Below are 57,671 nucleotides of genomic sequence, written 5' to 3'. Positions count from 1 at the left end.
CATGACTGGGGTGAAGTCGTAACAAGGTAGCGCTAGGGGAACCTGGCGCTGGATCACCTCCTTATACGATGATTACTCACGATGAGTGTCCACACAGATTGATATGGTTTATGAAGTTTAAGAGATAGAACATCCCCCAAGATGTTCACTTAGTGTCCCGTTCGTCTAGAGGCCTAGGACACCGCCCTTTCACGGCGGTAACAGGGGTTCGACTCCCCTACGGGATACCATTGGGTCGTTAGCTCAGTTGGTAGAGCAGTTGACTTTTAATCAATTGGTCGCAGGTTCGAATCCTGCACGACCCACCATTCTTCTCCACGAAGAATCAAAACTTATGTGGGCGATTAGCTCAGTTGGGAGAGCACCTGCCTTACAAGCAGGGGGTCACTGGTTCGAGCCCGGTATCGCCCACCATTCTCTAAGTATTTTTGGAATATAATGTCCAAACCAGAGCAAGCAATTGATACTGGTTGGAATTTTTGACGCCGAAAGTCTTTAGAAAATGTACTTCCTCGTGAAGAAACATAGCTCTTTAACAATTTGGAAAGCTGACAAAATAATCTTTAAGATTATTTGTAAAGTTCTCAAAGTATTCCTAACGGAATACAACTAACAACACATTCAAGTGTTCTTGGAATTTGAGTCCGGCAAAATCGAAAGCTGTCTCGCTCATTCAAATAATGAGACAGCAACTTTGGTTGTTTAACTTCAATTCGAAACTCCTTCGGGTTGTATGGTTAAGTGACTAAGCGTACACGGTGGATGCCTTGGCAGTCAGAGGCGATGAAGGACGTATTAACTTGCGATAAGCCCAGATTAGGCAGTAAAAGCCACTTGAGTCTGGGATTTCCGAATGGGGAAACCCACTAGCATAAGCTAGTATCGCTGCGTGAATACATAGCGCAGCGAGGCGAACCGGGGGAACTGAAACATCTAAGTACCCCGAGGAAAAGAAATCAACCGAGATTCCGAAAGTAGCGGCGAGCGAAATTGGACTAGCCCTTAAGCTTTATATGCGTTAGACGAACGGTCTGGAAAGTCCGGCGATACAGGGTGATAGCCCCGTAGTTGACAACGCACATTCAGTGAAATCGAGTAGGGCGGGACACGTGATATCCTGTCTGAATATGGGGGGACCATCCTCCAAGGCTAAATACTACTGACTGACCGATAGTGAACCAGTACCGTGAGGGAAAGGCGAAAAGAACCCCTGTGAGGGGAGTGAAATAGAACCTGAAACCGTGTACGTACAAGCAGTAGGAGCAGGCTTTGTCCTGTGACTGCGTACCTTTTGTATAATGGGTCAGCGACTTATATTCAGTGGCAAGGTTAACCATCTAGGGGAGCCGTAGGGAAACCGAGTCTTAACTGGGCGTTTTAGTCTCTGGATATAGACCCGAAACCAGGTGATCTAGCCATGGGCAGGTTGAAGGTTGAGTAACATCAACTGGAGGACCGAACCGACTAATGTTGAAAAATTAGCGGATGACTTGTGGCTAGGGGTGAAAGGCCAATCAAACCTGGAGATAGCTGGTTCTCCCCGAAAGCTATTTAGGTAGCGCCTCGGACGAATACTACTGGGGGTAGAGCACTGTTAAGGCTAGGGGGTCATCCCGACTTACCAACCCTTTGCAAACTCCGAATACCAGTAAGTACTATCCGGGAGACACACGGCGGGTGCTAACGTCCGTCGTGGAGAGGGAAACAACCCAGACCGCCAGCTAAGGTCCCAAATTACTACTAAGTGGGAAACGATGTGGGAAGGCTCAGACAGCCAGGATGTTGGCTTAGAAGCAGCCATCATTTAAAGAAAGCGTAATAGCTCACTGGTCGAGTCGGCCTGCGCGGAAGATGTAACGGGGCTAAGTAGTAAACCGAAGCTGCGGCAATATACTTTTGTATATTGGGTAGGGGAGCGTTCTGTAAGCGGTTGAAGGTGTGTGGTAACGCATGCTGGACGTATCAGAAGTGCGAATGCTGACATGAGTAACGATAAAGGGGGTGAAAAACCTCCTCGCCGGAAGACCAAGGGTTCCTGTCCAACGTTAATCGGGGCAGGGTAAGTCGACCCCTAAGGCGAGGCCGAAAGGCGTAGTCGATGGGAAACGGGTTAATATTCCCGTACTTCTTACAATTGCGATGGGGGGACGGAGAAGGCTAGGTGGGCCTGGCGACGGTTGTCCAGGTTCAAGTGCGTAGGCTTAAGAGTTAGGTAAATCCGGCTCTTTTTAAGGCTGAGACACGACGTCGAGCTACTACGGTAGTGAAGTCATTGATGCCATGCTTCCAGGAAAAGCCTCTAAGCTTCAGATTGTAAGGAATCGTACCCCAAACCGACACAGGTGGTCGGGTAGAGAATACCAAGGCGCTTGAGAGAACTCGGGTGAAGGAACTAGGCAAAATGGTACCGTAACTTCGGGAGAAGGTACGCTCTCGACGGTGAAGTCCCTCGCGGATGGAGCTATTGAGAGTCGCAGATACCAGGTGGCTGCAACTGTTTATTAAAAACACAGCACTGTGCAAAATCGTAAGATGACGTATACGGTGTGACGCCTGCCCGGTGCCGGAAGGTTAATTGATGGGGTTAGACTTCGGTCGAAGCTCTTGATCGAAGCCCCGGTAAACGGCGGCCGTAACTATAACGGTCCTAAGGTAGCGAAATTCCTTGTCGGGTAAGTTCCGACCTGCACGAATGGCGTAATGATGGCCACGCTGTCTCCACCCGAGACTCAGTGAAATTGAAATCGCTGTGAAGATGCAGTGTACCCGCGGCTAGACGGAAAGACCCCGTGAACCTTTACTACAGCTTGGCACTGAACATTGACCCTACATGTGTAGGATAGGTGGGAGGCTTTGAAGACGGTACGCCAGTATCGTTGGAGCCGTCCTTGAAATACCACCCTTGTAGTGTTGATGTTCTAACGTTGACCCCTTATCGGGGTTACGGACAGTGCCTGGTGGGTAGTTTGACTGGGGCGGTCTCCTCCCAAAGAGTAACGGAGGAGCACGAAGGTGGGCTAATCACGGTTGGACATCGTGAGGTTAGTGCAATGGCATAAGCCCGCTTGACTGCGAGAATGACAATTCGAGCAGGTGCGAAAGCAGGTCATAGTGATCCGGTGGTTCTGAATGGAAGGGCCATCGCTCAACGGATAAAAGGTACTCCGGGGATAACAGGCTGATACCGCCCAAGAGTTCATATCGACGGCGGTGTTTGGCACCTCGATGTCGGCTCATCACATCCTGGGGCTGAAGTCGGTCCCAAGGGTATGGCTGTTCGCCATTTAAAGTGGTACGCGAGCTGGGTTTAGAACGTCGTGAGACAGTTCGGTCCCTATCTGCCGTGGGCGTTGGAGAATTGAAAGGGGCTGCTCCTAGTACGAGAGGACCGGAGTGGACGAACCTCTGGTGTTCGGGTTGTGTCGCCAGACGCATTGCCCGGTAGCTAAGTTCGGAATTGATAACCGCTGAAAGCATCTAAGCGGGAAGCAAGCCTTGAGATGAGTTCTCCCTGATACTTTAAGTATCCTAAAGGGTTGTCGTAGACTACGACGTTGATAGGCAGGGTGTGTAAGCGTTGTGAGGCGTTGAGCTAACCTGTACTAATTGCCCGTGAGGCTTAACCATACAACACCCAAGGGGTTTTGATGGACTCAATGAAAGAACATTGAATGTGTAAGAACGAGAATTAAAAACAGCTTTCCAGATTAAAGAATTTGCTTGGCGGCCATAGCGTTTTGGACCCACCTGATTCCATTCCGAACTCAGAAGTGAAACAAAACAGCGCCGATGGTAGTGTGGGGTTTCCCCATGTGAGAGTAGGACATCGCCAGGCTTTAAATTATGGACATTCGTTGTAATAACGGGTGATACCACTGCGGAGTGGTAGTTCAGTTGGTTAGAATACCGGCCTGTCACGCCGGGGGTCGCGGGTTCGAGTCCCGTCCACTCCGCCACTTATACTAAGCCCGAGTCGAAAGACTCGGGCTTTTTTACGTTTGAAGTTTGGGGGGAACGGAGAAATATCCTTGATTTTATCTGAAATGTGTTCTGATCCTAAGCTCTGGTACATATAGCTATTTTTTAATGCTCTGATCCCGATTAATCAGTGACTCGCCCTTTTCTCTGGCATCATCAAATTACTCACAGATAAGCTTCTCTGCTAACGGCTCTAAAGCGTTATACTCCGAAACCTATTCAAAACTGCTAAGACGTATCTAAGAGCAAACCACCTCATGTCTCATCAAATATCTACTTGTCTATCTTGATGAGTATTTTCAAGTTGTATTCTTTAAAATCGTACTGTGATGCGTGAAGTTACTTAGGGTCTTTGTCTATGACCAGAATTTTTTGAATGTCTATTGATTGGGCTAAGGAACGCTATCTAAAGTGGGAGAGTGATTTAAGACAAGGGATTGATGTTGTGCTTCGCTTTATTGCATTAAAAGGCCAAAGAAGCTCTTAGAGGCTGGAATTATAAATCTCTATGATACTCTTCGTATTTTTAGATGCCCTGCTCTGTACAGTTTTAGATCCGGCAGGTTCTCGTGGAATAAAGTCACCTGATTTCTCCCGGAGTCTTTTGAGTAGTACATAGCTTTATCGGCATCTACTAGTAACTCTTTGGCTTGTGAGCGCTGTGGGCTCAACTCTGCCACACCTATACTTACTGTAGTATTAATCTCTGTACCATCTACGTAACATGTAGTCTGCTGTATTGCGTGGCGAATGCGCTCGGCCACTTTATAAGCTTGAATTGCGCTTGTGTTCTCCAGGATGACTGCAAATTCTTCACCGCCTAACCTGCCGATGAGATCTTCATCGCCGATACAATCCTGACAAACCTGAGCAATACGGGTTATAACCTCATCTCCGGAGAAATGCCCAACCTGGTCATTAATCTCTTTGAAGTGATCAATATCGATCATCAGGCAAGATAGTATCTTTGAGTATTTTGTATGAGCGTCGATGCTGGTGTCGAAACTAGTTAGAAATGCCCTGCGATTAAGTACACCTGTGAGCTCGTCAGTCTCGGAAAGCAGTTTTAAGCGCTGCTCTAAGAGGTGAGTTCTGGTGATATCACGTACTGACCATATCACTAATTTATTTTCTTCGCCGGACTGCTCTATGGGTTTGATAATGGCTTCGAACCATGTTTCTTCAGGGTTCTCAAGCGCCTCCAGTTCTTGGATCGGAAGGAGTAAATGATCCTGAAGTGCGATGCTGTACTTTACAACTTTAGTTTCGTTATCGCGAATAACATCATGGATATGAGCGACTAATTCAGCGGCCTTGCCCGGTGAAAATACATCACACAAATGCAGGCCAGTGTAGCTTTTGGCACTAAAATTACTCGACTGGTACGTACCACCAAAGCTTTCAACATACCGCCCGTTACTATCGAGGATAAATACATGATCGGGTAGGGTATCTAAAATGACTTTATGCCAATCTTCCCCTTTTATATTGATCATGTGATTAGTCCTTTAAAATTTTGTAAGTTATTGATTATATATATTTGAATCAACTAAATATTGAACGAAGATCACATTATTATTAATGTTTCAGTAATGTTGTTATGTTGTTGGTTTGAAAGGAGTCTCTGTCGAAGGAACAGTAATGCTGTTTTATTAGAAAATGAGAAAGGGCATTACTTGCTACGAGTCGATACCGCAGCCTGTATCATCTTCTCGCACTGAAAGGAGTTATACGACTCTAGATTGTCTCTGTAAACGTAATAGGAAGCCTTATGGAGTGCTTAGAGGCTAGATAGAAAGGCTATTAGCTATTAGATAAAGAAAAGCCGCTACCAAAGGTAACGGCTCGTTCTTAAATAACTTTTAATTACGGTCTTAGTTCATGCCGTATTTTTTTAGTTTCTTGCGAAGAGTACCGCGGTTGATACCCATCATAGTCGCTGCGCGAGTCTGGTTACCGCGAGTGTACTGCATGATGGTATCTAATAATGGCTGTTCAACTTCAGCTAGAACTAATTCATATAGTTCTGTTACTTCCTGGCCATTTAGCTGAGCAAGGTAGTTTTTAAGAGACGCTTTAACAGAGTCACGTAAAGGCTTCTGAGTAATCTGGTCTTGTGACGTTACTGTAGTTACTGTTAATGCTTCTGAAGTCAGATTTTGTTCGAACATATTCGGTCTAGCTCTTCTCTTAATTATGATGCAACGTTATCAAAATAACCTTCTAACGCCTCAATTTGCAGCGGAGCTGCCTCGATAGCGTTGAAGGTACGGCGAAACTCACTCGCCTGCTCATGCTCTTTCAGATACCAACCTACGTGCTTACGCGCGATACGCGGTCCAAGGTACTCTCCATAGAATTCATGCAGAGCATTCACATGACCAAGCATAATGGTTTTCACTTCCTGTGCTGGAAGCTCATCCATTGTGGTGCCGTTTTCCAAAAAGTGATGGATTTCCTGGAAAATCCAAGGACGACCCTGGGCAGGGCGTCCAATCATTAAAGCGTCCGCACCGGTGTACTCCAGTACAAATTTGGCTTTCTCCGGGCTATCGATATCACCGTTCGCGATAACCGGAATTGAAATCGCCTCTTTTACCGCTTTAATGCTGTCGTATTCGGCCTCACCTTTGTACATACATGCTTTAGTTCTGCCGTGCAGTGCAAGAGCTTGTATGCCGCAGTCTTCGGCTAATTTAGCGATTTGGAGACAGTTTTTATTTTCTGTATCCCAGCCTGTCCGGGTCTTTAACGTTACAGGAACGTCAACCGCATTCACTACCGCTTTCAAAATCTCTTCGATAATGTTCGGGTATTGAAGCAGTGCAGAGCCCGCCAGCTTTTTATTCACTTTCTTTGCTGGGCAGCCCATGTTGATATCGATGATTTGCGCACCGTTTTCAACACTGAATTGAGCTGCATCCGCCATAAGCTGTGGATCGGAACCGGCAATCTGTACAGAGCGAACGCCCGATTCGCCTTCATGTACCATGCGCTGTTTCGACTTCGACGTTTTCCATAGTTTTGGGTTAGCAGACATCATTTCACTGACCGCCATTCCCGCACCATAACGAAGACACAACTCGCGGAACGGTCTATCCGTTACACCAGCCATTGGGGCTACGATTAGATTGTTCTTAAGTTGATAGTTTCCGATTTTCAAAACGTCATCACAGTTCTGTACTAGCAAGGGCGCGCATTTTACGCATTTTTTTACTGCGTGAAAAGACTAATATTTGAGCATTTACAAATTGTTTTTGTAAATTGTATGAATTTCAAACAATTAGCCTTTAAATCCTTGTCTAGCCTTGCTTACGACCAGAGATGCGACACCACTCGTTTTGCTCGGTGATTGGATCAATGTGAAGCTCGTCACGATAGTAGTTAGCGACGTCTTCTGCCTGAGTGTCCAAAACGCCGGACATAGCAAGGTCACCATTTGGTTTAACCAGACCTTTAATCACAGGAGCAAGTTCACGCAGTGGACCCGCAAGAATGTTGGCGACAACTACGTCAGCGATCAGTCCTTCGGGCTGATTTTGCGGCAAGTAAACCTCAAGTTGATCTGTGACGCCGTTGCGCTCAGCGTTGTCACGAGAGGCTTGTAGCGCTTGAGGATCAATGTCGATCCCGATAACTTTCTCTGCGCCCAGTTTGATCGCAGCGATCGCCAGAATGCCAGAGCCACAGCCAAAGTCGATAACTGTCTTACCTGTCAGATCAAGTCCCTCTAGCCACTCCAGACAAAGCGCTGTCGTTGGGTGAGTACCTGTACCAAATGCAAGCCCTGGATCGAGCATTACATTTACTGCGTCTGGCTCAGGGATGTCACGCCAGCTTGGACAAATCCATAGACGCTCACCAAATTTCATCGGATGGAAGTTTTCCATCCACTCGCGTTCCCAGTCTTTATCTTCCAGCTGTTCTACTTTGTAAGCAAAATCGTCCGCAAGCATGCTACTTGCTTTGATCTGGTCGATGATGAAGCTAGTGTCGGCTTCTGCATCGTAGAGTGCCAGAATGTCAGTATCGCCCCATAAACGAGTTTCACCAGGGAGAGGCTCGAATACAGGTGTATCCTGCGCGTCCAGGAACGTTACAGACAGCGCACCGGTCTCTTCCATTAGCATGTCGCCGATTTGCTCAGCGTTTTCATTGGTCGCGTTGAGTTTGATTTGAATCCAAGGCATGGGGTTTTTGCTCTTACAGTAAATGAAGTGGCGCAGAGTTTAACAGAACTCAGCGATTTGTTTGAGTATATACCCAAATAAGCTTGTTATCCGTCGGAGGCCGAAGGGCTATACAAACAAAAATGCCCACAAAATGTGGGCATTTTTCAGGAGTACTACTGAGGCTTATTGCAGGCCTAGTTTCTTCTCTAGGTAGTGAATGTTCGCACCGCCGTGTTGGAAGTTCTCATCATTCATGATTGAGACCTGAAGAGGCACGTTGGTTTTGATACCTTCGATGATCATCTCACCCAGTGCATTTTTCATACGTGCAATCGCTACGTCACGGTTCTCACCGTAAGTAATCAGTTTACCAATCATTGAATCGTAATGAGGTGGTACTGAGTAACCAGTGTAGATGTGTGATTCCCAGCGAACGCCCATACCACCTGGCGTGTGTAAGCGCTCAATCTTACCCGGAGATGGCAGGAAGCGCTCTGGGTCTTCAGCGTTGATACGACATTCGATAGCATGACCGCGGATCTTAATGTCATCCTGAGTGAATGACAGAGGCTGACCAGCAGCAACACGAAGCTGCTCTTTGATCAGGTCGATACCTGTAACCATCTCTGTTACCGGGTGCTCTACCTGAATACGAGTGTTCATTTCGATGAAGTAGAACTCACCGTTCTCGTATAGGAATTCGAATGTACCTGCGCCGCGGTAACCAATTTCAAGACATGCACGAGTACAACGTTCACCGATGTACTTACGCATCTCTTCAGTAATGCCCGGAGCTGGTGCTTCTTCCACAACTTTCTGGTGACGACGCTGCATAGAACAGTCACGCTCGCCTAGGTGAATTGCACCACCTTGGCCGTCAGCAATAACCTGAACTTCAACGTGACGTGGGTTTTCCAGGAATTTCTCCATGTAAACCATGTCGTTGTTGAATGCTGCTTTTGCTTCTGCGCGTGTCATAGCAATCGCCTGGACCAGGTCTTTTTCAGCACGGACAACGCGCATACCACGACCGCCGCCGCCGCCAGATGCTTTAATGATGACAGGGTAGCCGATGCGTTTAGCGTGAGCTTTGTTCTTGTCTTCATCGTTATCCAGCGGGCCGTCAGAGCCAGGTACACATGGAACGCCAGCTTTCTTCATTGCAGTGATAGCAGATACCTTGTCACCCATGATGCGGATTGTTTCCGCTTTAGGGCCAACAAAGATGAATCCGCTGCGTTCAACTTGCTCTGCGAAATCTGCGTTTTCTGACAGAAAGCCGTAACCTGGGTGGATAGCTACTGCACCCGTTACTTCTGCCGCAGATATGATGCGCGGAATATTCAGGTAGCTGTCGATACCACGGGCAGGACCGATACATACGGTTTCATCTGCAAGCAGTACGTGCTTAAGATCGCGGTCTGCTGTTGAGTGAACCGCAACGGTCTTAATACCTAACTCTTTACAAGCGCGAAGAATACGAAGTGCAATTTCACCTCGGTTCGCAATGACAACTTTGTCTAGCATAAGGCAAGCCTCGCTTATTCGATTACAACTAGAGGTTGGTCGAATTCAACTGGGTGGCCGTCTTCAACTAAGATTGCTGTAACAACGCCAGATTTGTCAGCTTCGATTTGGTTCATCATCTTCATTGCTTCAACGATGCACAGTGTGTCACCAGCGTTAACTTTCTGGCCGACTTCTACGAATGCTTTCGCGTCAGGGCTTGGTGAACGGTAGAATGTACCAACCATTGGAGAAAGAACTTGGTGACCCGCAGGTACTGCCGCCGCTGGAGCATCAGCTGCTGGTGCTTCTGCTACCGGAGCTGCCACTGGAGCAGGTGCTGCCGGAGCCGCTGCGTAGTGAACTGGAGCCGGAGCCGGAGCGCCGTGACGACTGATGCGTACTGACTCTTCACCTTCAGAAATTTCTAGCTCAGCAATGCCAGACTCTTCAACTAACTCAATTAGCTTTTTGATTTTACGAATATCCATCTTTTCTTTCTCTTTTATCTTGTGATTAAGACAACCCGGTAGGGTTGCAGAGTGTTAGGGTTACTTTGCCTGCAGCTTGTTAATTGCAGCAGACAGAGCGAATTCATAACCTTGTGCACCCAGACCGCAAATCACACCTTCTGCTTTATCTGACAGATAAGAGTGATGGCGAAACGGCTCACGTGCATGCACGTTAGACAGGTGCACCTCGATAAATGGGATGGCGACGCCAAGTAATGCATCTCTCAGTGCTACACTTGTATGAGTGAAAGCAGCTGGATTGATGATGATGAAGTCAATCTTGCCGTAAGCGGCATGAATGGCTTCAATCAGTTCGTACTCACGATTTGACTGTAGATGTTCCAGTTCCACCTCTGCTTTGCAGGCTTGCTCCGTTAGGGCGTCCACAATTTGTGCTAGAGTGCTGTTACCGTAGTGTGTCGGTTCGCGCAGACCTAATAGGTTGATATTTGGTCCGTTTAGAACAAGAATCCGTGACTTTGCAGACATTATGTTGCTATCTTCCCTTATCGTGAGTAGAACGTTTATATTCCCAAATATCTGATATTTCAGCACGACTTTTTTGTTTAAATCGTACTGAATTTGAAAAAACGACCAAGATTATAGCTAATTCACAGCAATTAGCAGCAATTTACTGGTCTAATCTCCCTTTGACCCACTTTGTTTCTGTAACCAAGTTAACAAAAACAACATAATAACCATGTCAGAGGTGTGTTTAATTTGTGTACAAAAGTAAAAAACCGCCATCACTGATGGCGGTTTTTTTATTTTATTTAAAGTCTGACAGGTTTATACCAGTTCTGCTTTCTCTGCGATGAGCTTGTCTACTACGCTTGGATCGGCAAGCGTTGAGGTGTCGCCAAGATTGCTGGTATCGCCAGTAGCAATCTTACGCAGAATTCGACGCATGATCTTACCAGAACGAGTCTTAGGTAAGGAATCCGTCCAGTGCAGTACATCTGGTGTTGCGATAGGACCAATCTCTTTACGCACCCAGTCTTTCACCTCTTTGTGCAGCTCCGCAGACGGGAACTCACCATCAATTAGTGTGATGTAAGCGTAAATAGCCTGACCTTTGATGTCGTGTGGGATACCCACAATCGCTGCTTCAGCAATCTTATGGTGCGCGACCAGTGCAGATTCAATTTCAGCAGTACCCATGCGGTGTCCTGACACGTTCAGTACGTCATCTACGCGGCCAGTGATCCAGTAGTAACCGTCTTCATCACGGCGAGCGCCGTCACCGGTAAAGTACATACCTTTGAAGGTTGAGAAGTAGGTTTGCTCAAAGCGGTCGTGATCACCATAAACGGTACGCATCTGACCCGGCCATGAATCGAGGATGACCAAATTACCTTCGGTCGCACCTTCAATCACGTTGCCCATATTGTCCACAAGCGCTGGCTGAACACCGAAGAAAGGACGAGTTGCAGATCCTGGCTTAAGGTCTGTCGCGCCAGGTAGCGGCGTGATCAGAATACCGCCGGTTTCCGTTTGCCACCAGGTATCTACAATTGGTGATTTCTCGTTACCGATAGTTTTGTAGTACCACTCCCAAGCTTCTGGGTTAATTGGTTCGCCTACCGAGCCCATAATACGCAGGCTATCACGAGTAGTGCCTTCAACCGCTTCGTTACCTTTCGCCATCAGTGCGCGGATCGCGGTTGGTGCAGTGTAGAGAATGTTGACCTGATGTTTATCAACCACTTCGCTCATGCGGCTTGTGCTCGGGTAGTTAGGCACACCTTCGAACAGAATCGTTTTAGCGCCGTTAGCAAGCGGGCCGTAGATCAGGTAAGTGTGACCAGTGATCCAGCCCACATCCGCTGTACACCAGAAAGTTTCACCAGGCTGGTAGTCAAACACATATTTAAACGTCATTGCCGCGTAAACCAGGTAGCCGCCTGTAGTGTGAAGAACACCTTTTGGTTTACCGGTTGAGCCGGAAGTGTACAGAATGAATAGCGGGTCTTCTGCGCTCATCTCTTCCGGAGGACATACGTCAGAGGCTTTTGCAGTCGCTTCATGCCACCAGACATCACGGTGATCATGCCACTCAACGTCACCACCTGTGCGTTTTAACACAACCACTTTGCTGATGGTTTTTACTTCCGGGTTAGTCAGTGCTTCATCAACGTTCTTTTTCAATGGAACCGCGCGGCCACCACGAACGCCCTCATCTGCGGTAATGACCACTTTCGCGTCTGAGTCGATAATACGGCCGGAAAGTGCTTCAGGTGAGAAACCGCCGAAAACCACAGTATGAACGGCACCGATACGGGTACAGGCCAGCATTGCGATTGCGGCTTCAGGAACCATCGGCATGTAAAGACATACCACGTCGCCTTTACGTACGCCTTGATCTTTCAGTGCGTTAGAGAATTTACATACTTCTTTATGCAGTTGATTAAAAGTCAGTGTTTTGTCGTCTGCCGGGTCATCGCCTTCCCAGATGATTGCTACGTCGTCGCCGCGTTCTGCCAGATGGCGGTCAATACAGTTTGCTGACACGTTAAGTGTGCCGTCTTCAAACCAGCGAATGTCGACGTGACCGGTATCGAAAGAGGTACTTTTTACTTTTGTGAAAGGTTTGATCCAATCAACAATTTTGCCGTGCTCGCTCCAGAAGCCTTCTGGATTGGTCACCGACTGCTGATACATGGCTAGGTAAGTGTCATTATCCGCATGTGTATGAGTTTTAATGTTTTCTTTTACCGGATAAATGTGCGCTTCGCTCATGGCTTCTCTCCTTGTGCCTTAATTTCTCAGCCTTACACTAATCTGCATAAGACTTTGAACCTTTACTGTGCAGGGCTGTTAACTCGTTTTAAACAGGCAGTTATCTCAGCAACGACCTTGTGCCTATAACTGTCCGTCACAGCGCGTGTTTCCACAATTAGACTTTAGGATGAGAGAGAGGAAGCTACCTGAAAATGTCTGAAATAAAAGTAATTATGGGAGCCAGGTCAACAGGCTTTAAGTATTTGGAGCAGTGAGATTCGGTAAATCGCCCTTGGTTAAGCGTACAAAGACCAGTGCGGCGGAAATCGCATCTTGCAGTGCATCATGTTTGTCCTGAATCGGCAGCTCAAGATGCTTGCAAATTGCCTCCAGACTTAAGTCGAAATAGGCATTGGGTAAATGTCGTTCCAGTTTGTCATGATATATCTGGCTCACTTCAATCAAGGGGTTCGGCAGAGGAAAACCAAGTTGCCTCTGGCAGGCTAGGTCCAGTATTTTTTTATCGTAGCGAATGTGATAACCGACTAAAGGCCGGTTGCCGATGAAATCGAGCAGTTTCACCAGAGCATCCTTTTCACTCAGTCCGTCGACCAAATCCTGATGGCGAATTTTATGGATTTTCACCGAACCGGAATCAAGCGATTGCGGCGCGCGCAGATGCACTTCGAACGGCCGACTGGTGATGATGCGGTTATCAATGATTTTAGTTGCCGCTATGGTGACCAGTTCCGCGCGGCTTGGGTCTAAGCTGGTGGTTTCGCAGTCAAGAGAAACCAGCTCGGTTTTATCCGGAGCACCGAACAGAGACTGATAAGGCGAGCCTTTCAGTCTGTGATGCCAGTATTTACGTTGTAGCCAGTTCATCTTTGATACCTCTCGTTCGACTCACCCGGCTTAATCACGGATCTGGTAGTGGAAGCCTAAAAACTGCTTAAATTTTTTCACCACATGCAGGCTGTGGCGAAGCAAGTCACGCTCGGTTCTATCGAGTTGTTTGATGTCGATATTGTTGAGCGCATCCTGCTGATTCAGTTGCTGGTTCAGGCGAAGCTTAAAGAATAGTTTGAGAGCCTCGTTTAAGTTATCGGCAGTTTCGGGCTCTAAGATTCGTTTGTTTCTTAATGCTTCGATACGGGCAAAGGTGTTTTTCTCTTCAATCGCGTATTCAAGAGAGAGAGTCCGGATGCCATGTACAATAGGGAAAATGCCGCCTCGTTTGATATCCAGGCCGTCTTTGGCCGTTTTAACGTTACCAAACAGCGTCAGTGGTACAGAAAACTGCAGCGCCGGGCGGGAAAAGTCAGATAAGATCAGCATGCGATCTTTCATTGTATCCCGTAGGTGCACTGCGACAGGCGTAAGCAGTGTCCGGTTTCCGGCGACAGCGTGGGCATCACTGAAAATGGCCAGATCCATGATTTGTTCTGGTTGTGCCTTGTCAATCCAGCTATCAATAGTTTTGACCCATTCCGTTTGTGAGTTGACCCACTTGGGATTATTGACCATTACTTTTCCGGGACAGAGCGGGTAGCCCAATTGCTGTAGAGTATGAATGAAAGATTGCATTACCTGCTCACACTGTGACCATTCGAAGCCGTCTTTAATGATCAGGGCATTATCCTGATCGGTTTTGAGAATCTGTTCCCCGCGACCTTCTGAGCCTAAAACAATCAGACAGCAGTGATCATGCAGAGCTGGAGGCACGACTAACTCGAATGCTTTCTCGATGATTTGCTCGTTAACGGCTGAAATCAGCTCCATGATGAAGCGGGTACGGATGCCGTTTTTCACCAGGCTTTCTACCAGCTGGTGTTGCCGGTTGGAGGCAAGGGCAAGCTCTTCCACGCTGCTGGCTCTGGCGATACTAAGCGTGAGCACATGGGAGTGGGTGGAGAAAGCGCTGAGGATCTGGGTCATATCCAGCATGCCAATGGCCTGATTGCCATCGCATACCATCAGGCGCTTCATTCGGTTACGCGTCATCGTAATCATGGCGTTAAACAGGAAGTCGCCCTCATCGACATGATAAACCGGGAAGCTGGCGATCTCACCGACTGGTGTATCGAGGGAGTAACCGTCTAGCATCACAGAGTGAAGCATATTGGTACGGGTGACAATGGCATACGGATGCGCTGACGGCCACTTTTCAAGGCGTGCATCGTCTGAGTTCAGTTTTACTAATGCCGCATCAATGCCGTTTTCTTTTAAGGTTCGCGTTACCTCATTGATCGGTGTTTCCGGTGTCAGGACCATCGGAGGATGGTAAATACTCTTATCGACTTTAGTCAGAATAAACTCAGCCAGATTTTGCTGTTGTTGCGCGGTTTCTATCAGTTCCTGGCGTTTTGACAGATTGTTATCGAAGTAAGCCGCAAATTGCCCGTTCTCGTTATAGAGTTCAAGAAATGTTTCTTTTGGCAGTAAGTAGGACAGGGTGTCTTCGAGCGCCACATATTGATGGCGCACACTTTCTTCAAAAAGAGATCGCACATCGAACATATCGTCGTTGGCATAGTGAGCAAACACTTCGTTTTGGTCTTTGGAACGCTCTTCTACAGCACCTTTGATTAATATGTGTAAATGAGGATTGGTCTGCCCGCTGGATAAAATGACATCTCGGGTTCGATAGTAGGCCACGTCAAGGGACGAGCGCAGTCTCGCTTGCTGCTGACTGGTCAGACGGTCGAACGGGGGAGATTGCATGTTAAATTTATCAGGCATATAGAACCCTAAACTTGGTAGGAACACATTCTAAGTCTGACAAAATTCTTTGTTTAAGCCAGACGACTTTGGTCTAAACCTGATACGGTATTGTTAGATTAAAGAAGCACGAAAAGTTTGTATTCCATCGAGGAAACGGTAAGTTGCCTATTCTTCCCTTTTTCTGTTGTACATAGCGATCCATAATCCACGCTCAGAACGTCGGTGTTCCCATTTTAGGATAATAGTAATGTTGAAACCTTCTCCGTATGGCTGGATATCCCAGTACTTTCTCGGATTCTTTTTTGCGTATGGCGTCTATCTGCCATTCTGGTCGTTATGGTTTAAAGAGCAGGGCGTCTCGCCAACCGACATTGGTTTATTAGTTGGCTTGGGGCTGGCAACACGTTGCATTGCCAACATAGTGATTACCCCGCGCATTCATAAAGTTGAACGTTTGATGCCAGCGTTACGCTGGTTAAGTTTCGCCGGTCTTATTTTTGTCGGATTCCATTTTTTTACCGGTGGTAACTTCTGGTTAATGGCGTTAGCAACCGTGCTATTTAACTTATGTTGCGGCCCTATCATTCCGCTCTCCGACGCGATGGCTAATTACTACGCGCGGTTAAAAGTGCTCGATTACGGGCGTACGCGTTTATGGGGCTCGGTAGCGTTTATCGGTGGTTCAACCGTTGTCGGATATTTAGTTGCTGAGTTTGGTGCGGATATGATTCTTTATACCGCAATGGCGGGCTTACTTGTTGCTTTGTCGTTCGCGATGCGAAAGACCGATCCTATGCCGGTTACCCTTAATGGTCAGCATGCGCAGCGTCCTAAATTATCTTCATTGTTATCTGATAAACCGGTACTCAAATTTTTATTGTTGGTTTCTTTAATACAGGGCAGTCACGCGGCGTACTATGGCTTTAGTGCCATCCACTGGAAATCCGCAGGACACTCTGAAGATGTGATTGGCTACCTGTGGAGTTTAGGTGTGGCGGCTGAAGTTGCGGTATTTGCATTGAGTAAGCGTCTGTTTGCCGGCTGGTCACTGCGTACCTTGTTTGTCATTGCTGCCGGTGGTGTGATGATGCGTTGGGGGATTACGGCCAGCACTACGTCCATTTTGGCTCTGGTCGTCGTACAGTTGCTGCATGGTGTGACCTTTGCAGCGGCGCACATTGCTGCGATTCAGTACATTCAGAACTCCGAAGAGAACAAGATGGTTGCGCTACAAGCCTTATATAATGCGATTCCTCTTGGTGCATTTACCGCGCTGATGACCGTGTTCAGTGGCTGGGGCTACGATAACTGGGGTGCTCTTGTGTTCTGGGTTATGGCGGCAATGGGGTTAATTGCGTTGTTCATTAAACTGGAGCCGCAGCAGCCCGCACAGCATGTGATTGACTTATCTGATAAAGCGCCTGAAACACAGAATTAAACTTCTGTGACAAAGGTTAAGAACTAACCTTTGTCTCTGTTGTAAAAGCAGTGTTAAATGAAACCTCTCCCCCGCGGAGAGGTTTTTTATTATTTTTTATATAAGAAAGTCTAGAAAGGATATCGGATGCAAGGATGGCTGGTGGTTCCCGTTTCTTTGGCGTACCTGGGAGCCCTGTTTATAATCGCCTGGTACGGAGATAATCAGAGAAAGTGGCTGGCGAAGTGGCGGCCCTGGATCTACAGCTTGTCTATCGCTGTGTATTGTACCTCCTGGACCTTCTACGGCACCGTTGGTCAGGCGAGTAGTAATCCGTGGTCTTTCTTACCCATCTATATCGCTCCGATTCTGGTCTTTACCCTTGGCTGGCGGATGCTGGCCAGACTTATCCTGATTGCTAAGCGGGAGCACATCACGTCCATTGCGGATTTCATCGGCGCACGTTACGGAAAATCGCAAGGTTTAGCAGTCGCGGTTACTCTCATTGCTGTTGCCGGCATACTGCCTTATATCGCTTTGCAGCTGCGTGGTATTACCATGGGGCTGGAAATCATTGCCCCTGAACTCGCGACGGACTTTGGTTATCAGAACGACAGCGTGTCCTGGTTCGTGGTGATGGCACTGGCTATCTTTACCATTTTGTTTGGCACGCGCCATATTGATAATACCGAGCATCATCGCGGTATGATGATGGCGATAGCCTTTGAGTCGATCATTAAACTGATGGCGTTTTTAGTCGTTGGTGTATTTATCGTCTGGCTGGCGATGAGCGCAGAAAACCTCAGCCTGGTCGACATCGCTACACAAACCTATCAGCCGCCAAACATTCCGACCATACTGATTCATACTGTACTCACCATGCTGGCAATCGTCTGTCTGCCGCGTCAGTTTCACACCATGGTGGTTGAAAACGAACGCGCTCAGGATCTGCATGTTGCCCGCTGGCTGTTTCCGCTTTATCTGATCTTAATGGGTATTTTTGTATTGCCTATCGCATGGGTAGGGCAAGGACTGCTGAGTGGCGCATCACCGGATACCTATGTAATCAGTGTACCGATGGCGGTTGGTGCCAGTGAGATTGCATTACTGGCTTTCCTTGGCGGTACTTCGGCAGCAAGCGGCATGGTGATTGTCTCGACTATCGCACTAGCTATCATGGTCTCTAATGATCTGGCGATGCCACTGCTTTTGCGTCGTATGCGTCTGTCGCAGCGTAATCACCAGCACTTTTCTCAGCTACTGCTGCGTATTCGTCGTGCACTGATTCTGATTTTACTGATTGGTGCATGGGGCTTCTATCAGGCACTTGATAGTATCCACTCACTCTCTGCCATAGGCTTTCTTTCCTTTGCGGCCATCACTCAGTTTGCTCCGGCACTGATAGGCGGGATGTACTGGCGTCAGGGCAACAAGAAAGGGGTTTATGTCGGTCTGGCGGTTGGTTTTACTCTGTGGTTAATCACGCTAATGAGTCAGACCGATATGCTGGCGGGCAACGCCAGCAGTAACTTCCTGATTTGGCTTATCACGCCACCAGAAATGTTGTCCCAGTTTAATATTGCGATTTCAGACTGGGGGATGATTCTCAGTGTGGCGGCGAATACGATCTGTTTTGTCTTGATTTCTATGGTTACGCGCCCGAGCTTAAGTGAGCGCTTACAATCGGCGTCTTTCGTCGGTACGCCGTTGCCGGAAAGCGAAAACATGAGCCTGTATCAGAGCCGTGTGACGGTTGCTGAGCTTGAGATGCTTGCTTCACGTTTTGTCGGTCGTTCTCGGGTTAAGGTGGCTTTTCAGGCTTTCTGGAGCCAGCAACGTGAAGAGCTGATGCCAAATCAGCAAGCGCCGTCCTCGTTGATCCGGCACACCGAGCGCGTTCTGGCTGGTGTGTTTGGTGCCTCTTCTGCAAAGTTAGTACTTACTTCTGCGTTGCAAGGAAGAAACATGCAGCTGGAAGAAGTCGCGACTATCGTTGATGAAGCCTCTGAGCTGTATGATTTCAGCCGAGGGTTACTGCAGGGAGCTATTGAACACATCGGTCAGGGGATTGCCGTGGTCGACAAGCAATTGAGGCTGGTGGCATGGAACCAGCGTTACCTGGAGTTGTTTGAGTTCCCGCCCGGGTTAATTCAGGTTGGCCGTCCGATTGCGGACGTGATCCGTCATAATGCCGAGCAGGGGCTCTGTGGCCCGGGCGATCCGGAAGACCATGTAAGACGCCGGGTTTACCACCTTGAGCAAGGCACCCGTCATACTTCATCCCGTGTTCGTCCAGACGGACGTGTGATTGAAGTTCAGGGTAACCCTATGCCGGGCGGTGGCTTTGTAATGAGTTTTACTGACATCACTGTTTTCCGCGATGCAGAGCAGGCACTGAAAGAGGCGAACGAGACTCTGGAAGAGCGTGTACGGCTTCGTACCCGTGAGCTTGAACAACTTAACAAGCAGCTAGTGTCCGCGACGCAGCGTTCAGATCTGGAGTCGAAATCAAAGTCACGCTTTCTTGCCGCAGTGAGCCATGACCTGATGCAGCCGCTGAACGCCGCAAGGTTATTTGCCTCTTCACTTTCTGAAGTGGCCAAAGACGATGAGACGAAAAAGCTCTCTTCCCATATTGAAAGTGCTTTGGGTGCTGCAGAAGATCTCATTGGCGATTTACTGGATATTTCCCGTCTTGAGTCGGGTAAACTTGAGGTTCATGTCTGTGGCTTCGCAGTCAATGATGTACTGGCCAACCTCAACGCGGAGTTCAGTGCATTGGCCAGACAACAGGGTATAGAGTTCACCATGATCCCATCCTCACTGACGGTCAATTCAGACCCGAAACTTCTGCGCCGGGTCGTGCAGAACTTTCTTACCAATGCGTTCCGCTATAGCCCAAATGGCAAAGTTGCTTTGGGTGTACGCCGGGTTAAGGGACGCGTACGTATTGATGTCTGGGACAACGGTATGGGCATTGAAGAAGAAAAACAGCAGGAGATATTCGAAGAGTTTAACCGCGGCTCTCAAGTACGTTCAGATCAGGGCTTAGGGCTTGGGCTTGCGATATCGAAAGGCATCGCCCAAGTGCTGGGGCATGAAATCTCTATGCGCTCTTGGCATGGTAAAGGCAGCGTCTTCTCTATTACGCTCGACAAAGCGGAACGCATACAGGTGGCTCCTGCTAAGATACAAAGCAGCCCTCAGTCTGAGCTGTGCCACCTGAAAATCCTGTGTGTTGATAATGAGCCAGATATTTTGGTCGGTATGGAAAACCTTCTTTCACGCTGGGGTTGTGATACGCGCGTAGCGACCGATCTGGTGGAGAGTCTGCAGACACTGGAAGATGGCTGGGTGCCTGACGTTATCTTCTCAGACTACCGTCTGGATAACGGACGTACCGGGTTAGAAGTGTTGCAACAGTGCCGCCTGCGTTTAGGTAATGGCTTTGAGGGGGTGATCATCAGTGCAGACCGTACCGATGATATGCTTGACGGAATTAAGGCGAACGGATTCAGTTTTATCGCTAAACCAGTTAAACCATTGAAGCTGCGTTCGGTGTTAAACCGGGTTGCGTAGCGCTTGATGGCTAGCTGAACTGATAATTAGCCGTTGTTAGTTAGAAAGAGACCTCCAGCTGGAGGTCTCTTTGACTTTTATCTGTTTATTCAGCCACTCCACCCCGAGTCAGGTGGGCCGGATTGAGCAGTCTTTCTAACGTCGCTCGGTCTAAGTCAGTATCTTCTTCGGCGATATCAATGATTGCCCGTCCCTGTTTATAGGCTTTTTTGGCGATTTCAGCGGCTTTTGAGTATCCGATAACCGGATTCAGCGCAGTGACTAATATAGGGTTCTTCGCTAAGGCAACATCCAGGTTGTCCTGTCTTACTTCGAAAGTTGCAATCGCTTTGTCGGCCAGTGCAGTAGCACTGTTGGAGAGCAGATCGATGCTTTCCAGAATATTATGAGCAATGACCGGCAGCATCACGTTGAGCTGGAAGTTTCCGGACTGGCCCGCAATGGTTATTGTGGTGTCATTGCCAATCACCTGAGCGCAGGCCATGGCTACTGCTTCCGGGATAACTGGGTTAACCTTCCCAGGCATGATCGAAGAGCCTGGCTGAAGTCCTTGTAGTTCAATTTCTCCCAGCCCGGCTAAGGGGCCAGAATTCATCCAGCGAAGATCGTTAGCGATCTTCATGATCGCTACTGCTGTTGTTTTGAGCTGTCCGGATAGCGCGACGATCGCATCCTGACTGCTGAGGTTAAAAAAGAAGTTCTGACTGGCAGAAAATGCTACGCGTGTGGATTGTGAAAGATTGTCAGCAAACAGGGCTGCAAAGCGCGGATCGGCATTGATCCCGGTACCGACCGCAGTGCCTCCTTGTGCTAAAGATTTTATTGCGGGTAAGGTGTGCTCAATGGCTTGCTTTGCATGCTCTATCTGGAACTGCCATCCGCCGAGCTCCTGTGCAAAGGTAACCGGCATGGCATCCATAAGGTGAGTACGGCCTGTTTTAACGATATCTTTCAACGTTTCCTGCTTAGACCTTAGTATCTCGCTAAGATGAGTCAGCGCCGGAATCAGCTGCTTTTCAATGGCTAATGAGCTGCTAACCTGAATTGCCGTTGGTACCACATCATTGCTGCTTTGCCCCATATTGACGTGATCATTGGGACTTACTTTACCGCCAAGAATCTCGCCCGCTAGGCTCGCTATCACTTCATTGGCATTCATGTTTGAGCTGGTGCCTGAGCCGGTCTGAAAGACATCTATCGGAAATTGATCCAGATGTAGCCCGTCGATGATGGTTTGCGTGGCATCTGCGATCGCGTTGGCGATGTCACCTTCTAATAATCCCAATTGAGCATTAGTCAGTGCGGCGGTCTGTTTGATATGTGCTAGGGCATGGATGAATCCATGTGGCATGGTGTGTTTACTGATTGAGAAATTCTCGACGGCACGCTGGGTCTGAGCCTGATAGAGCGCACCCGAGGGGACTTTTACCTCTCCCATGCTGTCGGTTTCAGTGCGGAAGTCGCTGGTCATGACTTGCTCCTTTAATCGCAATCCTAAGTCTCTTATCAACCATAGATGATTTACCGGAGCCCGAAGACAAAAAAAAGCCGATGCTTTTGTACAGGCATCGGCTTGGAGTCAGTGAGCGTTATCCCTACAATTCCGCTCAGCTTTGTTTTAATTCTCTTCAGTTATTCCGTAAACAGAGTCTCGTACTTAACGAAAGCCGTTTGGGTCTCACCATAGTAGAGCGTGCCTTCTGACTGAATGACGACTCTTAACCAGCTTTCTGCTGATTTTGGTTTTGGCAAGGTGATGTACCAGTTCTTACCAGCCTGATCGGCAGGCTTCATATCCACCGGCTTAGCGTTTTTTTCCTGATCAGCAACCAGAGAAACTTTGACTCCCTCCAGCGGATAGGCTGCATCAAGAGACAGCTCCAAACTGTCTTTGGTCAGTTTTTCAGAACGAAATTTGACTTTAAAATCACCGTTTTCCATATCACACAGACCGCTGGTGTAGCGACAGTTGGACTTACTGGCCAATTTGTAGCTCTCACCTTCTTTTGCTGCGTGAGGTTTCTCACTCAGCGCCAAATCGGTACCGAAGTAAGCGATAAGAGAAAGAATGGGTGCGATCAGAAGGGCGATAATTAAGTGCTTATTTTTGAACATCTTGGCTTCCTTGCAACGACGAGCTTTGAATATGGTAACTGAAAATGGAGAATAAAAAAGCCCCGGACAGATGTTTCCAGACGGGGCTTAATGGTTTTAATTATAATTAGTGATCGACAGCTTGACCTGCACCTACAGGTACACGTACGTGCTCAACCAGGTCTTTCACTTCTTGTGGTGTTTCAGCAGTTACTTTCGATACCGCGAACGCCACAATGAAGTTAAATACCGCACCAACTGCACCAAACGCGTTTGGCTCAATACCTAAGAACCAGTTGCTGCCCCAGCTTTCCAGGTAAGTCCACTCAGGAATGAATAGGACACCTTTGTGTTGGAATACGTAGAATAGCGTGATAGTGATACCGGCAATCATACCTGCGATAGCGCCTTCTTTGTTGATGTTCTTACTGAAGATACCCATCATCAGCGCAGGGAAGATGGAGGATGCCGCCAGGCCGAAGGCGAGTGCCACCGTACCTGCTGCAAAGCCAGGAGGGTTAAGCCCCAGATAACCTGCCACCGCAATGGCCACTGCCATCGAGATTCGACTCGCCAATAGCTCTTTTTTCTCGGATATATTCGGATTTATCACCCCTTTGATTAAGTCATGCGATATCGCCGAAGATATTGCCAACAACAAACCTGCTGCGGTTGATAGCGCTGCCGCCAGACCACCTGCTGCAACCAGTGCGATTACCCAGTTTGGAAGCTTAGCAATCTCAGGGTTAGCCAGTACCATGATGTCGTTATCAACTTTTAACTCGTTGGTCGCTGCATCTGATGTGTACTGAATGTTGCCATCACCGTTTTTGTCTTCAAAGCCTAGCAGGCCAGTCTTCTCCCAGTTTTTGAACCAGTCAGGACGCTCGTCGTAAGCCAGATGCTGACCAGGAGCCGGATTAACCGTGTTCATTAGGTTTAGACGCGCCATTGCTGATACTGCAGGAGCTGTAGTGTAAAGAATCGCAATGAAAATCAGAGCCCAGCCTGCAGACGTACGCGCATCACGAACCTTAGGCACAGTGAAGAAGCGGATGATTACGTGTGGCAGACCCGCAGTACCGATCATCAGTGACATGGTGTAAGCGAACATGTTTAGCGTGTCACCACGGACCTGAGTCGTGTACTCACTAAAGCCGAGTTCGGTCACCACCTGGTCGAGCCGGTCGAGCAGATAGACATCGGTGCCTGCCATGGTACTTCCCAGACCAATTTGTGGAATCGGGTTACCGGTTAGCTGCAGAGAGATAAAGATTGCAGGGATAGTGTAAGCAAGAATGAGTACGCAATACTGAGCTATCTGCGTGTATGTGATGCCTTTCATGCCGCCTAATACTGCGTACATGAATACAATACACATACCAATCAGTAGACCAGTTGAGTAATCTACTTCCAGGAAACGACCGAAGGCAACGCCAACCCCTTTCATCTGACCGATAACGTAAGTTACCGATGCGATGATCAAACAGATAACCGCTACGATACGAGCTGTTTTAGAGTAGAAACGTTCACCGACGAATTCAGGTACAGTAAACTTCCCGAATTTACGCAGGTAAGGTGCTAACAGAAGTGCCAGCAGCACGTAACCGCCAGTCCAGCCCATCAGGAACACACTACCGCCGTAGCCCATAAAGGCAATCAGACCTGCCATTGAAATAAACGAAGCTGCTGACATCCAGTCTGCCGCTGTCGCCATACCGTTAGCGATTGGGTTTACACCCCCACCTGCAACGTAGAACTCTTTGGTCGAGCCAGCGCGCGCCCAAATTGCGATCCCGATGTACAGGATGAAGGTTGCGCCAACAACCAGGTAGGTAATAGTTTTCAAATCCATCTGAGTGACTCCTTACTCGTCTACGCCGAATTCACGGTCGATTTTGCGCATCTTCCATGCGTAGTAAAAAATAATACCCAGGAAGGCGTAGATGGAGCCTTGTTGAGCAAACCAGAAACCAAGTTTGTATCCGCCTATTTGAAACTGATTAAGTACGTCGACAAATAAAATGCCGCAGCCAAAAGATACTACGAACCAGATCACCATCAAGGTGATCATGAGCTTTACGTTCTTGTCCCAATAGGCTTTGGCTCTTTCTTCATTTTCAAATGCCATTGCCGTCTCCTTACGATCGGTGTGTTGTTAATAAAATGTTTCACCTTGTACATTAGCAAGGTGTTGGCAAGAACTCTTTTCAACTTTAGTCGAGACGTTAAAAACAAAAAAAGCCCGTATTATGGGCGTTTAAAGGCGTTTAGAGTGAAATGTCCAATGTTAAATCAATGTTAAATTAGTCTAAGGTCTAATACGAGATGACATTTTTCCACGATTTATTTTTGTTAGCGTTATCTATTCTTCATTTCTTTGCTTCATTCTGTACGAAGAACTTGCCAGTCATCTCAAGTTGTTTGTTTACATAAAGTTTTCGTTTCAGCTAGAGCTTTGATGACTCAATAGAGGTTAAACTGACAGACTTACATATATTGGTCATCGTTTTTCATAAGGGAGGGTGGAATGGACGCAAACACCATTAACAGTTTTTTTCTCGTCGGTGCATTGCTGATTGCACTTAGCGTTCTTCTAAGCCCTGTTTCTTCTAAACTGGGTATTCCGATTCTTCTGGTATTTCTGGCTGTTGGTATGCTGGCAGGAGAAGATGGTTTAGGGGGGATCCTGTTTGATGATTACTCTGTTGCCTATTTGGTCAGTAATTTAGCCTTAGCGATCATACTTCTGGATGGTGGTATGAGAACAAGGGTCGCCAGCTTCAGGGTGGCGTTGTGGCCATCTGTGTCACTGGCTACGTTAGGTGTTGCTATGACGACACTCATTACGGGGCTTATGGCTACCTGGCTGTTTAACCTGGACTTGCTGCAGGGAATTCTTGTCGGGGCGATTGTGGGGTCTACCGATGCTGCTGCGGTTTTCTCACTGCTTAAAGGACGCAGTCTCAACGAGCGTGTTGGGGCGACACTGGAAATCGAATCCGGTACCAACGACCCGATGGCGGTATTTCTCACCGTGACATTGATTGCCGTATTGTCGAGCGCCGGCTCTGAGTTAAGTGCCGGCTTTTTAGCCCTGAGTTTTGTCAAACAGTTTGGTATCGGTGCATTGTGTGGTCTCGCTGGTGGCTGGATACTCTGGAAGATCATCAACCGTAATCAGTTACCGGATGGGCTGTACTCAATTTTGACCGTCAGTGGCGGTCTGCTGATTTTTGCCTTGTCAAATATGTTCGGTGGTAGTGGTATTCTCTCGATTTACTTAGTGGGTCTGTTGCTTGGCAACCGCCCGACGCGCAGCCGTCACTCGATTCTGCATGTGTTAGACGGTATGACCTGGCTCGCTCAGATTGGCATGTTCCTAGTACTAGGATTGCTGGTTACGCCTTCCAATTTGCTATCAATAGCGTTGCCGGGATTAGCGCTCGCATTCGGCATGATTCTGTTTGCGCGTCCAATCTCAGTTTGGATTGGCTTATTGCCTTTCAAAAGTTTTACCCCGCGTGAAAAGTGGTTTGTTTCCTGGGTTGGCCTACGTGGTGCGGTGCCGATTATTCTGGCGGTATTCCCGATGATGGCAGGATTACCGGACGCGCAGCTTTACTTCAATCTCGCCTTCTTTGTGGTGATGGTGTCCCTGATTGTTCAGGGCGGCACTCTGACTAAAGCCATGACGCTGGCCAAAGTGGAGCTGCCGCCAAAACCTGAGCCAGTTTCACGGATTGGTGTTGAGGTGTACCCGACCAGTGAGTGGGAGCTGTTTGTCTACCGGTTGAAAGCGGATAAGTGGTGCATTGGCGAACCTCTGAGAAGTCTGTCCATGCCGGAAGGCACTCGTATTGCAGCGGTATTCCGCCATCAGGAACTGCTCCATCCCTCAGGCAGTACCAGGCTGGAAGAAGACGATACCTTGTGCGTATTTGCCCAGGAGAAGGATCTGGATGCTCTGAGCCTGCTGTTTAGTGAGGCTCCGGAGCAGGAGTCTATGAGCCGATTCTTTGGTGATTTCTTTCTCGATATTGAAGTCAGACTGTCTGATGTCGCAATGATGTACGGATTGGATCTTGGCGATGATTTACTGGATAAGACCCTCAGCAGCTTAGTCGAGGAGCAATTAGGATCAACGCCGGTTTTAGGAGACCAGTTTGATTGGCAGGGACTGCACTGGATTATTGCTGACGTTGTTGATCAACAAGTTACCAAAGTAGGTTTACGCTTGCCGACTGAAGAAGATGAGTTGACCGAAGAAGAATAACCGTTAGCTATTCATTTCTGTCAGCATGATCACAGCCTGGGTGCGGTTCTTAACGCCTAACTTACGGAAAATGGCGGTCATGTGTGCTTTGATAGTGGCTTCTGAAACATTCAGCTCATAAGCGATTTGTTTGTTCAGCAAGCCATCTGACAGCATCCCTAACACTTTGTATTGCTGTGGCGTCAGTGTCGCAATCTTTTCAGCTAAGTCGCTGCATGCGGCACTGTTGGTGATAAGTCCTTCCGGGAAATACGGGTCGCCGTTAAGCACCTGATTGATGGCATTGACCAGCTCACGCATATCACTCGATTTTGGAATAAAACCGAATGCACCATGACTTTTCACCTGAGTAACGACAGCCGGCTCTTCACTGGCAGAAACCACTACAATTGGTAAATCCGGATACTCAGCGCGCAGATGAATCAGACCGGACATACCATTTGCACCGGGCATCTTGAGATCCAACAACACGAGATCTGGCTCATCCTCTTTTTCTAACAATGCGAGCAGGGCATCCAGAGAGTCAGCTTCGAGAAGGTTGGCACCACTCACCGCCATATGTACCGACTGGAACAAGGCATTACGGAAGAGCGGGTGATCATCGGCGATGATGATGGTGTAGGTCGAATCCATGACGTTAAACACTTTTGACTATTTCGTTAAATTTATTATTGTCCAGCTTTGAGACGGTGGACAATCTTTATTCGCTAAAAGTCTGAACCAAATCGACTTTTATTAGATGAAATGCATATACACATCATTTAGTCAGCTCAAACTGTGAAATAAAAAACGCCAGTGCGTTCTTAATTTACTTTTGAACAGGCACTGGCGTTTGAATTTAGCGTAATCAGAACTGGCTGATGTGCTCTAAGAAAGGTTCGGCCTGCATAAAGCCGGTTAAACGGGCGTTTGAAATATGTTCGCCTTTGCTATTCCAAAATTCAATAGTTGGTAAGCCAAGCACCTGCATCTGCTTCAGCAATTCTATATCCTGGATCTGGTTTTTTGTCACATCGGCCTTAAGAAGCACAAAATCTTGCAGTTTGTCTTCGACTTTTGGCGTATGGAAGGTGTACTTCTCAAACTCTTTACAAGCAACACACCAGTCGGCGTAGAAATCGAGCATCACAGGTTTGCCTGCCTGTTTAGCGATAGCGAGTTGCTCCTCCAGTTCTGCCACGTTTGCGATGCGCGTGAAACTGATGGTGGTTTGCTGAGCCTGAATCTCGTGGCTGCCAAACCAGTAGTTCAGTGCGGGCTGTGCCGAGGCAAGCAGACCAAGCACCGCGACAATGCCAACAGCGCTCTGTTTCCAACCACCAAACTCTAAGCTGTTCTTCACATGGTATAACCAGCCGAACGCGACGATACCTAGCGCTGACCAGAGCAGAGTCGACCACATCTCAGGCAAAAGCCGCTCAAGCAGGAAGATTGGCGCGGCAAGTAAAATGAAACCGAATAGCGTCTTTACACGGTTCATCCAGTTACCTGCTTTTGGCAGCAGCTTGTTGCCAAATACTGCGATGAGAATCAGCGGAATACCCATTCCCATCGCAAGTGCGTATAACGCGATACCGCCGGTCAGCAGATCACCACTCTGTGCAACGTATATCAGGGCACCAGAGAGAGGCGCGGTGGTGCAGGGTGAGCATACCAGGCCCGAGATTGCACCCATCACGAAGACGCTGGTACTGCTGCCTCCTTGCTGTTTGTTGCTCAGGTTATTAAGCCAGGTTTGCACGCCGCTTGGGAGCTGAAGGGAATACAAGCCAAACATAGACATGGCCAGCGCGATGAACAATACACTTATCCCGATCAGCACATAGGGATGTTGCATTGCTGCCTGGAACTGCATACCCGCAGAAGCGACAACCAGACCGAGCAGGGTATAGGTCAACGCCATGCCCTGGACGTAGACAAACGACAGACCAAGAGCGCGGCGTTGGCTGAGTTTTCCGCCACCAAGCACGATACTGGTCAGGATCGGATACATTGGTAATACGCATGGGGTAAAGGCGAGGCCGACGCCCAAGGCTAAAAACAGCAGAGGTGTCCACCAGTTGTCAGCCAGGTTGGCTGCTAGGCTGTCCTGTTGCGTGACTGGTGCTGACTGAGTAGTGTTGTTTGTTGGTGCAGACTTATCCGTTTGTTTCTGCGCTGATGCTTGCTGTGTGGTTACCGCAGGCTCAGCTGAGGAACCGCTTGGCGGAGTGAAAGCGGTAACTGGTATGATGCGCGTTTCTGGCGGGTAGCAGAAGCCGGCTTTGGCACAGCCTTGATACTGGACGATAACGCGAGCACCTTCTTGCCAGCCAGAAAGCGGTACATTGACAAACAAAGGCGTGGTGTAGATATGCACTTCCCCGAAAAACTCATCGTTATACGAGGTACCTTGCTCCATCTCTAACTCACCAATAGTGACGTTTTCTGCGGATACTGACAAACGCTCCTGATACAGGTAATAGCCGTCGCGCACCTGCCAGTCGAGCATCAGCTTGCCGTCTTGCTGATAGAAGTTAAACGGAAACGCCTGGTCGACAGGGACAAAACTGTCGTTGCTGTTACCAAAGTTATTGTTCTGACTATTTGTAAACTGTTCGTTACCAAACAAGGCAAGAGACGGTGCAGAGAAGGTAATCAAGCCTAGGAGTAATACGGAGAGTAATGCGCGCATAAAATGTTCAAATCGTCTTAGATAATTGCCGTAAGTGTAACTCAATCAGACCTGCTGACTAAGCCATAAGTTTCATTAAAGTGAAGGTTTTTTAATCGAAATGTTCATTTTCAGATAATAAAAAAGGGAGCCGAAGCTCCCCGAGTAAGACTCTGTTTTTACTAGATCAGCAGACCGCCAAAGGCGAAGCCTAAAGCAACCGCTGAGGAGATGGTTACCACACCCGGTAAAAAGAACGGGTGGTTAAATACGTATTTACCGATACGAGTTGAGCCTGTGTCATCCATTTCAACCGCTGCAAGCAGTGTCGGGTAAGTTGGCAGAACGAACAGCGCACTTACCGCTGCGAAGGATGCAACAGCAGTAAGTGGAGCAACACCGATAGCCAAAGCAGCTGGCATCAGTGCAACAGTCGTCGCACCTTGTGAGTACAACAGCATAGAAGCAAAGAACAGTACTAATGCGAGCATCCAAGGGTAATCTGCCAGTAGCGCGCCAGCGACTTCTTTAATGCCGTCTACGTGCGCGTTTACAAACGTAGAGCCCAGCCATGCTACACCAAGTACACAGACACACGCAGTCATACCTGAGCGGAATGTTGCGGCTGCAGGGATTTTGCTTGCATCGATTTTACAGCTCATGACGATCACTGCCGCTGCTGCCAGCATGACGGTCATGATTGCCTCGTTACGGCCCAGAGCAGGGTTCTCAATTAGACCTACAGAGCCAGAGATTGCCGCGGCGTAACAGACAACAAATGCGATAGCACCCAGGAAGATGAAAGTCGCTTTTTTCGCAGTTGGTAGAATTTCACGCTTTGATTCAGTGCTTAGCTTGATCAGACCATTTTCTAGGCGATGCTGATACTCAGGATCGTCTTTCAGTTCGCTGCCCATGAAGTTCGCAACAAATGCACCAATCATACAAGCGATGAATGTGGTCGGAATACACACGGCAAGCAGTGTCAGGTAATCCACACCAAATGGTGCCAGCATTGCAGCAAAGGCAACCACTGCCGCTGAAATCGGAGACGCTGTGATTGCGATTTGTGAAGCAACAACGGCGATAGACAGTGGACGTGAAGGACGAACACCCTGGCCTTTGGCTACTTCTGCAATTACCGGCAGAGTAGAGAACGCCGTATGACCCGTACCTGCCATCAGTGTCATCAGGAATGTCACGATAGGGGCGTAGAACGTGATGCGCTCCGGATGTTTACGTAAAAAGTTTTCCGCAACTTGTACCATCCAGTCCAGACCACCAGCAACCTGCATCGCTGCAATAGCGGTAATTACGGACATGATGATTAAAATTACGTCAACAGGGATAAAAGCCTGACTAGTTGGAACGCCCAGGATCAGAGACAGCGCAATGACACCTGCGCCACCGGCAAAACCAATGCCGATACCGCCGATTCTTGCCCCTAAATAGATAAAGAGCAGAACCACGAAGAGTTCGACCATGACCATTATTAGTACCTCGTTTAGTTTGTATAGATTCTGATTTTTTGAACACTCAGGAACAGGAATAAATGTTCAGAGAATCAGAACCAAACGGCTTTCTGTTTTAAAAGCTTAGAAAAAATGTGGTTAACCGTGTGAAAGCCTAAAAGGGGACCTTGTGGCCCCCCTGCGGTAGACTACTTACTCGTAGCGTTTGGCTTTGTATGTCGGATGCATGAAGTTCTCGACTGATAAGATTTCGTCAAGTTCCTCTGCAGTGAGCAGGCCGCGTTCCAGTACGACTTCGCGAACGCTTTTACCCGTTTCTGCACATATCTTACCGACAATGTCACCTTCATGGTGGCCGATGTAAGGGTTAAGGTAAGTTACGATACCAATAGAATTGTAAACGTAGTTCTCACAGATTTCTTTGTTTACAGTGATGCCGTCGATACATTTATCACGCAGGTTTACACATGCATTGTGGAGAAGGGAGATAGACTCAAAGACACTTTGTGCGATAACCGGTTCCATCACGTTTAGCTGCAGCTGACCACCTTCTGCTGCGAAAGAAACGGTGTTGTCGTTACCCAGTACTTTGAAGCAAACCTGGTTTACTACTTCAGGGATAACCGGGTTTACTTTCGCTGGCATGATTGAAGAACCTGCCTGCATTTCTGGAAGGTTCAGCTCATTCAGGCCTGCGCGAGGACCGGAAGAAAGCAGGCGTAAATCATTGCAGATCTTAGATAATTTCACCGCCAGGCGTTTTAACGCACCGTGAGTCATTACATAGGCACCACAGTCAGAAGTCGCTTCGATCAGGTCTTCTGCAGGTACAACATCAAGTCCGGTAACGTCTGCCAGGTGTTTCACCGCGATGGACTGGTAACCCGCAGGTGTGTTAAGACCGGTACCGATCGCTGTTGCGCCCAGGTTGATTTCCAGTAGTAGTTTAGAGGTGTAATCCAAGGCACGAATTTCTTCGTTTAGCGTGACCGCCCAGGCGTGGAACTCCTGACCAACCGTCATTGGTACCGCGTCCTGAAGCTGAGTACGACCCATTTTCAGCACGTCTTTGAACTCAACAGCTTTAAGATCGAATGCGCCTTTCAGGTACTCAATCGCTTCCATCAGTTTATGTACGCTGTTGTAAACCGCTATACGGAAACCTGTCGGGTACGCACAGTTCGTTGACTGGCTCTTGTTAACATGGTCGTTCGGGTTGATGAACTCGTATTGACCTTTTTCTTTGCCCATCAGTTCAAGTGCAACGTTCGCGATCACTTCGTTAGTGTTCATGTTTACAGAAGTGCCCGCACCCCCCTGGAATACGTCGGAAGGGAACTGATCCATGCACTTACCTGTTTCCAGGATCAAATCACATGCTTCCAGAATGTAGTTAGCAACGTCTTTAGGAATAGCGCCAAGCTCTTTGTTCGCTAACGCGGCTGCTTTTTTTGTCATTATCATGCCGCGTACAAATTCAGGTACGTCAGAGATGGTTACGTTGGAAATATTGAAGTTTTCAATAGCGCGTAGGGTATGAATGCCATAGTAGGCATCCGCAGGAACATGACGTTGACCTAATAGATCTTCTTCAATACGAGTGGCTGTTTGAGCTGTTTTCGGAGCATCGGATAGGGTAGCCATAACAGGATCCTTAGATGATGATTCTAATAATATGATAGTGTATTAGCCTATTCTGCAATCTAGAATCCATTCATCAGAATTTTGGGCTGGAAAATCCGTCCTGACTTATGCGGCACATCATACTGTACCTAGCGCATAAAAATAGTAACTGGATCACCTTTTTTGCTTTTAATGCATCAATAGTTTGCAAAGTATGAATGGGTTATTGCTTTCTGTTTATAGCTGTTGAGTTAATTATCTATAATTACTGCGGGCACTATCAAAATTTATGTCAACAGAAGCTTATTATTAAAGCGATTTGTGTACCTTAACACGCTTTTTTACAACGATTTGTTTGAGGTTGGTGAGCTTTTACCATTACACTGAATTAAACAAAGGAGGGCGTGTGTTTCCTATCTTATTACTGGCATTTATTTTTGTTCCGATCATCGAAATCGGCTTATTTATTCAAGTGGGCGGATTTTTAGGTCTCTGGCCTACTATTGGTTTGGTGCTGATTACTGCCATTGTGGGTGCCTCACTGGTGCGTAGTCAGGGCATTCAGACTCTGATGTCTGTGCAGGGTCGTTTGGAGCAGGGGGAAATTCCCGCTCAACAGATTTTTGAAGGTGTCATGCTGGCGGTTGCTGGTGTGCTGCTGCTAACGCCGGGTTTTATGACGGATGCGCTCGGTATGTTGGTGTTACTGCCTGCGCCGCGAGCTGCAATTGCTAAATATTTAATGAGTAAAATGGTCGTAAAAACGGTACATGGTGGCGGATTTGGCGGCGGTTTTTCTGGACAAGACCCGTTTGAAAATGACCCATTTCGTCGTGGCTCATCAGATTCTCACTCAGAGAATGGCAATACCTTTGAAGGTGAATACGAGCGTAAAGACGACGATGATGATAACCACAATGATCGTAATAAGCTCAACTGATAGACATTTGTTCCAGCAAATAGATGAAGGGCGCACGAGCGCCCTTTTTTGTACTCTTTTTATTCGGCTCTGTTAAACCTGGTTACTGTGCGCCGTTAAAGCCCATCTGACGCCACGCTTCAAAAGCAATAATAGCAACCGCATTCGACAGGTTTAGGCTTCGGGCGTCCGGCATCATCGGAATTCGAATACGCTGCTCCATTGGCAGGCTTTCAATCACCTCGGCAGGCAGGCCACGTGTTTCCGGACCGAACAGTAAAACGTCACCAGCTTGGTATTGAGCATCCACGTGATGGCCGGTTGTTTTGGTAGTGCACGCAAACAGTCGGTAGTTGCCTTGCTTCTCTTTTTCTAAGTATTCCAGGAATGCTTGATAGTTCTTATGACGTGTCACGCGAGCCAGATCGTGATAATCCAATCCAGCGCGGCGAACTTTCTTTTCTTCAAGATCGAAACCCAGAGGTTCAATTAAGTGCAGATTTGCACCGCAGTTAGCACATAGTCGAATAATGTTTCCGGTATTCGGCGCAATTTCTGGTTCGTATAAAGCAATATCAAACATAATTTAGAAGTCGAGTTGGTCTAAGTGACGGGCAGTATATACCCAAATGGCTTTAAGATGCAGGATTCAGGATAGAGTCAGTGAATGTTGGATTCCGGATAAAGAAAACCCTCCACAATGGGAGGGCTCAGTGTTCATAAAGGGGAGTGACTATTTACTCAAAGGCAGAGTAATGCTCATGCGTAAGCCACCCAGTGGGCTTCTGCTCGCGGTAATTGTGCCGCTGTGCTGACGAATCGCACTCTCGGTGATGGTTAACCCTAATCCGGTCCCGCCAGAATGGCGATCACGTGCGGTGGATACCCGGTAGAACGGGCGGAATATGGCTTCTAGCTCAGCATCAGGCACCCCCTCGCCGTTATCATCGACAGTAATATTTAAGGTGTTTCCCCGGGTATTAATATCGACTTTCACTTCATCTCTGCCGTAATAAATGGCGTTACGAATAATATTCTCTACGGCACTCATCAGCAGTTTCGGATTACCGGAAATACTGCCTTTTGGCAGGTCAGAATAGCGCAGATGTTTACCCATCTGCTCGGCTTCAAACTGGGCGTCTTTAATGATCTCTTCCCACAGACTTTCAATGGGCTGTGTCTCCCTAGTCATGTGGCTGTTCGCCTGCATACGAGATAGCTCAAGTAACTCGCTTATCATTTGTTCGAGTCTCTGGGCTTCGGTATCGATTCGTGTCAGCTCAGGGCTCTCACCTTGTTTGCGTGTTGCCAGTGCACTGGCCATACGCAGGCGCGTCAGTGGAGAGCGTAACTCATGGGAAATATCGGATAGCAATCGCTGTTGGCCGGAAATCATCTGATTGACCGCCTCTACCATCTGATTAAAGCTGCTGCCAGCCTGGCGGAACTCCGAGGTACCTTTCTCAAGAGAGGGATCGGTGACAAATTCCCCTTTGGCTACGCGCTGTGCGGCCGCTTCCAGACGCCTTGCTGGCTGACTCAAAGCCCATGCCAACCAAAGCAGTAATGGAGTGCTGACTAACATTACCGCTAGTAGAAGCTGCACCGGGTGATCAAACAGTCTCAGTAATAGTGGTGGTGGCTCATTCCATTTAAAACCGACATACATCAGAAGATCAGATCCCGCCAGTGTAATCGGCACCGGTCCTGCAATCATGTATCGGCCATAAAGTTTCTGCTTCGGCTGATTGTTATCTTCGATGATCGAGACAAAGTTTTGCATCGCCCGCATTTGAAAGTTGTTGCGGTGATCTGTGGTTAAAATTTTGCCGTTGTAGTCGGAAAAAAACATACGTGGTCGCGGATCATCTCTATGCTGTCGGCGTCCTTCGATGCTAAATAATATCCGTCCAAGGTCGGTCTCTTCACTGTATTGGCTTTGGATGTCATTACGCAGATCCAACATACGATGAAAAGGGTCGTTGGGAATGTCGCGAGGCTTGCGCGGATCCAGATGCGGAAGTGACAGCACTGCGATTAGAACCAGTAGCATGGTAAACCAGAAGATAGCAAAAATACGCCCGTATAAGCTGTTAAGGTTGGGCAATCTGATGCGTGATAACAGGCTCATCAGTCTTCCTCAAGCAACATGTAGCCACGGCCACGCAGTGTTTTGATTCGTGGCTTGCCGTTACGTTGATCGGGCAGCTTTTTACGTAAGTTGGAGACATGCATATCAATCGCACGGTCAAAAGCAGCGAGGCGCTTGCCCAGTACATCTAAACTTAATATCTCTTTCGTCAGCACCTGCCCCGGATTCTGGACGAAGTGTGCAAGCAGCGCGAACTCTGTCGCGGTCAGGTCGAGCAGTTGTTCGTCGCAGTAAGCTTCCTGTTTGCCCGGATAGAGGCGAAGCTCCTGATACTCGACGCAATCACTGCCTTTGCTGTCCTTTGGTGCAGTGCTGGTACGACGTAAAATCGCGCGGATGCGTGCCAGCAGTTCACGATCACTGAAAGGTTTTGGCAGGTAATCATCAGCCCCGAGTTCCAGACCTATAACCCGATCGATCTCTTCGCCTTTAGCGGTGAGCATCAGCACAGGCGTTTCCCAGTTCTCGCGCAGGCGTTTTAATGTTTCCATGCCGTTGAGCTTGGGCATCATGACATCCAGCAGGATCAAATCAATGTCACTGTTTACGGCGGCTAAACCAGCTTCGCCGTCGTTTGCTTCACTGACCTGAAATCCTTCGAAACTGAGCACTTCTTTTAACAGGCTGGTTAGCTCTATATCGTCATCAATCAAAAGAATGTTTGCCATTTAGGAACCTACTGTAAATTACTGTTTGTTTAATACTACATTGGAATGTCGGGTTACTAAGAGTATAAAAATCACTCTTTACGAATCTTTACGCTCCCTGTACGTCGCTTTACCTAACGAGCTCTATTCTATACTCAAGCGCTGGGAGAACAGCCCAGAAGAACCAATCACTTATGTGAGGAATAGAATTATGAAATCTGCAAAAAAACTAGTGTTAGCTGCTGTTGTTCTACCTTTAACTCTTGGTGCTGCAGGCGCATTCGCCTATGGTGGTAAAGACCAGCAAAAAGGACCTCGCGATGAATGTGGCCCAGGTATGGATCGTGAGATTATGCGTCAACTGGATCTGACTGATGCACAAAAAGACCAGTTAACAGACTTACGCAATGCTAAGCGCGATGAGATGAGAAACAAGAACTCAGCAGATCGTGATGCGCGCAGAGCTGAGCGTCAGGCTTATCACGCTAAAGTGCAGGCTCTTGTGTTGGCGGATACCTTTGATGAAGCTCAGGCAACAACGTTGGCAAAAGAGATGGTCGAGAAACAGACTGAACGCCGCGTAAAAATGCTAGAGAAAAGACACCAGATGCTGAGCATACTAACACCTGAGCAAAAAACAGAGTTTGTGAAGCTGCAAGGTGAGCGAATGCAAGAGTGTAGCGATCGCATGCAAAAACGCATGAACAAACCAAATAACTAATCCATCTTTGGGACAAGAAGATAAAGAGGCGGTCGTTGACCGCCTCTTTTTGATCCAGCTAAGTCATACTCTTTCAATATTTAACGGGGTATACTCGAGCTATGGTTTGAGTTAACTCTTTGATTATGAAACAGCAATATGCACGCTTAGTTACCGCTGCGGCTTGGACTGCGGCAATCGTGGCGACACTACTCCTTTTAGTTAAAGTGATTACCTGGTGGGTCACAGGATCCGTCAGTTTATTAGCCTCTTTGATTGACTCGATGCTGGATATCGCCGCATCGGTGGTAAATCTGGTTGTGGTCCGATATGCCTTGCAACCCGCCGACAGGGAACATGCTTTCGGCCACGGTAAGGCGGAATCACTGGCTGCTCTGGCGCAGGCCATGTTTATATCCGGCTCAGCGGTCTTTCTGATCCTTAACGGGATAGAGCGTTTCTTCCGCCCTCAGGCACTGCATACTCCTGAACTTGGTGTTTATGTCTCGCTGTTTGCGATGGTGGTAACACTCGGTTTGGTTACTTTCCAGAAATACGTTGTACGGGTGACGGGCAGTCAGGCTATTGCCGCGGATTCACTTCACTATCAGACCGACCTCTATATGAACGGGGCGATCATGGTCGCGCTTGGGTTAAGTTATTTTGGCGTAACCCAGGCGGATGCAGTCTTTGCCGTTGGTATTGGTCTGTTCATTTTTTACAGTGCCTTCAAGATGGTCAGCGAAGCGATTCAGACTCTATTAGATCGAAAACTACCGGATGAGGAGTTGGACCAAATCCGCAGCGAGTGTCTTAGTGTCAAAGGTGTGCTGGGTGTGCATCAGTTACGGACCCGAATGTCCGGGCCTACGCGCTTTATTCAGTTGCATTTAGAACTCGACGATAACCTGCGCTTAATAGAAGCGCATTATATTGCTGATAAAGTAGAAGAAAATCTGCTGGCTGCGTTCCCCGGCGCTGATGTATTGATCCATCAGGACCCGATATCAGTCGTTCTGGGAGCAGAGCAAGAGCAAAAAGAACAAGATTGGTAGCGCTCGAAAAATCAAAGGGTATCTGACGACAAACAGGCGCTTTTTGACTATCTTTCCATCAATACGTTTAAGAATCCTGATACTGATATGAATCAACGAAGTCGCCAAGAGAAACTGTAATACTCTTACATAAGTAGAAAAGTTACATGAAAGTGTGTGTTTTCATTGGTAATCCTGTATAGGAAATGTAACATAACGCACAGTTCTGGATTATGCAGGTTGCTTGGTAACAAGGAGCCTAAAAGAAAATTATATAAATTGATTGCCAAAGATCGAGGGTGAGCATGATTAAGAAGATCGGTGTTTTAACAAGTGGCGGTGATGCACCTGGTATGAACGCGGCAGTACGCGGCGTGGTACGTACAGCACTATCTGAGGGATTGGAAGTTTTTGGTGTGTACGACGGCTACCTAGGTCTTTATGAAGGTCGTATCGAAAAGCTGGATCGTTCAAGTGTGTCTGATGTGATCAACAAAGGCGGTACGTTCCTGGGTTCTGCACGTTTCCCTGAATTCAAGGAAGTGTCAGTTCGTGAAAAAGCAATTGAGAACCTGAAGAAACACGGGATCGATGCACTGGTTGTTATCGGTGGTGACGGTTCTTACATGGGTGCGAAGAAACTGACTGAAATGGGTTACCCATGTATTGGTCTGCCAGGCACAATTGATAATGATATTGCAGGTACGGATTACACAATCGGTTACCTGACTGCACTAAATACCGTTATCGATGCAATCGACCGTTTGCGTGATACGTCTTCATCTCACCAGCGAATTTCAATCGTAGAAATTATGGGCCGTCACTGTGGTGATCTGACTCTGATGTCTGCAATCGCTGGTGGTTGTGAGTACATCATCTCACCTGAAACCGGTCTTGATAAAGAAAAGCTAATCAGCAACATTCAAGACGGCATTGCAAAAGGTAAGAAACACGCGATCATCGCACTTACTGAACTGATGATGGATGCGAATGAGCTGGCGAAAGACATCGAGGAAGCGACTGGTCGTGAAACTCGTGCAACTGTACTAGGTCACATTCAACGTGGTGGTCGTCCGACAGCATTTGACCGCGTTCTTGCTTCTCGCATGGGTAACTACGCTGTTCACTTACTTAAAGATGGCCACGGTGGTCGTTGTGTCGGTATCGTGAAAGAGCAGCTTGTTCACCACGATATCATTGATGCGATCGAAAACATGAAGCGTCCGGTACGTAACGACCTTTACAAGGTTGCAGAAGAGCTGTTCTAAGTCGATTGGCTTTTAACCGGAATAAATAGAAAACCGCGGTCAGATTACCGCGGTTTTTTTGTTTCTGTGTCAGGAGTTTATTGTGCAGCATCAATCGATGGATTAAGAGGCGGAACCTTGTTCAACCAACATTAACTTCCGCTCACGCAGTGCAAACATGTAGCCCAGTAACCCGCCTAACGTGTTACCCACAGCGATGCCAATAAACAGACCTTCCACGCCATAAAGATGACTGCCTGCCCAGGCAACAGGCAGAGTAAACACAAATAAGCGCATAAAGCTCCACTGGAAAGCACGCAGTGGTTTATGCATCGCATTTAATCCACTGACCAGTATCATTACAATCCCCTGGAAACCGTAACTGAATGGCACGACCAGAAGATAATGCCAAAGCAGGTTTTTTACCGCCTCTTCCTGTGAGAACAAGGCGGCAAGCGGGATACTCAGCGGTACCATCGCTAAGAAAACCAGACCTTGGAACACAACGGAAAAGCGCATGCTGAGAAACAGTCCGGCGAAGGCCCGCTGTGGATTATTTGCGCCCAGATTCTGGGCCATAAAGGGAGTGAGCGCCGATGTCAGGGACATCAGCACCAGAATTAGTATCGATTCAATTCGCTGCGCAGCGCCATAAGTGGCAACGGCTGCGGTTCCATGGCTCGACAGTAACATCATTAAAATCGCACCAGACAGAGGGTTCATCGCAATAGACAGCGCGGCGGGTGTGCCTATTTTTAGCGTCTGCTGCCAGTCCTTTTTCACCCAGTGCCACTGCGGTTTGGCCAGCAGCTTTTCGCGCTTAACTAGTAAGTAAAATGAGCCCGCTAAAGCGCCTAACCAACTGAAAGCACTCGCAATAGCTGCGCCCTGGATTCCAAGCTCAGGGAAAGGTCCTAGGCCGAATATCAGCAGCGGATCCAGCATGCCGTTGATTAAGCCAGCCAGCATCATTATTTTAGCCGGTGTTTTGGTATCCCCGGTTGCGCGTATTGCACTATTACCGGCCATCGGAATAACCAGTAATGGGATGGTGAGATACCACACCTGCATGTATTGTTCGATAAGTGGCAGCAGGTCATCAGCCGCGCCAAGAAAACTGAACAGCGGCCGGATAGTGATAAAGCCGATAGATGATGCGATGGCAACTAACAACAAGGCTAGCAGCAGGCCATGAGTGGTAAAACGGGCAGCTTGCGTTGAATGCCCTTGCCCGAGTAGCCGACCAATATTGGTCGAAAGGCCCATGCCAATGCCCATCGTAATACAATTAACCGCAAAGGTGACCGGAAAGGTATAACTGATGGCGGCCAAGGCTTGCGTGCCGAGCAGAGAAATGAAGAAGGTATCGACTAGGTTAAACATCAGAATCGCGATCATGCCCATGGTCATTGGAATCGTCATTTTCCGCAGTATTTCGGCAATGGGTGCGCTTAACAAACCATGCTTATCTGTTGCTTGCTGTTCCGGCTTGTCTTTTTGCTGCATGTTTAACGTCTGTGTGGTGGTCAAAGTGCAAGGATACAAGAAAGCAGGAAGGTGAGCGAGTGCGCATTTCTCACGCAAAGGGTTGCGATCTTTTAACTAAATCACAAAAAATTCATGCCTTCCCCTTGGGATTGTTGGTTTGACCCCTTATATAGTGATCACGTGCCCCAAGGTGGGCAATTATCAAATAAACATGGAAATTTTCAGGAGAGACGACCCAATGAACATTCGTCCATTACATGATCGAGTTATCGTTGAACGTAAAGAAGTTGAATCTAAGTCAGCTGGCGGCATCGTTCTGACTGGTTCTGCTGCGGAAAAATCAACTCGCGGTGTTGTTCTAGCTGTAGGCAAAGGCCGCATTCTAGAAAACGGCACAGTACTACCGCTGGACGTTAAAGTTGGTGATACCGTTATCTTCGCTGAAGGTTACGGCACTAAAACTGAAAAAATCGACGGTAAAGAAGTGCTAGTTATGTCTGAAAACGACATCATGGCAATCGTTGAATAATAGCAATCATTGAGTAACTTTTTGCTCAGATTCAAATACGAAATCAAAAACAGAATTTAGAAAGGAAATCAAAGATGGCTGCTAAAGACGTTAAATTTGGTAATGATGCACGAGTTAAAATGCTGGAAGGTGTAAACGTTCTGGCTGACGCGGTAAAAGTGACTTTAGGTCCTAAAGGCCGTAACGTAGTTCTGGATAAATCTTTCGGTGCACCAACGATCACTAAAGATGGTGTATCTGTAGCGCGTGAAATTGAACTGGAAGACAAATTCCAGAACATGGGCGCACAAATGGTTAAAGAAGTAGCATCTAAAGCGAATGATGCTGCGGGTGACGGTACAACAACAGCAACTGTACTAGCGCAATCAATCGTAAATGAAGGTCTGAAAGCAGTAGCGGCGGGTATGAACCCGATGGATCTTAAGCGTGGTATCGACAAAGCGGTAGCAGCAGCAGTTGAAAAACTGAAAGAGCTGTCTGTTGAGTGTAACGACACTAAAGCAATTGCTCAGGTTGGTACTATCTCTGCGAACTCTGACGTAAGCGTAGGTAACATCATTGCTGAAGCAATGGATCGTGTTGGCCGTGACGGCGTTATCACTGTTGAAGAAGGTCAGGCTCTTCAAGACGAGCTGGACGTAGTTGAAGGTATGCAGTTCGACCGTGGTTACCTGTCTCCTTACTTCATCAACAACCAGGAAGCTGGTTCTGTTGATCTAGAAAACCCATTCATCCTTCTGGTTGATAAGAAGATCTCAAACATCCGTGAACTTCTACCAACACTAGAAGCGGTTGCTAAAGCATCTCGTCCACTGCTAATCATCGCAGAAGACGTAGAAGGTGAAGCACTGGCAACGTTAGTTGTGAACAACATGCGCGGTATCGTGAAAGTTGCAGCTGTTAAAGCTCCTGGTTTCGGTGACCGTCGTAAAGCAATGCTACAAGACATCGCAGTTCTGACTGGTGGTACAGTGATTTCTGAAGAAGTTGGTCTGGAGCTTGAAAAAGTGACTCTGGAAGATCTGGGTCAGGCGAAGCGTGTTGCTATCACTAAAGAAAACACTACTATCATCGATGGTATCGGTGAAGAGGACATGATCAAAGGTCGTGTTACTCAGATCCGTCAACAAATCGAAGAAGCAACTTCAGATTACGACAAAGAGAAACTACAAGAGCGCGTAGCTAAGCTAGCTGGCGGTGTTGCAGTAATCAAAGTTGGTGCAGCAACTGAAGTTGAAATGAAAGAGAAGAAAGACCGCGTAGAAGACGCACTTCACGCAACTCGCGCAGCGGTTGAAGAAGGTGTTGTTGCTGGTGGTGGTGTTGCTCTGATCCGTGCGGCATCGATGATTGCTGACCTTGAAGGTGACAACGAAGAACAAAACGTTGGTATCCGTGTTGCACTACGTGCAATGGAATCTCCTATCCGTCAAATCACGAAGAATGCGGGTGACGAAGAGTCAGTAGTTGCGAACAACGTGAAAGCGGGTGAAGGCAGCTACGGTTACAACGCAGCAACAGGTGAGTACGGCGATATGCTAGAGATGGGTATCCTAGACCCAACTAAAGTTACTCGTAGCGCGCTACAATTTGCAGCATCGGTTGCGGGTCTGATGATCACAACTGAAGCAATGGTTACAGACCTGCCACAGAAAGATTCAGGCATGCCTGATATGGGTGGCATGGGCGGTATGGGTGGAATGGGCGGCATGATGTAATCTGCTGCTTATCTTATCGCTGTAAGGATTTATGGCGCAAAGATAACTGACCAAACCGAATTAAGCCGAGGTGGAAGCCTCGGCTTTTTTATGTGTGACTGGTACCAAAAACATCACAGAAAATGCGGAGATATAGCAGAGAGGCATTTTTTCCATTATAGTCAACTCGTTAAATATGACATGCGGCTGACATTTCTTACGGTTCTAAGTAGAAAATGCGAGCCTAAACGCGATGTTGTAAATAACGCCTATACCAATCACAGTAAATAAGTGTTCAGAAATGGCGCCGGTAAAATGATTGAGGACAAGGCAAAAATTTTTGATAAGTAGTTATTCTACAATCAACAAATTTTAACGCCGTTATCGATTGTTTTAACCAGCCAGAATGACCAGATATTTACTACGATTGGTATCAATATAACGGAGATTAAAATGAAAAAGCTTTTGACGTCTTTGGCTGTAGTAGCCGCTGTTGCATCCCCTGTTGCTCTTGCTGAGAGTACACCTGTAATGTTCTCTACTATTGATAGCACGAACGCGCCATCCCGCGCAGAAGTTGGCGGTGTTCGCCTTGCTGTTCTGCATGGTCAGGTTAACGAAGTGAAAGGTGTGGACTTCTCACTACTTGGTATGTCAGAAACAGATCGCACAACGGGTGTTAACTTTGGTCTTTTCTTTGGTGCAGCAAAAGTAAACCAAGAAATGAAAGGTGCTTCACTGGGCTTGGTTAACTGGAACCGTGGCCAGGCGACAGGTCTTAACTTGGGTGCAGTTAACATCACGAATAATGTTAACGGTCTTAACTGGAGTGCGGTTAACTATTCTGAAGGTTACACAATGGCAGATGTTGGTCTGGCAAGTATCTCTAAAAAGTCTAACTTCCAGCTAGGCTTCTTCAACATGACTGACCAAATCGACGGCATTCAAATCGGTCTGCTTAACTGTGCAGACAACGGCTTCTTCAAGTGTTTCCCGCTGATTAACTTCGCGAAATAATCTGAAGTTACCGCTTTGATGTTTCAAACAAAAAGACCCCGAAAATGTTCGGGGTCTTTTTATATGATTTGTACTGAGATTACTTAATCAATCGCGATGACTTTCGGCGCTGTATTCGCTGATGCACACCACGACGCAGTGACTTAATGTGACTTTCTGCTTCATCGACACCCAGTAATACACTTAAAGTCAGTACGGTAATAACGACGGACTGTGTTAGGTAGCCAAGCCCGATCATCAATCCTAATCCTGCTAAAACCCAGATGACTGCAGCTGATGTCACGCCATGAATCTTGCCGTCTAGTGTCATCATCACTCCTGCGCCAAGGAATCCTACACCTGTGATGATTTGCCCAAGCACACGCGCCTGGTCTAGCGTATTAGGTGATAAGGATACCGCCATCGACATGAACAGGTAGGTGCCTGAAATGATGAGAATAGCAGTGCGGATACCGACTGGTTTTCCCCGGGTTTGACGTTCTATGCCAATCAGTAACCCATTGATGGCACAGCAAAGAAGGGCAGGCCAACTGAATGGGCCAAGATCGAAAATTTGTGCGAATGTTGTGTGCATCTTGACCTCCAAAGCAGCGGAGTATGCACAGACTTACCCTTCAAAGCGAACAAATAAAATCGCTCGTAACGACAAAATTAATTTAGCCTCACTCGATTATTCTAAATGCAGATCCAATGGCGTTTTACTTGGTCTGCCGCCGATCTCCCGCGTGAGTTTTGGTACCAGATAACCCGACACTCGCGTAATTACCCCGCGCATGATCTCTTTCGCTTCCTGATCGCCAACGAAGTAGTGGGCAGCACCTTGTACTTTGTCTAATACGTGTAAGTAGTAAGGTAAAATCCCGGCATCAAACAAGGCTTCACTTAAGGCAACTTGTGCATCTTCTGAATCATTAACACCTTTGAGCAGTACGCTTTGGTTAAGAAGCGTAACGCCAGACTGTTTTAGCTTGAACAGCTGGGCTGTGAGCTCTGGATTGATTTCGTTAGCGTGGTTGATGTGGGTAACCAGAACAACCTGCAGGCGTGATGCGCTGAGCATCTGGCAGAGTGCATCTGTGATTCGGGCCGGGATCACCACAGGTAAGCGGCTGTGAATACGCAGGCGTTTGATATGCGGGATCTGAGCAATGCGCTCAATCAACCACTGAATTTCATCATCTTTTGCCATTAGTGGATCGCCACCGGAGAAGATCACTTCATTAATCTCAGGCTGCTGGGCGATATACTCTAGGCTTTGCGTCCAAGCGTGCTTGCCACTTTTATTGTCTTGATAGGGAAAATGGCGGCGAAAGCAGTAGCGACAATTCACCGCACAGCCGCCTTTAACTATCATCAATACCCGATTGCGATATTTGTGCAGTAAACCGGGAATATCGTTGTCCTGTTCTTCTAATGGATCATTAGAATAACCCGCGTGGACTTCAAACTCTTCACTTAACGGTAAAACCTGACGTAAAAGAGGGTCATTAGGATTGCCTTTTTCCATCCTATCGACAAAACTTTGCGGTACACGCTGTGCAAACAGCTTGCGCGCAGCAAACCCGTCTTGCCACGGCGACGGATCAATTTCGAGAATTTCGAGCAATTTTGCAGGATCAGAGATCCCATTCGCCAACTGTTTGAGCCAGTTTTGCTCAACAGAATCGACTTTTCGGGTTATTATGTGCGGCATTGAATTTAGCTCTAAGAATGTAAGAGGAAAAAATGGCTACAGTTAGCACCAATGAATTTAAAGGCGGTCTTAAGTTAATGCTTGATAACGAGCCTTGCGTAATTCTGGAAAACGAATACGTTAAACCAGGTAAAGGCCAGGCGTTCAACCGCGTGAAAATTCGTAAACTTCTTTCTGGTAAAGTGCTAGAGAAAACATTCAAGTCTGGTGACACTTGCGAAGTGGCAGACGTAATGGATATCGACCTAGATTATCTATATTCAGACGGCGAATTCTACCACTTTATGAACAGTGAAACATTTGAGCAGATCGCTGCAGATGCGAAAGCGGTTGGCGACAACGCTAAATGGTTGGTAGAAAACAACACTTGTATGATCACGCTATGGAATGGTAACCCGATCTCAGTAACGCCGCCAAACTTTGTTGAGCTGGAAGTTACTGACACTGATCCAGGTCTGAAAGGTGATACTCAAGGTACTGGTGGTAAACCAGCTACACTGTCAACTGGCGCTGTAGTACGTGTTCCGTTATTCATCGCAATCGGCGAAGTGATCAAAGTTGACACTCGTACTGGTGAATACGTAGGTCGTGTGAAGTAATTCCCCCAGACGTATCAGATGAAAAAGGTCGCTTCGGCGGCCTTTTTTATTGCCTGTAGCTTCTGGTTTTGTAGGCTGAAAGGGTTATAAGAACAGTAGAAGGTGCAGCTCCATAAGTAAATAGATCATGGGTGGTCAAAAGCTTAAAAAAGCAAAAAGATCATAGGTGACCTAAAACTAAAAAAGCTGGCATTTAGCCAGCTTTTTCTTTTTATAACAGCAGATTAAATCATGAAGATAAAAATCACTGAGAGTGCACTGATGAGACCAGCGAACGCATAACATGCCACTTTACCTGCCACTCCAGTGTGGAACTTCAGGTCGTGCATGCCGTGGTGAACACGGTGCATCGCATGCCACATTGGCAGTGCCAGGGTGCCAATGATGAACAGCGCACCAATGATGCTGGTGGCAAATCCTGATACACGCTCGTAGCTTAATGCTTGCGCATCAATTACGCCGAGTGGTACCAAGATGCCGAGTACAAGTACGGTAATTGGCGTGATCATCGCAAACCAAGTACCGCCTGCACCAAATAGCCCCCACCAGATTGGCTCATCCGAGCGTTTTGGCGCTGTGTTTACACTATAATTTGGTTTCATTACTCAGCTCCTTAAACCACGATGAGAACGATCAGTGAGATGAAAGCGACCGCTGCCCACTGAGTCATTACGATAATCTTCTTATCAACAGGTTTGCCTTTAAGGCGAATTGGCATCACCTGCGGCATCATGCTGAAGAAGGTTTGAGCGTGGAATAGACTGCCAAGCAGGGCAACGATGTTGATTGCGATGACGATAGGGTTTGCCATGAACGCTAACCAACCTTGCCATGCTTCCGGCCCTTTCACTAGTGAACCCAGACCGAAGGTCAGGAAGATGGTGAACAGGATCAGCGGCAGTACTGTCGCTTCACGTACCATGTAGAAGCGATAGAACGGATGATCTTTCCACCAGGTGCGTTTTACTTCACGAACGTAAGGTTTACGGTTACTCATCCTTATGCTTCCTCTTTCTTTGGTGAACCATCAGGTTTAAACATCGAGATGACGAAGTCCATTGATGACTCTACTTTGCCTTGGTTTACCGCAGCAGCAGGATCAACGCTCTTCGGACACACTTCAGAACAGTAGCCTACAAACGTACAGCCCCAGGCACCGTTGTCGCCGTTAATCAGCTTCATACGCTCGGCTTTGCCGTTGTCACGGCTGTCCAGATTGTAACGGTGTGCCAGTGTCAGCGCTGCAGGGCCGATAAACTCCGGGTTTAAACCGAACTGCGGACACGCTGCGTAGCAAAGACCACAGTTGATACAGCCGGCAAACTGCTTGTATTTGGCCATCTGCTCAGGCGTTTGCAGGTTGGTGCCGTCTTCAGGTTTACGATCGTTACCGATGATGTAAGGTTTGATCGCTTCAAGGCGCTCGATAAACGGCGTCATATCAACAATCAGGTCTTTCTCGATAGGGAAGTTCGCTAATGGTTCGATTTTTAGGCCATTTGGGTAGTCACGTAAGAAGCTCTTGCATGCTAGCTTAGGTACGCCATTGACCATGATGCCGCACGAGCCACAGATCGCCATACGGCAAGACCAGCGGTAAGACAGGTCTTTATCCAGGTTGTCTTTGATGTAACCAATCGCGTCGAGCACTGACATGGTTTGGTCGAAGGGTACTTCGAAGGTCTGTAAATGCGGCTCTGCGTCCTGTTCCGGGTCATAACGCAGAATGTCTACTTTTTGGATGCGGTTTGCTGACATTATGCTTGCTCCTCTGCGTTCTTCGCTGCTGCTTCTTCTGCCGCTGCTTTCTCTGCAGCTTCTCCGTACAGACGCGCTTTAGGCTGAGACTTAGTAATTTTTACATTGCTGTAGTCAATGCTCGGCGCTGAATCTGGCTGATAGAATGCGAGTGAGTGTTTGAGGAAGTTCACGTCATCACGCTCAGTACAACCATCGTCTAAACGCTGGTGAGCACCGCGAGACTCTTTACGCAGAATCGCTGAGTGAACCATTGCTTCTGCAACTTCAAGGCCGTAACCCACTTCAATCGCGTAGAGCAGATCAGTATTGAACACTTTGCCTTTGTCTTTGATGCTGATGTGCTTGTAACGCTCTTTCAGCTCTGTGATTTTGTCGATGGTTTCTTGCATCAGGTCTTCCTGACGGTAGATACCACAACCTGCTTCCATGGTATGACCCATTTCAGTACGGATATCTGCCCAGTTTTCATCACCTTCCTGATTCATCAGGTCAGCAATGCGCTCTTCGACTTCCTTCACCTGAGCATCAATAGCGCTATCGTTCCAGCCCTTGAATTCGGCAGCACGTTTCACAGCGTTTTCACCTGCAACGCGGCCAAATACCACAAACTCTGCCAGTGAGTTAGAGCCAAGACGGTTCGCACCATGCAGACCAACAGAAGCACATTCACCAACAGCGAACAGACCTTTGATGCGAGTTTCACAGCCGCCGTCAGTTTCGATACCACCCATGGTGTAGTGCACGGTCGGACGGATTGGAATCGGCTCTTTTGCTGGATCAACGTTCACATAAGCTTTTGCCAGTTCACAGATGAACGGCAGACGTTCTTGCAGGTACTCTTCACCCAGATGGCGAAGATCGAGGTGTACCACATCACCAAGCGGGTGTTTGATGGTGTTGCCTTTCTGTTGTTCGTGCCAGAAAGCTTGAGAAACTTTGTCACGCGGACCCAGTTCCATGTATTTGTTTTTCGGCTCACCTACCGGAGTTTCAGGTCCCATGCCGTAGTCTTGCAGGTAACGGTATCCATCTTTATTGACAATAATCCCGCCTTCACCACGGCAACCTTCAGTCATCAGAATACCGGTACCAGGAAGGCCTGTCGGGTGGTACTGAACGAATTCCATATCACGCAGAGGAACGCCGTGACGATAAGCCATTGCCATCCCATCGCCAGTTACGATGCCACCGTTGGTGTTACAGTGGTAAACACGTCCCGCGCCACCGGTTGCAAGTACAACTGATTTCGCTTTGATGGTAACCAGTTCACCTTCCGACATGTGAATGGCAATCAGGCCTTGCACCTCACCGTCGTCAACAAGCAGATCCAGTACAAAATACTCATCAAAACGGTTGATATTGCTGTACTTCATTGAAGTCTGGAACAGGGTATGCAGCATGTGGAAGCCGGTTTTATCGGCGGCAAACCAGGTACGTTCCACTTTCATACCGCCAAAGCGGCGAACGTTGACTTCGCCGTTATCTTTACGGCTCCACGGACAACCCCATTGCTCCATTTGGATCATTTCACGGGTTGCGTTTTCTACAAAGTATTCAACAACGTCCTGTTCACATAGCCAGTCGCCACCGCCAACAGTATCGTTGAAGTGGTTGTCTAAGCTATCTTCATCCTTGATAACTGCCGCTGAGCCACCCTCCGCTGCGACTGTATGTGAGCGCATTGGATACACTTTAGAAATCAAAGCAACTTCTAAATCAGGGTTTGCCTCTGCTGCTGCAATAGCAGTACGAAGACCAGCGCCGCCAGCGCCGATGACTGCGATATCTGTGGTGATAGTTTGCACAGTTATCCTCCAGTGTGTGATGCGGAAATCCGCTTGTTATTGTGATTGTGGGGGCTCTTAAGAAGAGCTCTCCAAGAGTAGTAAAGCTAGTGTAGTGGAGCGATATCAGATAAATATTGATGTATTTAGGTTTTTTCTCGGGTAATGCACTTAAGGGCATAAAAATTACAGGTTATGTGATTGTTATCACGGCGCGGATTTTCACTATAGCTACAGCAACTTAATGAATGTTAACGGAGTGTTGCGGGTATTTTTTGCCGTTGAAAATGGCTTTTGTTACGGATGTTGTTTTTTGCCTTGTAGTACGAAAAATTTTGGCTTCAACTGATATGGCTCTGTGAAGCAAGCGACCGCGAGAACGTAGGAATTCCATTCTCTCCCGGAAGAAAAAGCATGTAGAATGGCAGCTCAATTCGTCATCTTTGAGTTATGAGAGATCCGTTATGCAAACGAACTGGCAACCAACTGCTTCTATTGAACAATTGCGCCAACGTGCCACATTAATCGCCTCCATTCGTCAGTTTTTCTCTGAACGTCAGGTAATGGAAGTCGATACGCCTGCCATGAGCCATGCAACAGTAACGGATATTCATTTGCATACTTTCCAGACCGAGTTCGTCGGCCCCGGTTATGCGGATGGCAGTAAGCTGTTTTTTATGACCAGCCCTGAGTTTCACATGAAGCGTTTGCTGGCGGCGGGTAGTGGCTGCATTTACCAGATTAATAAAGCTTTTCGTAATGAAGAAAACGGCCGCTATCACAATCCGGAGTTCACCATGTTGGAATGGTACCGGGTGGGGTTTGATCATCACCAATTGATGGATGAGATGGATGATCTACTGCAGAAGGTGCTGAAATGTGGTGCAGCAGAGCGAATGACTTACCAGCAGGCGTTTATCCAAGTACTTGGCGTTTGTCCATTAGAAGGCTCGTTGGATGAGCTCAAAGTTGTGGCGGGTCAACTCGGACTGAGTGATATCGCTGAACCTGAAAATGATCGCGATACGCTGTTGCAACTGCTGTTTAGTGTTGGTGTCGAAAATAAAATTGGCCAGCACGTTCCCGCATTTGTTTATGATTTCCCGGCATCGCAGGCGGCTCTGGCTAAAATAAATCCATCCGATCAGCGTGTGGCCGATCGCTTTGAGGTGTACTTTAAAGGGATAGAACTCGCGAATGGGTTTCACGAACTGGATAATCCGAAAGAGCAGTTAGCACGCTTTGAACAAGATAACCTGAAGCGTCTGGAAATGGGGCTGAAGCCTCAGCCGATTGATTATCATCTGATTGCCGCTCTTGAATCAGGGTTACCTGATTGTGCAGGGGTTGCTCTGGGCATTGACCGGCTCATTATGCTGGCTCTTGGATGTGAACATATCGATCAGGTCACGGCATTTCCGTTTCCTGTTGCTTAAGTCCTAGAGCTCCGGGTGATTTGCCCCAAGTCCGGGCTATTTAACGAATTTAGCAGATGGATGTAACTGGTCTGCTAAGTTGCCGTATTTGTAGCCTCTATCGACCTAAGTTAGTGAAGTCGCTATACTCTTTTCGTTAAGGAAAAGGGAATACGATAACAATGAAAACGCGCGACAAAATTGTCCACGCGGCACTGGAGTTGTTTAACCAACATGGTGAACGTAATATCACCACCAATCACATTGCCGATCACATCGAAATCAGTCCGGGTAATCTTTATTACCATTTTCGCAATAAGCAGGAGATCGTTCGCGAAATCTTTGCGCTTTATTCAGCAGAACTTTTAGAAAGATTTACCCCTCTTAAAGGCTCTAAAGAAAGCCTGACTATGCTGAAGAGCTACCTAGATTCGACGTTCACGCTGATGTGGAAGTACCGTTTTTTCTACGCAAATCTGCCTGAGATTTTATCGCGGGATGAACTGCTCCACGAACAGTATATTACTGTGCAAGATAGCCTGCGAGGAAACTTAATTGAGATCATGCAGGAGTTTGTTGCACTCAAGCTGCTGGACATGGATCAGCAGCAGTTGAAATCACTGGTCTGTACGCTGCATTTAATTGCCTGTAGCTGGCTTTCCTATCAGTTTGCCATGTTATCGAAAACGCAGATTACAGAGCAAATGGTGCGACAAGGCATGCTGCAGATGATCAATGTTGTTAAACCCGTTGCCACCGAGCAGGGGCTGGAGCAGCTGTTGTTACTGGAAGACGGTTTTAGCGCACAACAGGGCTAGATTTTACTATCATTAAAAATTTCGAATAGTACTCTCATTTTCGAGTCGAAACGTGAGTTGACTTGCGGCACTTACCGCGCACAATAGAGTTTTTATGCTAAATGACTGCTGGATACCGCTCTCGATAAAGGAACTATCATTTTATGAACTACGATATTTTTAATGGTGATGCTGACGGTATCATCGCTCTGCTGCAACTTCGTCTGGCAGACCCTATTGATACCAAGCTAGTAACCGGCGTAAAGCGCGATATTAAGCTGGTAGATACTGTGGATGCACAAGCGGGTGATGAGCTCACGGTGCTAGACATTTCTATGGAAAAGAATATGGCAGGTCTGGAGCGGGTGCTGGCTCAGGGTGCTCATGTCTTTTATGCGGATCATCATAAAGCCGGAGATATCCCTCAGCACGGTAACCTGGATGCGTACATCGATTTAGATGCCAACATGTGCACCGCTTTGATTGTCGATAAACTTTTGCAGGGGCGTTTCCATGCCTGGGCAATTACGGCTGCTTACGGTGACAACCTTATTGCTAAAGCTGATGAACTGGCTGATATTGCTGGCTTCTCTGCGGAGCAGAAAGCACAACTCAAAGAGTTAGGCACGCTAATCAACTATAACGGCTACGGCTCAAAAGTAGATGATTTACACTTTCATCCAGCGGAACTGTACCGTTCGCTGCTTCAGTACACCTCTCCTTTCGATGTAATTGAAGATAAAACCTCACCTTACTACCAGCTGCAGTCTGCTTACCAACAAGATATGGATGCAGCTCAGGCAGTGCCAGCGAGACATGCAAGTGAAAAGCTAAAACTGTTTGAGCTACCGGATAACGCAGCATCCCGTCGTATCAGCGGGGTTTATGGTAACTGGCTTGCAAACCAGAACCCGGATTCTGCGCATGCGGTGTTAACCGAAAATGCCGACGGCACTTATACGGTTTCACTGCGTGCTCCATTGAATAACAAGCAGGGGGCAGTTGCGGTCTGCGGGCAGTTCCCGACCGGTGGTGGTCGTGAAGCCGCTGCGGGGGTTAACGCATTGAGTAGAGATGATGTAACTGCGTTTATTGATGCAGTTGAAACGTACTACGCGTAGCGAGTACGCCTATAAATAGCCATTGTTTCTGCTTATTCTGCACTAATCCCCGGGAGTTACTCCCGGGGATTTTTTTATCTGTTTAAAGTTAGACTAATACTGATGGCCACTTGTTTAAGAGCGGTTAAGTATTAGTTGTTCCTCAAGTAGCCCACCCTTTCGATAGCTTCACGGTAACTCTCCCGCCCTCTGAGTTTTTCCGTGGATAAAAGTTCTACCTGCTCTCATCTCCTCTTCGTAGGGACGCTACCTCTGATGATGACACATAACCCGTTTGGGTAAATTGTTAATAATATCAATGGCATGATTTAACTGGATTGAGCAATTTGTTTCATTTGAAGGTGCGACGGAAACATCATATTTAGTGGCTGTCTGGCATCATTTCCTGAAGCAGGATCTCCTATAATTTGCCGCTGTTCAGTTATACCTCTGACAAATAACAGGCGAACGCCACTACTCGGTGATGAATTCTGCGCAACTGACGTATTGAACTTCACAACATCAAGAGGTCTGGACAGGTCATGTTGGTCTATGTTCTAAGGATAAATAATGAAAAAAGTAAAAGGGATAACGGCAGGGGTGCCGTTATTGGGGGCTCTGTTGCTGGCTGGTTGTGGTGGCAGTGACGGCGGAAATGATTCATCTGCTTCGGCAGCAAAGATACAACAGCTCCGGTTATTACACTCGCTGGTCTTCAAGCTATGACCGTAGAAGCCGGTACGGCTTATAATGAGCTTAATGCATCTGCTCTGGATGACATCGACGGTAATGTCATTGTCACTACTTCTGGCGATGTTGACACTTCAACACTCGGCGTTTATACCGTCATCTATACTGCTACGGATGCCGCTGGTAACTCATCGACTGCGACGAGAGAAGTCACGGTGGTTGATACTACGGCTCCTGTAATCTCCCTTTCAGGTAGTCCGGCTATGTCGATTCTCGCGCGAGAAGCATTCACTGATCCTGGTGCAAGTGCCACGGACTCATTTGAAGGTGAACTGATTGTCACGACTTCGGGGAGCGTTTCAAACGATGCTGAAGGGACTTACACTTTGACATACAGTGCAGCTGACAGCTCCGGCAATACGTCTTCTGAAACTCGTACCGTGACCGTGAATCCGAGTATCTTATTATCTGTACAGGCGCAAGATTACTTTACCGGCGAACTCATTGAAAATACTTCGATTGAAGTCAACGCGATTAAAGGCGAGCAGGAGATGCTGGTAACCGGTACCACAGACAGTGAAGGTGCAATGTCTGTGATCGTAATGGATGAAGCTGAACGTATCGTGGTTAACGCAGATGCTGCCGATTACGGTGAACACAGTAAGTTGCTGTCTGCAACTGATCAAACCGTGAGTCTGTTCTTACAGCCAGTCAACGGCACGGTAATAATTTCTGATAATAATGCCATTGACCTGACGGTTTCAGATTTAGCTGTCGTTTCACTTGCTGACAATGCTCTGGTTGATGAGCAAGGCAACGCGCCTTCTGTTCCTGTTCTTGCGGAAATCACTATCATTGACCCGACCGTCGATCCGAATTTAATGCCGGGCAATTTTGAAACGCTTAGTACTGAATCCGGTGAAGTCGGGCTCATCGAGAGTTTTGGTGCAGTCAATGTTACCTTTGAAGATGAAGCAGGCAAAAGCTATAACCTCGCCGAAGGGCAAACCGCAACAGTGAGAATACCACTTGCATCCGGCTCGCTGTCAGCACCTGAGACAATCCCGCTTTACTACTTTGATGAGGCTACCGGATATTGGGTCGAAGAGGGCAGTGCCGCTTTGGTGACAGTTAACGGCGTGAGTTACTACGTAGGCACGGTTACTCACTTTACTACGTGGAATGCTGACCGACTTTACGAAACAGTACAAATTCATGGTTGTGTGGTCGACAGTGAAAGTAACCCGGTAGAGCTTGCGGAAGTTCGTACTCAGGGTATCAATTATTTAGGCACTGCGTGGCAAACGACAAACGAACAAGGTTTGTTCACTATCCCGGCGAAAATGAACTCAGGAGTGTTGCTTTCTGTAAAAACTAATGCAGGTTTAAGCCGTACTACCAGCATTTATACAACGGAGGAGGATACTACACTGGGGAACTGTATTACGTTAGAGCCGTCGGCGGCCGTGGTCAAGCTTACATGGGGTCAGCATCCCAGCGACCTCGATACCCAGTTCTTTGGCCCTAGCTCAGAATCCGGAGAAGAATCGTTTCTGGTTTACTTTGCCAATCAAACAGAAATCTTTGAGGGTACTGGCAGTGAGATCTGGCTCGACGTAGATGACACCAGCAGCTTTGGTCCGGAGATTACGACCATTACTTCATTCCCGTTCGCGGGGCGCTACAGCTATGCGGTGAAACATTTTTCGGGTATCAGCGACATTGCCGCTTCTCCTGCTCACGTAGAGTTAAATTACTCTGGTCAGCGCGCGGTATTCTTGCCACCGGCGGGTGATGCAACCGACTGTTGGGCTGTGTTTGACTTTGTGGTTGATGAAACTGGTAATGTGACAGTTGAAACTGTCGGAGAATGGAAAACGGACTCATACTGTAATGCTGACGAGTATGGTGTTGAAGCCCTTGCTCCACAACGAGCAGCGCCGCAGGTCGAAGTGAAACATTCGCTATTACAAGAGATGATAGAGCGTAAATATTATGCACCAGCCAACTAGCCTAGGCTGAGATCATTCCTGTTTTTAATTTGGAAGAAACGTTAACGGCTCTCTGTTGGGAGCCGTTATATTTTCATGGAGGTTGTGCTTACAGGCTCTTTAGCCACGACTTCGGGTTCTGGGCTTCACTGTTGCGACGAATTTCGAAGTAGAGCGACGCTCTGTCCTGACCTCCCGTATCACCTGCTAAAGCAATGACTTCCCCGGCCGTGACTTTATCACCTTCTTTCTTCGTCAGAGCCTGGTTGTATCCGTAAAGGGTCATATCGCCTTTACCGTGGTCGAGTAGTACGACTAAACCGTAGCCGCGCAAGTACTCAGCGAACACGACAGTTCCCGGGTAAACCGCTTTGACCGGCTGACCATACCGTGCTGCTAACACCATGCCTTTCCAGTTTACCTGACCGGTCTGGCGCGAGCCGAAGTTATGCAGAACACTGCCGCTAATCGGCCATGGAAGTTTTCCGCGCTGCTTTGTTAAACCGTCCATCGGGACAGCGTTACGTTTTGCAGCCTTGGCGATCTCAGCTTTTAAGCGGGTTTCATTACGCTGCAGCTCAGCCAGATAGCGTTTGTCATTGGTAATACTGCTCTGGATTTTATTCAGCGTCTGCTTACGTTTGGTTTGTGTACTTGCCAGTGCAGTGCGTTTCTCTGACTGTTGTCTGAGCAAGGTTTCAATCTGTTGTTTTTCCAGATCCAGCTGGTTTTTGTTGTGCTCCAGCTCCTGAGTGGTTTTGGTGATTGCGTCAATCACTTCTGCGCGGGCTTTTGCCAGATGCTGAAAGTACTGACTGATGCGGTCTTCTTCCACGCCTTGATTGAGCAGATGGCCGTTAGCCTTGGCGCGCTCGGTAACGTAATAGGTTTGCAGCAGTTGCTTGAGGTCTTGCTCTTGAGCCTGTCGCTGGCTCTCTTGCTGAGCTATTTTTTCTTCCAGATTATCAATATTTTTATCGGCTTGAGTGAGTTCGGCTTTGGTCTGCTTGATTTCACGTTCTATCGTGGAAATCCCCAACTCTTGATCTTTTAAGGATTTCTGCAGCTCGTTCAGCTGCTTTTCCTGCGAGCTGAGAGCCTTCTTCTGGCGATTGATTTCGCTGGATACACCTTTGAGTTCTTGCTGGCTGGCAGCAGAAGAGGTGAGGGGGAGCATGGCAGATAAAGCACAAGTTAGTAAAATAGCCGAGCGGAGCACTGGATGATTGTGTTTTCGCACTTGAGAGTTACCTGCCACATTATTGTTGTCAAAGATGGAAATGACGATTAAATACCATCTCCATGGATAAAACTTTGAGATTTGCCATTAAATCCCTGATCCATATCGAGTGATGGTTTTTCCGTTTTTGGACGGCCCACGATTTTCGCAGGTACACCCGCTACTGTCGTGTGCGGCGGAACCGCTTGTAACACCACAGAGCAAGAACCAATTTTAGCGCCTTCGCCGACTTCGATATTACCAAGAATTTTGGCACCCGCACCGATCATTACGCCTTCACGAATTTTCGGGTGACGATCACCGCACTCTTTACCTGTACCACCTAAGGTGACGTCCTGAAGGATCGATACATCGTTCTCTACTACGGCAGTTTCACCGATGACGATACCGGTAGCATGGTCAAGCATGATACCACTGCCAATGCGTGCTGCCGGGTGAATGTCT

46 protein-coding genes, 4 tRNA genes and 3 rRNA genes (2 of these 53 cut by a window edge) are annotated in these 57,671 nt (G+C 47.7%); 23 read left to right on the top strand and 30 right to left on the bottom strand.

The window, feature by feature from the left end:
* The 7 genes from KHN79_RS13195 to KHN79_RS13165 form a co-directional block, all read left to right on the top strand.
* Positions 1–64, top strand: a 16S ribosomal RNA gene (locus KHN79_RS13195) (it extends 1,489 nt beyond the left edge of the window).
* Positions 65–154: 90 nt separating this feature from the next.
* A tRNA-Glu gene (locus tag KHN79_RS13190) sits at positions 155–230 on the top strand.
* A gap of 2 nt (positions 231–232) precedes the next feature.
* Positions 233–308, top strand: a tRNA-Lys gene (locus KHN79_RS13185).
* Positions 309–338: 30 nt separating this feature from the next.
* A tRNA-Val gene (locus tag KHN79_RS13180) sits at positions 339–414 on the top strand.
* Between the two features lie 321 nt (positions 415–735).
* Positions 736–3,627: ribosomal RNA gene (locus KHN79_RS13175) — 23S ribosomal RNA — on the top strand.
* A 92-nt stretch (positions 3,628–3,719) separates the two neighbouring features.
* Positions 3,720–3,835: ribosomal RNA gene (gene rrf / locus KHN79_RS13170) — 5S ribosomal RNA — on the top strand.
* Together the 16S, 23S and 5S rRNA genes with 4 tRNA genes alongside form the textbook arrangement of a ribosomal RNA operon.
* A 44-nt stretch (positions 3,836–3,879) precedes the next feature.
* Positions 3,880–3,956: transfer RNA gene (locus tag KHN79_RS13165), tRNA-Asp, on the top strand.
* A gap of 528 nt (positions 3,957–4,484) precedes the next feature.
* Here KHN79_RS13165 and KHN79_RS13160 read toward each other — a convergent pair.
* The 10 genes from KHN79_RS13160 to KHN79_RS13115 all read right to left on the bottom strand — a co-directional run bounded on the left by KHN79_RS13160 (position 4,485) and on the right by KHN79_RS13115 (position 15,631).
* On the bottom strand, positions 4,485–5,474 hold the full coding sequence (locus KHN79_RS13160; RefSeq protein WP_182011326.1) for a sensor domain-containing diguanylate cyclase: 990 nt from the start codon (positions 5,472–5,474) through the stop codon (positions 4,485–4,487).
* Positions 5,475–5,852: 378 nt separating this feature from the next.
* Positions 5,853–6,149, bottom strand: coding sequence for a DNA-binding transcriptional regulator Fis (fis, locus tag KHN79_RS13155; RefSeq protein ID WP_000462885.1), 297 nt, complete (start codon positions 6,147–6,149; stop codon positions 5,853–5,855).
* Between the two features lie 23 nt (positions 6,150–6,172).
* Positions 6,173–7,141, bottom strand: a complete 969-nt coding sequence (gene dusB, locus KHN79_RS13150; protein WP_182011327.1) for a tRNA dihydrouridine synthase DusB — start codon at positions 7,139–7,141, stop codon at positions 6,173–6,175.
* A 139-nt stretch (positions 7,142–7,280) separates the two neighbouring features.
* Complete coding sequence (prmA, locus tag KHN79_RS13145) at positions 7,281–8,168, bottom strand: 50S ribosomal protein L11 methyltransferase (RefSeq protein WP_182011328.1); 888 nt, start codon at positions 8,166–8,168, stop codon at positions 7,281–7,283.
* Between the two features lie 165 nt (positions 8,169–8,333).
* Entirely contained in the window at positions 8,334–9,677 is a 1,344-nt protein-coding gene (accC, locus tag KHN79_RS13140) for an acetyl-CoA carboxylase biotin carboxylase subunit (RefSeq protein WP_182011329.1), read from the bottom strand.
* 14 nt (positions 9,678–9,691) lie between these two features.
* Complete coding sequence (gene accB, locus KHN79_RS13135) at positions 9,692–10,147, bottom strand: acetyl-CoA carboxylase biotin carboxyl carrier protein (RefSeq protein ID WP_182011330.1); 456 nt, start codon at positions 10,145–10,147, stop codon at positions 9,692–9,694.
* Between the two features lie 60 nt (positions 10,148–10,207).
* Complete coding sequence (aroQ, locus tag KHN79_RS13130) at positions 10,208–10,657, bottom strand: type II 3-dehydroquinate dehydratase (RefSeq protein ID WP_182011331.1); 450 nt, start codon at positions 10,655–10,657, stop codon at positions 10,208–10,210.
* Positions 10,658–10,957: 300 nt separating this feature from the next.
* The gene (gene acs, locus KHN79_RS13125; RefSeq protein ID WP_182011332.1) at positions 10,958–12,907 is read right to left on the bottom strand and encodes an acetate--CoA ligase; all 1,950 of its coding nucleotides are present in this window, start codon (positions 12,905–12,907) and stop codon (positions 10,958–10,960) included.
* Between the two features lie 237 nt (positions 12,908–13,144).
* Complete coding sequence (locus KHN79_RS13120; RefSeq protein ID WP_182011333.1) at positions 13,145–13,774, bottom strand: 3'-5' exonuclease; 630 nt, start codon at positions 13,772–13,774, stop codon at positions 13,145–13,147.
* A gap of 30 nt (positions 13,775–13,804) precedes the next feature.
* A complete protein-coding gene (locus tag KHN79_RS13115) occupies positions 13,805–15,631 on the bottom strand; it encodes a DUF294 nucleotidyltransferase-like domain-containing protein (protein WP_182011334.1) in 1,827 nt (608 codons plus the stop codon).
* Positions 15,632–15,860: 229 nt separating this feature from the next.
* On the opposite strand from KHN79_RS13115, the gene KHN79_RS13110 reads away from it, so the two are divergent.
* Positions 15,861–17,051, top strand: a complete 1,191-nt coding sequence (locus tag KHN79_RS13110; protein WP_182011335.1) for a 3-phenylpropionate MFS transporter — start codon at positions 15,861–15,863, stop codon at positions 17,049–17,051.
* A 126-nt stretch (positions 17,052–17,177) separates the two neighbouring features.
* The gene (locus tag KHN79_RS13105; RefSeq protein ID WP_182011336.1) at positions 17,178–20,609 is read left to right on the top strand and encodes a PAS domain-containing hybrid sensor histidine kinase/response regulator; all 3,432 of its coding nucleotides are present in this window, start codon (positions 17,178–17,180) and stop codon (positions 20,607–20,609) included.
* Between the two features lie 85 nt (positions 20,610–20,694).
* Here the strand turns inward: KHN79_RS13105 and KHN79_RS13100 are convergent, their stop codons facing one another.
* From KHN79_RS13100 to KHN79_RS13085, 4 genes are all read right to left on the bottom strand, one after another.
* Positions 20,695–22,080: a class II fumarate hydratase gene (locus KHN79_RS13100; protein ID WP_182011337.1), complete on the bottom strand. Its 1,386-nt coding sequence runs from the start codon at positions 22,078–22,080 to the stop codon at positions 20,695–20,697.
* A gap of 161 nt (positions 22,081–22,241) precedes the next feature.
* Positions 22,242–22,724 carry a hypothetical protein gene (locus tag KHN79_RS13095; protein WP_182011338.1) on the bottom strand — a complete coding sequence of 161 codons (483 nt, stop codon included), beginning with the start codon at positions 22,722–22,724 and terminating at the stop codon, positions 22,242–22,244.
* Between the two features lie 106 nt (positions 22,725–22,830).
* Complete coding sequence (locus KHN79_RS13090) at positions 22,831–24,558, bottom strand: sodium:solute symporter family protein (protein WP_182011339.1); 1,728 nt, start codon at positions 24,556–24,558, stop codon at positions 22,831–22,833.
* Between the two features lie 12 nt (positions 24,559–24,570).
* Positions 24,571–24,834 carry a DUF4212 domain-containing protein gene (locus KHN79_RS13085; protein WP_182011340.1) on the bottom strand — a complete coding sequence of 88 codons (264 nt, stop codon included), beginning with the start codon at positions 24,832–24,834 and terminating at the stop codon, positions 24,571–24,573.
* 399 nt (positions 24,835–25,233) lie between these two features.
* Here KHN79_RS13085 and KHN79_RS13080 point away from each other — a divergent pair, with 399 nt between their 5' ends.
* Positions 25,234–26,979, top strand: coding sequence for a potassium/proton antiporter (locus KHN79_RS13080; protein ID WP_182011341.1), 1,746 nt, complete (start codon positions 25,234–25,236; stop codon positions 26,977–26,979).
* A 3-nt stretch (positions 26,980–26,982) separates the two neighbouring features.
* On the opposite strand, the gene KHN79_RS13075 is transcribed toward KHN79_RS13080, so the two are convergent.
* The 4 genes from KHN79_RS13075 to aspA form a co-directional block, all read right to left on the bottom strand.
* Entirely contained in the window at positions 26,983–27,612 is a 630-nt protein-coding gene (locus KHN79_RS13075; protein ID WP_182011342.1) for a response regulator transcription factor, read from the bottom strand.
* Between the two features lie 214 nt (positions 27,613–27,826).
* Complete coding sequence (locus KHN79_RS13070; RefSeq protein WP_182011343.1) at positions 27,827–29,653, bottom strand: protein-disulfide reductase DsbD; 1,827 nt, start codon at positions 29,651–29,653, stop codon at positions 27,827–27,829.
* A 161-nt stretch (positions 29,654–29,814) separates the two neighbouring features.
* Positions 29,815–31,122, bottom strand: a complete 1,308-nt coding sequence (locus KHN79_RS13065) for an anaerobic C4-dicarboxylate transporter (RefSeq protein ID WP_182011344.1) — start codon at positions 31,120–31,122, stop codon at positions 29,815–29,817.
* A gap of 174 nt (positions 31,123–31,296) precedes the next feature.
* A complete protein-coding gene (gene aspA / locus KHN79_RS13060; protein WP_182011345.1) occupies positions 31,297–32,748 on the bottom strand; it encodes an aspartate ammonia-lyase in 1,452 nt (483 codons plus the stop codon).
* A gap of 385 nt (positions 32,749–33,133) precedes the next feature.
* On the opposite strand from aspA, the gene KHN79_RS13055 reads away from it, so the two are divergent.
* On the top strand, positions 33,134–33,667 hold the full coding sequence (locus KHN79_RS13055; protein WP_182011346.1) for an FxsA family protein: 534 nt from the start codon (positions 33,134–33,136) through the stop codon (positions 33,665–33,667).
* Between the two features lie 82 nt (positions 33,668–33,749).
* Here the strand turns inward: KHN79_RS13055 and trmL are convergent, their stop codons facing one another.
* The 3 genes from trmL to KHN79_RS13040 form a co-directional block, all read right to left on the bottom strand.
* Positions 33,750–34,229: a tRNA (uridine(34)/cytosine(34)/5-carboxymethylaminomethyluridine(34)-2'-O)-methyltransferase TrmL gene (gene trmL / locus KHN79_RS13050; RefSeq protein ID WP_182011347.1), complete on the bottom strand. Its 480-nt coding sequence runs from the start codon at positions 34,227–34,229 to the stop codon at positions 33,750–33,752.
* A 150-nt stretch (positions 34,230–34,379) separates the two neighbouring features.
* On the bottom strand, positions 34,380–35,777 hold the full coding sequence (cpxA, locus tag KHN79_RS13045; protein WP_182011348.1) for an envelope stress sensor histidine kinase CpxA: 1,398 nt from the start codon (positions 35,775–35,777) through the stop codon (positions 34,380–34,382).
* The gene (locus tag KHN79_RS13040; RefSeq protein ID WP_182011349.1) at positions 35,777–36,466 is read right to left on the bottom strand and encodes a response regulator; all 690 of its coding nucleotides are present in this window, start codon (positions 36,464–36,466) and stop codon (positions 35,777–35,779) included. The genes cpxA and KHN79_RS13040 overlap by 1 nt, the downstream gene beginning before the upstream one ends.
* A 190-nt stretch (positions 36,467–36,656) precedes the next feature.
* On the opposite strand from KHN79_RS13040, the gene KHN79_RS13035 reads away from it, so the two are divergent.
* From KHN79_RS13035 to pfkA, 3 genes are all read left to right on the top strand, one after another.
* Positions 36,657–37,166, top strand: coding sequence for a CpxP family protein (locus tag KHN79_RS13035; protein ID WP_182011350.1), 510 nt, complete (start codon positions 36,657–36,659; stop codon positions 37,164–37,166).
* A 125-nt stretch (positions 37,167–37,291) separates the two neighbouring features.
* On the top strand, positions 37,292–38,200 hold the full coding sequence (gene fieF, locus KHN79_RS13030; RefSeq protein ID WP_182011351.1) for a CDF family cation-efflux transporter FieF: 909 nt from the start codon (positions 37,292–37,294) through the stop codon (positions 38,198–38,200).
* Positions 38,201–38,484: 284 nt separating this feature from the next.
* A complete protein-coding gene (pfkA, locus tag KHN79_RS13025) occupies positions 38,485–39,447 on the top strand; it encodes a 6-phosphofructokinase (RefSeq protein ID WP_182011352.1) in 963 nt (320 codons plus the stop codon).
* A gap of 102 nt (positions 39,448–39,549) precedes the next feature.
* On the opposite strand, the gene KHN79_RS13020 is transcribed toward pfkA, so the two are convergent.
* Entirely contained in the window at positions 39,550–40,932 is a 1,383-nt protein-coding gene (locus KHN79_RS13020; protein WP_182011353.1) for an MATE family efflux transporter, read from the bottom strand.
* A 220-nt stretch (positions 40,933–41,152) separates the two neighbouring features.
* On the opposite strand from KHN79_RS13020, the gene KHN79_RS13015 reads away from it, so the two are divergent.
* The 3 genes from KHN79_RS13015 (at position 41,153) to KHN79_RS13005 (ending at position 44,157) form a co-directional block, all read left to right on the top strand.
* Positions 41,153–41,443 (top strand): co-chaperone GroES, encoded by a 291-nt coding sequence (locus KHN79_RS13015; protein WP_005381516.1) that lies wholly within the window; start codon positions 41,153–41,155, stop codon positions 41,441–41,443.
* A gap of 74 nt (positions 41,444–41,517) precedes the next feature.
* Positions 41,518–43,161 (top strand): chaperonin GroEL, encoded by a 1,644-nt coding sequence (gene groL, locus KHN79_RS13010; protein WP_182011354.1) that lies wholly within the window; start codon positions 41,518–41,520, stop codon positions 43,159–43,161.
* A 432-nt stretch (positions 43,162–43,593) separates the two neighbouring features.
* Positions 43,594–44,157: a phaC PHA synthase gene (locus KHN79_RS13005; protein ID WP_182011355.1), complete on the top strand. Its 564-nt coding sequence runs from the start codon at positions 43,594–43,596 to the stop codon at positions 44,155–44,157.
* 79 nt (positions 44,158–44,236) lie between these two features.
* Here the strand turns inward: KHN79_RS13005 and KHN79_RS13000 are convergent, their stop codons facing one another.
* Positions 44,237–44,731, bottom strand: coding sequence for an MgtC/SapB family protein (locus tag KHN79_RS13000; RefSeq protein WP_182011356.1), 495 nt, complete (start codon positions 44,729–44,731; stop codon positions 44,237–44,239).
* Between the two features lie 96 nt (positions 44,732–44,827).
* On the bottom strand, positions 44,828–45,850 hold the full coding sequence (gene epmB, locus KHN79_RS12995) for an EF-P beta-lysylation protein EpmB (RefSeq protein ID WP_182011357.1): 1,023 nt from the start codon (positions 45,848–45,850) through the stop codon (positions 44,828–44,830).
* Positions 45,851–45,882: 32 nt separating this feature from the next.
* On the opposite strand from epmB, the gene efp reads away from it, so the two are divergent.
* The gene (efp, locus tag KHN79_RS12990) at positions 45,883–46,449 is read left to right on the top strand and encodes an elongation factor P (RefSeq protein ID WP_182011358.1); all 567 of its coding nucleotides are present in this window, start codon (positions 45,883–45,885) and stop codon (positions 46,447–46,449) included.
* A gap of 224 nt (positions 46,450–46,673) precedes the next feature.
* Here efp and frdD read toward each other — a convergent pair whose 3' ends face one another.
* From frdD to frdA, 4 genes are read right to left on the bottom strand one after another with little or no spacing between them, the layout of a single operon-like run.
* Positions 46,674–47,051 carry a fumarate reductase subunit FrdD gene (gene frdD, locus KHN79_RS12985; protein ID WP_182011359.1) on the bottom strand — a complete coding sequence of 126 codons (378 nt, stop codon included), beginning with the start codon at positions 47,049–47,051 and terminating at the stop codon, positions 46,674–46,676.
* An 11-nt stretch (positions 47,052–47,062) separates the two neighbouring features.
* Complete coding sequence (gene frdC, locus KHN79_RS12980; RefSeq protein WP_182011360.1) at positions 47,063–47,446, bottom strand: fumarate reductase subunit FrdC; 384 nt, start codon at positions 47,444–47,446, stop codon at positions 47,063–47,065.
* A 2-nt stretch (positions 47,447–47,448) separates the two neighbouring features.
* Positions 47,449–48,207 carry a succinate dehydrogenase/fumarate reductase iron-sulfur subunit gene (locus KHN79_RS12975; RefSeq protein ID WP_182011361.1) on the bottom strand — a complete coding sequence of 253 codons (759 nt, stop codon included), beginning with the start codon at positions 48,205–48,207 and terminating at the stop codon, positions 47,449–47,451.
* Complete coding sequence (gene frdA / locus KHN79_RS12970; RefSeq protein ID WP_182011362.1) at positions 48,207–50,015, bottom strand: fumarate reductase (quinol) flavoprotein subunit; 1,809 nt, start codon at positions 50,013–50,015, stop codon at positions 48,207–48,209. The genes KHN79_RS12975 and frdA overlap by 1 nt, the downstream gene beginning before the upstream one ends.
* Before the next feature lie 443 nt (positions 50,016–50,458).
* Between frdA and epmA the strand changes: the two genes are divergently transcribed.
* The 5 genes from epmA (at position 50,459) to KHN79_RS12945 (ending at position 56,008) form a co-directional block, all read left to right on the top strand.
* Positions 50,459–51,430, top strand: a complete 972-nt coding sequence (epmA, locus tag KHN79_RS12965) for an elongation factor P--(R)-beta-lysine ligase (RefSeq protein ID WP_182011363.1) — start codon at positions 50,459–50,461, stop codon at positions 51,428–51,430.
* Positions 51,431–51,591: 161 nt separating this feature from the next.
* A complete protein-coding gene (locus tag KHN79_RS12960) occupies positions 51,592–52,227 on the top strand; it encodes a TetR/AcrR family transcriptional regulator (RefSeq protein WP_182011364.1) in 636 nt (211 codons plus the stop codon).
* A 143-nt stretch (positions 52,228–52,370) separates the two neighbouring features.
* A complete protein-coding gene (locus tag KHN79_RS12955) occupies positions 52,371–53,327 on the top strand; it encodes a DHH family phosphoesterase (RefSeq protein WP_182011365.1) in 957 nt (318 codons plus the stop codon).
* 549 nt (positions 53,328–53,876) lie between these two features.
* Complete coding sequence (locus KHN79_RS12950) at positions 53,877–54,032, top strand: hypothetical protein (protein ID WP_211907251.1); 156 nt, start codon at positions 53,877–53,879, stop codon at positions 54,030–54,032.
* The gene (locus KHN79_RS12945; RefSeq protein ID WP_211907250.1) at positions 54,029–56,008 is read left to right on the top strand and encodes a DUF5011 domain-containing protein; all 1,980 of its coding nucleotides are present in this window, start codon (positions 54,029–54,031) and stop codon (positions 56,006–56,008) included. Before KHN79_RS12950 ends, KHN79_RS12945 begins: the two co-directional genes overlap by 4 nt.
* Before the next feature lie 88 nt (positions 56,009–56,096).
* Here the strand turns inward: KHN79_RS12945 and KHN79_RS12940 are convergent, their stop codons facing one another.
* Positions 56,097–57,245, bottom strand: coding sequence for a murein hydrolase activator EnvC (locus KHN79_RS12940; protein ID WP_182011367.1), 1,149 nt, complete (start codon positions 57,243–57,245; stop codon positions 56,097–56,099).
* Positions 57,246–57,274: 29 nt separating this feature from the next.
* A protein-coding gene (cysE, locus tag KHN79_RS12935) for a serine O-acetyltransferase (protein ID WP_182011368.1) crosses the window boundary here: on the bottom strand, positions 57,275–57,671 show its end. Its footprint extends 425 nt past the window's final position; only the last 397 of its 822 coding nucleotides appear in the window; its start codon lies off the right edge, out of view — the gene reads right to left on this strand; its stop codon occupies positions 57,275–57,277.

Origin of the sequence: Vibrio sp. B1FLJ16, from assembly GCF_905175385.1 — a bacterium.
Lineage (GTDB): Bacteria > Pseudomonadota > Gammaproteobacteria > Enterobacterales > Vibrionaceae > Vibrio.
This window is presented reverse-complemented; position numbering and strand designations above follow the sequence as displayed.

Bases quoted from the DNA above. Each gene is read 5' to 3' on its own strand.
- KHN79_RS12975 (WP_182011361.1), bottom strand. From the start codon at position 48,207: ATGTCAGCAAACCGCATCCAAAAAGTAGACATTCTGCGTTATGACCCG.
- frdD (WP_182011359.1), bottom strand. From the start codon at position 47,051: ATGAAACCAAATTATAGTGTAAACACAGCGCCAAAACGCTCGGATGAG.
- KHN79_RS13110 (WP_182011335.1), top strand. From the start codon at position 15,861: ATGTTGAAACCTTCTCCGTATGGCTGGATATCCCAGTACTTTCTCGGA.
- KHN79_RS13040 (WP_182011349.1), bottom strand. From the start codon at position 36,466: ATGGCAAACATTCTTTTGATTGATGACGATATAGAGCTAACCAGCCTG.
- KHN79_RS13095 (WP_182011338.1), bottom strand. From the start codon at position 22,724: ATGTTCAAAAATAAGCACTTAATTATCGCCCTTCTGATCGCACCCATT.
- KHN79_RS13115 (WP_182011334.1), bottom strand. From the start codon at position 15,631: ATGCCTGATAAATTTAACATGCAATCTCCCCCGTTCGACCGTCTGACC.
- KHN79_RS13020 (WP_182011353.1), bottom strand. From the start codon at position 40,932: ATGCAGCAAAAAGACAAGCCGGAACAGCAAGCAACAGATAAGCATGGT.
- accB (WP_182011330.1), bottom strand. From the start codon at position 10,147: ATGGATATTCGTAAAATCAAAAAGCTAATTGAGTTAGTTGAAGAGTCT.
- epmA (WP_182011363.1), top strand. From the start codon at position 50,459: ATGCAAACGAACTGGCAACCAACTGCTTCTATTGAACAATTGCGCCAA.
- groL (WP_182011354.1), top strand. From the start codon at position 41,518: ATGGCTGCTAAAGACGTTAAATTTGGTAATGATGCACGAGTTAAAATG.
- KHN79_RS13065 (WP_182011344.1), bottom strand. From the start codon at position 31,122: ATGGTCATGGTCGAACTCTTCGTGGTTCTGCTCTTTATCTATTTAGGG.
- KHN79_RS13105 (WP_182011336.1), top strand. From the start codon at position 17,178: ATGCAAGGATGGCTGGTGGTTCCCGTTTCTTTGGCGTACCTGGGAGCC.
- KHN79_RS13085 (WP_182011340.1), bottom strand. From the start codon at position 24,834: ATGGCATTTGAAAATGAAGAAAGAGCCAAAGCCTATTGGGACAAGAAC.
- KHN79_RS13090 (WP_182011339.1), bottom strand. From the start codon at position 24,558: ATGGATTTGAAAACTATTACCTACCTGGTTGTTGGCGCAACCTTCATC.
- aroQ (WP_182011331.1), bottom strand. From the start codon at position 10,657: ATGTCTGCAAAGTCACGGATTCTTGTTCTAAACGGACCAAATATCAAC.
- epmB (WP_182011357.1), bottom strand. From the start codon at position 45,850: ATGCCGCACATAATAACCCGAAAAGTCGATTCTGTTGAGCAAAACTGG.
- efp (WP_182011358.1), top strand. From the start codon at position 45,883: ATGGCTACAGTTAGCACCAATGAATTTAAAGGCGGTCTTAAGTTAATG.
- KHN79_RS12960 (WP_182011364.1), top strand. From the start codon at position 51,592: ATGAAAACGCGCGACAAAATTGTCCACGCGGCACTGGAGTTGTTTAAC.
- KHN79_RS13035 (WP_182011350.1), top strand. From the start codon at position 36,657: ATGAAATCTGCAAAAAAACTAGTGTTAGCTGCTGTTGTTCTACCTTTA.
- pfkA (WP_182011352.1), top strand. From the start codon at position 38,485: ATGATTAAGAAGATCGGTGTTTTAACAAGTGGCGGTGATGCACCTGGT.
- fis (WP_000462885.1), bottom strand. From the start codon at position 6,149: ATGTTCGAACAAAATCTGACTTCAGAAGCATTAACAGTAACTACAGTA.
- frdC (WP_182011360.1), bottom strand. From the start codon at position 47,446: ATGAGTAACCGTAAACCTTACGTTCGTGAAGTAAAACGCACCTGGTGG.
- KHN79_RS12950 (WP_211907251.1), top strand. From the start codon at position 53,877: ATGAAAAAAGTAAAAGGGATAACGGCAGGGGTGCCGTTATTGGGGGCT.
- acs (WP_182011332.1), bottom strand. From the start codon at position 12,907: ATGAGCGAAGCGCACATTTATCCGGTAAAAGAAAACATTAAAACTCAT.
- cpxA (WP_182011348.1), bottom strand. From the start codon at position 35,777: ATGAGCCTGTTATCACGCATCAGATTGCCCAACCTTAACAGCTTATAC.
- aspA (WP_182011345.1), bottom strand. From the start codon at position 32,748: ATGGCTACCCTATCCGATGCTCCGAAAACAGCTCAAACAGCCACTCGT.
- KHN79_RS13120 (WP_182011333.1), bottom strand. From the start codon at position 13,774: ATGAACTGGCTACAACGTAAATACTGGCATCACAGACTGAAAGGCTCG.
- KHN79_RS13075 (WP_182011342.1), bottom strand. From the start codon at position 27,612: ATGGATTCGACCTACACCATCATCATCGCCGATGATCACCCGCTCTTC.
- KHN79_RS13005 (WP_182011355.1), top strand. From the start codon at position 43,594: ATGAAAAAGCTTTTGACGTCTTTGGCTGTAGTAGCCGCTGTTGCATCC.
- KHN79_RS13080 (WP_182011341.1), top strand. From the start codon at position 25,234: ATGGACGCAAACACCATTAACAGTTTTTTTCTCGTCGGTGCATTGCTG.
- trmL (WP_182011347.1), bottom strand. From the start codon at position 34,229: ATGTTTGATATTGCTTTATACGAACCAGAAATTGCGCCGAATACCGGA.
- KHN79_RS13000 (WP_182011356.1), bottom strand. From the start codon at position 44,731: ATGCACACAACATTCGCACAAATTTTCGATCTTGGCCCATTCAGTTGG.
- KHN79_RS13070 (WP_182011343.1), bottom strand. From the start codon at position 29,653: ATGCGCGCATTACTCTCCGTATTACTCCTAGGCTTGATTACCTTCTCT.
- prmA (WP_182011328.1), bottom strand. From the start codon at position 8,168: ATGCCTTGGATTCAAATCAAACTCAACGCGACCAATGAAAACGCTGAG.
- KHN79_RS13015 (WP_005381516.1), top strand. From the start codon at position 41,153: ATGAACATTCGTCCATTACATGATCGAGTTATCGTTGAACGTAAAGAA.
- KHN79_RS12955 (WP_182011365.1), top strand. From the start codon at position 52,371: ATGAACTACGATATTTTTAATGGTGATGCTGACGGTATCATCGCTCTG.
- fieF (WP_182011351.1), top strand. From the start codon at position 37,292: ATGAAACAGCAATATGCACGCTTAGTTACCGCTGCGGCTTGGACTGCG.
- KHN79_RS13160 (WP_182011326.1), bottom strand. From the start codon at position 5,474: ATGATCAATATAAAAGGGGAAGATTGGCATAAAGTCATTTTAGATACC.
- KHN79_RS13100 (WP_182011337.1), bottom strand. From the start codon at position 22,080: ATGACCAGCGACTTCCGCACTGAAACCGACAGCATGGGAGAGGTAAAA.
- KHN79_RS12945 (WP_211907250.1), top strand. From the start codon at position 54,029: ATGACCGTAGAAGCCGGTACGGCTTATAATGAGCTTAATGCATCTGCT.
- accC (WP_182011329.1), bottom strand. From the start codon at position 9,677: ATGCTAGACAAAGTTGTCATTGCGAACCGAGGTGAAATTGCACTTCGT.